We start from the raw sequence: 57,671 nt of genomic DNA, 5'->3' as shown, positions 1-57,671 counted from the left end.
CATCAAACCCAGCCCTGCGGCCGCGACACCCTTCAGTGGGATACGTCCGGCTAAGATAGCGACCATCGACAAGCCAAGAATGGTGATCATCAGCATCTCGGGCAGACCAAATGCCAGAACGATGGGCCGCGCGACCAGGATGAACATGGTCAAAAAAGTTGCACCGACCAAACCGCCGAAAAGCGATGAAGCAAAGGCCGCTGACAATGCCCGCGCGGCTTCGCCTTTCTTCGCCATCGGGAAACCATCCAACACCGTAGCCTGCGAGGCAGAGCTACCTGGGATGCCCATAAGAACTGACGCGAAGGTGTCAGAGGTCGGCACAACGGCGACCATCCCGATCATCAACGCCAATCCAAGGATCGGGTCCATACCGAACATGAAAGGCAGCAATAGGGACAGACCAGCAATACCGCCAAGCCCAGGGAAAACACCTACGGCCAGTCCCATAACGACACCGAGAACAAGATATCCCAGAACGATAGGTTGCAGGATCAGACCCCACGCGTCACTAAGCGCAGGAACAGCTGTGGCGAAAACCTCCATAGCGGCCGCCTTTCATAAATTGTCTTGTGTTTGGAAAAGCGCGCGCCCGACATTGGGGCACGCGCGGTGGTGTTTGGGCTTAGTTCAGCTCGACACCATAGGCTTCTTTGAGCCAGTTCAGAACGTAGGCTTTGGCGTTGTCGTCGACGTTTGTCGCGGTTTGCAATGCCGCTTTAGAGCCGTCACCTACGAACACTGGGTATTTGCCCACGCGCTTTGAGGAGATGTCGGCAAAGTCGCCGCGCTCCGTCACAGCCTGGAACGCTGCTGTGTATGCGTCGACCACTTCCTGAGGTGTATCACCCGGCAGGAACGCCAGCTTCTGAACCGGGAACCCGGCTACAAAGAACGCTTTCCACGCATCCCATGCCTCACCGCTGGTTTCACAACCATCGGTGGCTTCACATACTTCCTTAAATGTCGGGATATCTGGGAAGGTCGGGTCACGGACGATATTACCATCCGCATCCAGCGCCCCCCAGGTCATCATCGGCACGGCCTGACCGGATTCAACCAGCGGGGCCGATCCACCCAGATAGCCGGACGAGGTCTGATAATCGATGTTGGCTTCACCTCGCTCGAACATCAGACGACCATCGCCACGGCCTTTGATGCCAAAAACAGGCTCAACACTCATGCCCAGCATTTGCCATGCCAGCAGCGGCACAAGGTCAAGGCGTGTCGCGCCCTGCGATCCGTAAATGAAGTTTGTGTCTTTCAGTGCGTTCGCGGAACCATCAAACTTTGCTCCGTCTTCGGCATTCAGATAGGCAACACCACCGGTTCCCGACGCCATAACCGGGATCCAGTCGTTGTATTCATAGCGCACGCGAGGATCGCTCAGCAGATATGGGAATTGAGTTGAACCGGAGGTGCCAAACAGCAGCGTGCCGTCATCATGGCTCTGCTCCTGGAACCAGTTTGCGCCTTTGGTTGAACCAGCGCCCGGCATAAATTTCACAACAACAGTGGGTTGGCCCGGCAGGGCTTCGGACAGAAGTGGCGCAAAGAAGTTGGCCCATTTGGCGGAGCCACCCGTTTCCGAGAACGGGATGACCCATTCAATGGTCTTGCCCGAGAAATCGACCTCGGCAGCGGCAGGTGCGGCGATACCGGCCGCGGCGATCAGCCCCACGACGGCGCGACGGGTGAAGTTGGAAATGGTCATTGGTTCCTCCCTGTTGACCAGACAACCACGCTAGCGCCCTCTGCGCCACCGTGATCGCAAATAGAACTGTGGGGTTGATTCCCCCTCCCATCTGGCAATCATGGAGCGCCAACCTTGCGCGAAACTTGCAGGAGCCCGAATGCGGATCGTCATAATCGAGGATAACGAGACCCTCGCCAACGCTATTGCGTATCGTCTGCGTGACCGCGGTCATGCGGCAGAAGTGCTTGCGGACGGCGACGAGGCTGACTTGTATCTTGCGCAAGAAGGCGCAGACTTGGTTGTTCTGGATATAAATTTGCCCGGACAATCTGGGCTGGAGATCCTGAAATCTCTTCGCAATCGTGGCGATGGCGTACCGGTGATCTTGCTTACAGCACGTGCCGAAACAAGCGACCGGGTTTCAGGTTTGGATATGGGTGCAGATGATTATCTGGTTAAGCCGTTCGAAATGGACGAGCTGGAAGCACGCATCCGGGCGCTTTCTCGACGCAAAGATCTCGACTACGGAGCTAAGGAGAGCATCGGAGGCCTAGAGTTCGACCGCGCCGCACGTCAGGTCAGTGTCCGAGGCGAAGTTATGGATATACCGCGGCGGGAAATCGCGGTGCTTGAATGCCTGTTGGAGCGCAGGGGCAGAATTGTTCCCAAAAGCCAGCTTACAGATTACGTCTATGGCGTGGGTGCCGATGTCGAGGCCTCGGCAGTTGAGCCTCATGTATCTCGGCTGAGAAAACGTCTTCAAGATCTCGGTATTGGAATTAAAACAGCCCGTGGTCTCGGGTATCTGCTTGAGGTGCAGAAGTGATCAATCACGGCTCGCTCAGGTTAAGACTGTTCATTCTTATCCTAACCCCCTTGATACTAATTGCCGCTCTGCTTGGTCTTTGGCGCTTTATGATTGCGCAGAAAACGGCTCAGGAATTGTTCGACGACAGCCTGTTATCTGCTGGTCTCGCAATATCGCGAGATGTTGCGATTTCAGGCGGTGACGCACTGTCACCAACGACACGCAGCATGATCCGTGACGCGTCAGGCGGAGAGATTTTTTACCACGTGACGGGACCCGGCGGCATCTATGTGACAGGCTATGCCTACCCTCCGGCAGCCACCAACCCGACTGCTGAAGAGGTGTACAAGCCGCAGTTTTTCGAAGCACTTTACCGCCAAGAACCGGTCCGCGTTCTTAAGATGACGGAACGAGTGACCATAGAAAATCTAATCGGAGATGCGACAGTTACAGTCTGGCATCGTATGGCGGATCGCAATGCGTTTGCGAATGAACTGTCAATCCGCGCTGGAATTCTCATGGGAATTCTGCTGGCCACGCTCGCCATTGTAGTTTGGTTCGGCGTCGCTCGTGGCCTGAGGCCTTTGCTGGATTTGCAGGACGCAATTGACCTGCGTTCACCAGATGACCTCAGTGAGATTAAGCGCCCTGTCCCGATCGAAGTTCAGGGTGTTGTTAGAACCCTGAACCGGCTTTTTGGTCAGGTGGAAAAAAGTATCAACGCCCATCAAGTGTTTATATCCGAAGCTGCACATCAGCTGCGGAACCCAGCGGCCGCGGTGCAATCGATGGCCGAAGCGCTGCAGGACGCGAAAACGGATGGCGACCGAGAAAAACGCATCTCCGAGCTTGTTGCGGCTGCAAAAAACTCAGCGACAGTGGCGGAACAGCTGTTATCACTTGAAAGGCTCAGGCAGCCGACGCACCAAGACCAAATGGATAAAATTGACTTCCGCTCGGTCGTTGAGGAGGCCTGCGCGGAGATGGGAGTTCACATCCTAGCAAAGGGTATCGAGTTCGACGTCACGATACCTGAGACGGCGGTCCCGGTAACCGGTGACCGGGTCTTTCTGATTGAGGCTCTAAAGAACCTGTTGGACAACGCAATCAAACACGGTGGCACAATGTTGAGCCAAATTTCAGTGGTGCTGCGGTGTGACGGCAAATACGTCAATCTAACCGTGGCCGATGACGGTGCTGGCCTGTCGCCAGACCAAAGCGAAGCGGCATTTAATCGGTTTTCTCAGTTGGAATATTCGGAGGGCAGCGGATTGGGGTTGTCAATCGTATCCGCAGTGGCGGAGCGCCACGGAGGAATGATCGAAATCAACCAAGTCGAAAGAGGAGCGAGCATTACGCTTGAGATTCCCATGGTCCTGTAAGCTGTTTCTAATTTCACTCGGAACCCAAAACCAGTCAAAGTCAACGCGAGTTTCTTCGATTGCTGCTAAATTCAGGTATTCGCCCTGAGCGAAGAACGCAGCTCTCAAAATCTATATCTATGTCGTCTTTGGGCTCGCTGCAGACGTTCGGCAGAATTCATTCAACCTTTGCTGCGCGCACAAAGCGGACATTCCCATCTAGTAGACTCGGATGGAAGTCGATTGGTTCTTCGGGTCACAAAAAACCTCTTCAAAGACGTTCGCGGTTCGTTGTACCGGAGCGTGCACCTATAGGTTGCGCGCGCTTCGGTTTTTTTGCAGATACGCTCGATGCCTCCCAAGATTTCTGCCTTATGCCAACAACCAGATTTTACGTTAAGCTGACCCAAGCTGCATTCCTTGAAGAGCTTTGCACGCACGCGGCAACAAATTTTACGCCATTAAGCCCGTCATGAACCGTTGGATAAACAACGGACGCGTCGGTTGAAATCCCATTTCGGAAAGCTTGGATCGCCTCAGCAGCCTCTCCATAGATATTGGCGAAACCTTCAAGATACCCCTCGGGATGGCCCGGAGGGACCCTGCTCAACCGATTTGCAGCGTCACCAGCTCCAGCTCCATTTCGTGTGATCAGACGCTTGGGTTCGTTGTAGGGCGTGAACCACAGGTAATTGGGATCTTCCTGAGACCACTCCAACCCACCTTTTTCGCCATAGACGCGCAAACGAAGTGCGTTTTCATTGCCGGGGGCCACCTGAGAAGACCACAGCATACCACGCGCTCCGCCTTCGAAGCGAAGCAAGACGTGCGCATTGTCATCGACTTTGCGCCCCGGCACAAAGGCCTGCAAGTCTGCCGCCAGGCTTTCCGCATTAAGCCCGGTTACAAAGCATGCGAGGTTGTAAGCATGGGTTCCGATGTCACCGGTTGATCCACCCGCGCCCGAGCGTTCTGGATCGGTTCGCCACTCCGCCTGTTTGAAATCCTGCTGCTCGGTCAGCCAATCCTGCGGGTACTCAACCTGAACTACGCGGATCTTGCCAATATCGCCGTTGGCAACCATTTCACGCGCCTGCCGAACCATTGAATAACCTGTGTAATTGTGGGTCAAAATGAATAGAGCATTCGCGCTTTCTGCTGCTTTGACCAGCTTTTTTGCATCGGCAAGTGTCGAGGTGAGTGGCTTGTCACAAATGACGTGAATACCGCGTTTCAGGAACTCACGCGCAGCTGCATAGTGAACGTTATTTGGCGTGACAATTGAGACGGCCTCGATCCCAGATTTCAGCCGAGCTTCCCTGATTGCCATTTGTTTGAAGTCTTCATAGACCCGTTCAAGCCCCAATGCTTGCCCACTTTCAAGAGATTTCTCTGGCGTTGAAGACAAAGCACCGGCTACCAGCTCGAACTTGTCGTCCAGTCGCGCGGCTATGCGATGAACGCCGCCTATGAAGGCGTCGTTTCCGCCACCAACCATGCCAAGGCGAATACGACCCGAGGTTTCTTCACTGCGTCCTGTGACCATCACTCAATCCCCAGCATTTTACGATTGGCGGCTTCGTCTGCGCCACCATCAGCGAAATCATCAAAGGCTTTCTCGGTCACACGGATGATGTGATCTGACACAAACTGAGCGCCCTCGCGCGCTCCATCTTCGGGGTGTTTGAGACAGCACTCCCATTCGACCACAGCCCAGCCATCAAAGTCATTCGCGGCCATTTTTGAGAACACAGCCCCGAAATCCACCTGACCATCGCCCAGTGAGCGGAACCGCCCGGCCCGATCTACCCAGCTTTGATACCCGGAATAAACACCCTGCCGGCCGGTTGGATTGAACTCGGCATCTTTGACATGGAACATCCGGATCCGATCTTTGTAGATGTCGATATTGTCCAGATAGTCGAGGCATTGCAGCACGTAATGCGACGGGTCGTATAGCATGCAGGCCCGTGGGTGATTGCCTGTCCGCTCGAGAAACATCTCGTACGTAACACCATCGTGGAGGTCCTCTCCGGGGTGGATTTCATAGCAGACATCGACACCGCATTCATCAGCGTGATTCAGGATGGGCACCCAGCGACGCGCAAGCTCATCAAATGCCGTTTCAATCAAGCCGGCAGGGCGCTGCGGCCAAGGATAGACATATGGCCATGCCAGCGCGCCTGAGAATGTCGCATGTGCCGAAATGCCCAAATTTTTCGAAGCGGACAGCGCTTTTTTGACCTGGTCCACGGCCCATTCTTGTCGGGCTTTCGGGTTCCCCCGGACGCTTTCGGCCGCAAAGCCATCAAACGCACTGTCATAGGCTGGGTGAACAGCCACAAGCTGGCCCTGAAGGTGTGTTGAAAGTTCCGTGACTTCGACACCATTTTCCCTGGCTTTGCCTTTGAAGTCATCGCAATAACCTCTGCTAGAAGCGGCCTGTTCTAAGTCGAACAACCGTCCATCCCAACTGGGAACCTGAACGCCTTTGTATCCACAATCAGCCGCCCATTTTGTGATCGCGTCCCACGAATTGAACGGCGCTTCGTCCCCCGCAAACTGTGCAAGAAACAAAGCTGGACCTTTGATCGTTTTCATAAAATTTCCTCCCCAAAACCTAAGCCTCTATGGCGGTAAATTTTCCTTTAGATAGATATCGATACGGATACGTTCCTGAGCTTTGTTGAACGGGACTTTGTCCGAAGTCGCACGCAACAGGCGAACGGCCGAACGAACAATGTGCCCAGTGTCTTGCGAGATTAAGGCGTCAAATGTGCCAAGCCTAAGCGCCTCACGACTGAGTGGAGTAAGCTCATGAGCTATAATCACCAGATCTTTGCTGAGCTTGTTCTCTGAAAGAAATTGAATCAGGCCTGCGTTGCCCGCTGCTGACGAGTATATTCCGACCAGATCCGGATAGGTTTCAAAGATTTCGGGCATCATCTTGTAAATCAGATCCGGGTCATCCCGGCCCTCGACAGACGCTACGACTTGGAGGTGCGGAAATTCCTCAGCCACAACAAGGTCAAAGCCTTGGCGACGCTCGAGATGGTCACGCGCCAATCGGGATCCTGTGAGAACCAAGACCTTGCCTTCGCGATGGACAAATCTACCCATCAGCTGAGCGGCGGTTCGTCCTGCCGAAACGTTATCAATTCCCACAAAGTGGTCTCGCTCAGAACTGGGCAAGTCAGACACCAAGGCGACCACCGGAACGCCTTTGTCCCTGAGCCTTTTTACGGCATCCCGGACAGAAGGCGTTTCGGGTCCGAAAACTGCGACTCCGTCTACATCCAAACTGTCGACAGCATCCAGAATGTTGACGATATCTTGCGGCTCGAACGGCGCGACCTTCTTTATCGCAATGCGGGTCCGCTCGATAAATTGGTCAGGGGATTGATCTGCGATCTGGCTGCTGATTGCCTCTACAAACTCGTTGTCCGTGTCCGGCAGAACAAAGAGGAAGTTGTAAACTCGGTTTCGTGCAAGGTTGGCCGCAGCGGTATCGCGAACATATCCCAGCTCATCAATTGCCTTTTGCACTTTCTGTACGGTTACGGCCCGAACGCCGGGACGTCTGTTCAAGACCCGGTCAACAGTCGCTAGGCTAACACCCGCAACGCGCGCGATGTCATTAACGGTTGGCTTTTTCACCAATTCTAATCTTTGTTTTTGGTCTTCCACGTGTTCTTCAGCCCTCAATCTCCCGCGCTAAGCCTTCAAACAACAAAGCAACAGCCTCAGCGCCGGGATCGTTATGTCCAACAAGGTTTTCTTCGGGAACATAGGCCGCGCGGCCTGCCTTCGCACGACGAATATTCGCGGTGTTGTTCGCGCCTTCGCGGGCAGCCTCGGCCGCATGCGTCAGACCAGATGGCAGTGCCGCAAGCGCCGGTGCCAGAGCGTCAATCATTGTCCTGTCACCGACCTTGGCGCCCCCAACCTGGCTGACGCGATTCAGACCTTCAACCAGAGACTTCGATACCGAAGCCCCGCTCGCACAGGCATCTCCAGCTGCGTTGAAGAAAATTGCAAGTATCACGCCGGAAGAACCACCCATTGTCTGGCTTAACTCATTGCCCAACGCCGGAAACAGTTGTGTCAAATCGGCAAGCGGCATGCGGTCAAGACTTCCTTGCAATGCTCTTGCGGCAGTCGCCAATGTGCTTCCTGTATCGCCATCCCCAGATTTCGCGTCTAGCTCGTTTAGATTCTTCTCTGCGTTGATGAGCAATTCAGACAGCCGGGTGATCGTTTCCCTTGTGGTGGGATTGTGCGAGGGGATTGGATCGATCGGAGTCAGGCCATCAGGCAATGGTGCAACTTTGATCGGGTCGATGGAATTCACCCCGGGCCACGCGGCCAGATCAACGGGTGCTTCAAGGGCTGACAAATCGTCCTGATCTACAGGCAGAATGGAAACCGAAAACCCGTGCATATCCAGCGATGTCATCATTGGTGCCGGGCCAATTATATGATGGGCAATACCAGTCTCGAACAAGGCATGTGTGAGGACAGCCATTTCCAGCGGAGTTGTAGAGCCTAGGTTGTTGACCAACGCCACACAGTCCCCGGTGCCCACCCTTTGCTTCAGCTTCTCCACTACTGTGGACATAGCCGATACGGCATTTGAGAACTCGACTTGCTGTACACCAGGTTCGCCATGGATGCCCAATCCAAGCTCTGCTTTGCCAGGGGCAATCCGGTCTTCTTTTGGAGAACCCGGAACGGTACAGGTGTCCAAGCTCATTCCGATGCTGACAACCTTTGCTATGGTGTTTCTTGCTGCGGTGGTAACGGTATCTAGGTCAGCACCGCTTTCAGCAAGCGCTCCGGCTATTTTGTGAACGAACAACGTACCCGCCACGCCACGTGGTTGCGGAAGGTCGGGTAGGGCGATGTCATCATCGACAACGACCATTTCAACCTTGCGGCCCAATGCGCGGGCGCGTTCCGCTGCCAGTCCAAAATTCAATCGATCTCCAGTGTAATTCTTGACGATAAGCAGGCACCCTGCCTCACCTGTGACCGCAAGAATACCTGCCAGAACCGCTTCGACTGACGGGGACGCAAACACTTCCCCACATACTGCAGCTGTCAGCATACCGGCGCCAACAAAGCCCGCATGGGCGGGTTCGTGACCAGACCCTCCGCCGGACACCAAAGCGACTTTCGACTTGTCCCAATCTGACCTCAAGACAACCTTGATGTGCGGGTAGCCGTCCAACCGGATAAGTTGTCCTCCGGAGGAGGTCAGAAGGCCGTCTATCGCCTCGGTTACCAGGGTTTCTTTTGTGTTGAGGAACTGGGCCATGCTTTTGCTCCTTAATTCACACGCGCGCCGGACGCGTCAAAATACAACGGGTTGTGGGGGCGGATTTTTATAATCTTTCCAGATGGGTAGTCCTGATGGACATCGATCAGGGTCACCACCGGGTGACCATTCAGATCCAAATGCAGCCGTGTTTGGTCTCCCAGATGCTCGGCGCGTATCACGCGCGCCTCGCTGCCTTCGCCTTCGATGATGTTTTCCGGGCGCAGGCCGATCTGCGGGCCTTTGTGATCGCCTCCGAACAACTCGGACGGCAGGATGTTGATCCGTGGCAGTCCCAACCGGCTGGCGACGTAAACACTGCCCGGGTTTTCATAGATGTCCCGGGGTGTTCCGTATTGAACCAGCCTGCCGTTTTCCAAAACGCCGATATGTGTCGCCATTGTCATGGCTTCGACCTGATCATGCGTCACGTACAGTAAGGTCGACCCCAGATCGGCCTGAATCCTTTTAAGCTCGACCCGCAAATCCGCCCGAAGCTTGGCGTCCAAAGAGCTGAGCGGTTCATCCATCAGGAAAATCTGTGGGTCACGCACAAGCGCACGTCCGATTGAAACGCGCTGCATTTCACCGCCGGACAGTTCAGTTGCTTTGTTGTCCAGCTTGTGCGGAATTTGCAGGATCTCAGCGACTTCGTTAACCTTCCTCGTGATCTCATCCTCTGGTGTCTTCAGGATCGGCGACCGCAAAGGGAAAGACAGGTTCTCGCGCACCGTCATATGCGGGTACAGCGAGTATTGCTGGAAGACCATCGCCACATCGCGCTGGGCAGGTGTATCTATACCGACGTCACGCCCGGCAATGCGTACTGATCCAGAGTCCAGTTTCTCAAGCCCGGATATCAATCTCAGCGTCGTTGTTTTTCCAGCGCCAGTCGGACCCAACAACACCACAAAGGCACCGTTGGGGATCGTCATCGAAATACCGTCCACCGCTTTGACGTTGCCAAATGACTTCGAGATATTCTCCAAAACGACTTCAGCCATTGCTCAGTACCTCGTCGTTCAGAGCGGACCTCAACGCGCGTCCGGTGGATCTTTCAAAAAGGGTTACAGCAGGTGAGCGGAACTCCAATCCAACGGTCTCACCGGGACTGACGACCTCGCGTGCATCAATTCGCGCTTTCAGTTCACCGTTCGGGCTTTGCAGTGTAACGATTTGGGTGGTCCCCAGGTATTCTGCTGCCAGGACTCTGGCCCGGTATTCGCTCCCATCCGACAGAAAAACATGCTCGGGGCGAACGCCAAAAACCAAGTCACCTTCCGCCCCTTCCATCAACCTCGGCACGGCTTCGTCATGGCCATTCAGCCGAACCATTTCCGAACCAGGCTCGACCTTTCCCTCAAACGGCAGGAAATTCATCGAAGGAGACCCGATAAAATCCGCAACGAACATCGTCGCTGGTTTGTCGTAGATTTCCTGGGGTGTACCGAATTGCTCGATCACAGCGTTGTTCATCACAACGATCTTGTCGCCCATTTGCATGGCTTCTAACTGATCGTGTGTGACGTAAACAGTGGTTGCGCCCATGCGATCATGAAGCGCGCGCAATTCTTCGGCCATATGCTCCCGAAACTCGGCATCCAAGGCGCCCAGCGGTTCGTCCATCATGAACGCTTTGGGTTCGCGAACGATCGCGCGGCCCAGCGCCACGCGCTGCCTGTCGCCACCTGACAGTCCACCTACGGGGCTATCGAGAATGTCGTTGATCCCCAGAATTCCCGCGACTTCCTCTACTTTGGCTTTGACCGCAGCACGCGGCATGCCCTGCGATATCAGGGGGTAGCTGATATTTTTGCGCACGTTCATGTGAGGATACAGCGCAAACATCTGGAACACGAATGCAATGTCTCGCTCTGATGGGGGCCGCTGGCTGATCTCCTCACCGTCCAGGTAGATTTCACCTGACGTTGGAAGTTCCAAGCCTGCGATCATCCGCAGTGTCGTCGTTTTTCCGCAGCCAGAGGGCCCTAGCAACATGAAAAACTCACCGTCCTCAATCGTGAACGAGCTTTCGCGAACAGCCGTGAAATCGCCGAACATCTTCTTTACGTTTTTGACTACGATCTGGGCCATTTCTACTCCGGGAAATGGCTGACGATGATGAACATGACGGTTCCGATCAGCGTGACGATGAAAGAGTAGGTGAAGGCCCAAAGGACAAAGGGCTGCATCAGCATAAAGACACCCAGCGCAATAAGGATGGTTGCGACCATCTCCCATGGGCCGCGGCGAAATCGCAACAATCCGTTAAGAAACCCGCTCATTTGCGTACGGCTCCGAATGTGATCCCACGCAGCAAGTGTTTGCGCATCAGGATGGTGAATATCATGACAGGGATCAGGAAGATCGTGGCACCTGCCGCCACAGCAGGCCAATCCAGGCCGCCAATACCGATAATGGTTGGGATGAACGGTGGTGCAGTCTGCGCGTTCGCGGATGTCAGCAGCACGGCAAACGCGTACTCATTCCAGGCGAAGATCAAGCAAAAGATAGCTGTTGAGGCTATGCCGGTCGCGGCTTGCGGCAGCACCACTTTGTAAAACGCCTGAAACCGTGTGTAGCCATCTATGAGCGCGGCTTCTTCGTACTCTCTTGGGATTTCGTCAATGAAGCCTTTTAGCAACCAGACCGCCAAGGAAATATTTACACCCGTATATAGCAGGATCATTCCAAGATGCGTGTCGCTTAATCCAAGGTTTCTGAACATCAGGAAGATTGGGATTGCGACAGCAACTGGTGGCATCATCCTTGTACTCAGGATGAAGAACAGAAGGTCGTCCTTGAGTGGGACCTTGAACCTGCTGAATGCATAGGCGGCCAGAGTGCCTAGGAAGATACTCAAGAACGTCGAGCCAAATCCGATGATAACCGAATTCATAAAGCGCTCGCCGAACTTCGATGGTCCTACAATCACCATGTCGTACTGGCGGACGATTTCATCGGTCCAGTTCTGCGGCGGGTTCGCTTCCAAAAACTCCTGCGTCTGCCGCGTGCGCGTGGTGAATAGATTTACATACCCTTCAAGCGTTGGGTCAAAGACCACTTTGGGCGGGTAGCTGATCGCATCGGCCGGAGATTTGAAACCCGTCAGCAAGATCCATACCAGTGGGATCATCGTAATCATCGCATAGCCGATGACCAGAAAGCCTGCGATCCACTTGGACCGGTTTGAAGGTTCAGTGACGGAAAAACTGCTCATCTCTGTTTCACCTTGTTCAGGGCTTTGACGTAGATCGACGCAAGGCCGAACACGGTGACGAAAAGGATAATCGCATAGGCTGACGCATAGCCCGTACGCCACTTCTCAAAGGCTTCGCGTTTCAGGTTGATCGAAGTGAGTTCCGTAACAGACCCCGGCCCCCCGCCGGTTAGCTGAACCACCAGATCGAACATCTTGAAGTTCTCGATTCCTCGAAACAGCACCGCGAGCATCAGGAACGGTAGCACCATCGGAATGGTGATTGTGAAGAACTGCCGCAGCTTGCTGGCCCTGTCGATCTCAGCCGCCTCGTAGATGTAATCGGGAATGCTGCGCAGCCCGGCCAGACAGATTAGCATCACGAAGGGGGTCCACATCCAGGTGTCGACAATCACGATCGCCCAAGGGGCCAGATTGACGGATCCGAGCATTTCAAAGCTCGATGGGTCTTTGCCTGTAAACCAGGACACGATGTAGTTAAACAGCCCGATTTGAGGTTGATACAGGAACTTCCAGAAGTTCCCGACGACTGCAGGAGACAGCATCATCGGCAGCACGATGATCGTTGTCCAAAGATCGTTGCCCTTGAATTTCTTGTTGAGCAACCAGGCCAGAGTAAACCCGATCAAGACCTGGAAAAAAATCGTCCAGAACAGGAAGTGCGCCGTCGCCTGCATATTTAGCCAGGTGTCCGAGTCTGTCAGAATACGCTCGTAATTCCTGAGCCCGACATCTTTGACTTCGCGCCCGATCCGGTTGGCCTTGTAGTTGGTAAAGCTCAGTTGGATGGTCCAGATCAACGGAAAGATGTTGATCGCCAGCAATAGGAATATCGTTGGGGAGATGAATATCCAGGCGATCGCGCGATCGGATAAACCTCGTATTTTTCGCGCGACTCGCTCGGGCGTTGCCTGCGCAACGCGATCTACGGTCCTGTCAGACATCTCTTTGCCAGTTCTTGTTGGTTTAGGACTCACGGGTGAAGGTGGAGCGGGATAGCACCCGCTCCTGCCTTTGTCCGGACTACAGCTTGCCTTCGTCTTCGAAGACTTCCGTCCAATCTTCAATCAGAAGATCAAGCGCTTCTTGAGCTGTACCTTGATCAGCAACCACGTAGTCGTGGATGCGTTTCTGCATGGCCAGCAGGAGTTCCGCGTAGGCAGGCTCTTGCCAGAAATCCTGAACTCCAGCCATTGCTTCAAGGAAGTCACCGGCAAACGGTTGGCTGTCCACGAAACCAGGATCTTGCAGCACGGAGTTATGTGCCGAATAGCCGCCTAGCTCCCACCATTTGGCCTGCACTTCTGGCTGTGCGAACCACTTGATGTATTCAAGGGCGGCGTCCTGTTTGTCAGAGTAGCTGACAACAGAAATGCCTTGTCCGCCAAGCGTTGAACCTGCCTGATTTTGTGGCGGGTTTACAAAGAAGTCGATCTTGTCACCGCCGGTATTGGGGTCGGCATAGAGACCTGGGAAGAACGCAAACCAGTTCATCGCCATGGCGACCTGACCGGACTTAAAGGCATCCAGGCTCTCACCCATGTAAGAGTTGGTATATCCCGGAGGTGTCGCCGTTTTGTAGAATTCCTTGTAAAATTCTAGAGCTTCAACAGCTTCCGGTGAGTTTACAGCACCTTCCATGTCATATGAGCCCGGGGTGTTTTCGTATTTGAAACCCCATGGATACAGCGCTCCGGTCACACCCATGGTGATCCCTTCCGAGCCGCGTTCGGTAAAGATTGCTGCACCGTAGACAGTCTTGCCGTCGATTTCACGACCCTGAAAGAACTGGGCGATCTGCAACAACTCTTTCTGAGACTGAGGTTCACGTAGGTCCTGACCAGTCGCCTCCTTGTATGCAGCTTGGATTTCGGGATTTTCGAACCAGTCCTTGCGATAGAACCAGCCGTTTGCATCGCCCATCGCAGGCAGCGCGTAGTAGTTTGGTGTACCTTTGGGCCAGGTCGAGTAAGCGTAAACAGTGGCCGGTGCGAAATCGTCCATGCTGATGCCTTCAGCATCGAAGAAGTCGTTCAGCTGGACGTAATGACCATTCTCAGCGCCGCCGCCGATCCATTGGCTGTCACCGATCAGTAGGTCGCAGAGCTTACCCCCAGAGTTCAGCTCGTTCAGCATACGGTCCGCAAAATTTGGCCACGGAACAAATTCGAAGTTCATCGTGTGGCCGGATTCTGCTTCGAATTCCTTGGATAGTTCGACAAGCGCGTTGGCCGGATCCCATGCAGCCCAACATAGCGTCAGATCTTCAGCATTTGCCTTGGTAGAAAGAGTAGTAGCGGCAAGGACTATTGCGCTGGCCGAAGCCAGTTTTGTGTAAGTCATCCATTCCTCCCTTTTTGCGCCGTCAATCGAGGATGTGCGAATCGCGGCATACTTCCAAGGCTATTTGAGGTACGCACCTCATGTCCAGAAATATTTGAGGTTCGTACCTCAGATGAGCAGGGAAGTTCGTTGAACTTGTTGTCTTAACCTATGATTTTAATAGAAATTGTTTGTTTTCTTTGATGTGCATCTATTTTCGGCAGTAAGGTTTTAAATTGCCATATCGACAAAAACTGGCGCGGCCCACTTTGGCGGCCATCATGGTTCCAACACGTTTAGCGAACCCGCTGCTGAAGCACTCACAGATTATTTAGTCGATACCTAGGAGAATTGGAGATAGCTTCAAAAAGCACGCACCACTCGGGATCGTGCATAACTCGTTTGGTCAGGTGCAAACGTATGAAAACTCTCTCTATCGTAAGATTGAACCGCTACCCAATAAAAGGCTTGAGCGCCGAGCCCATGCAAACTGTAACGCTGCGTTCAGGAGATGGCATTCCAGGTGACCGTCTGTTCGGATTTGCTCGATACAACTCCGGTTTCGACGTACATAACCCGCAGCCGCTCCCGAAAGATCGCTTTGTTGTTTTGTTGAATGAAGCTGCGCTTGCAGGCGTTAAGACAAATTTTAATGTTGAGACCCAATATCTTGAGATCAAAGCGAGCGGCAAAACACGCAGCTTTAATATGCAAGCACCAGAAGATCGGATGAATGCGGTGAGTTTCCTGTCTTCGGAGATCGACCTAAAAGACCCCGAACCACCAAATTTCGTTTCGTCCGCTCCGCATCGGTTTACAGATGTATCTGTCGTGTCACCTAAAATGATGAACGCGATATCCGTTCTAAATCTGGCGTCTGTGGAAAAGTTAGGTGAAAAACTGAACGCGGAAGTCCACCCAGCGCGCTTCCGGGCGAATATCGAGATGGACGGTTTACCCCCGTTTTCTGAGTTGGATGAAGCTGGATCAGTTTTTAGATTTGGCGATGTTGAGTTAAAGATACTCTCACGTACGAAAAGGTGTGCAGCCACTGAAGTGAACCCGGAAACGGCTAAGCGGGACCTGAAGATACCCTATCTAATTCGGAAGTTGATGGGTCATACGGACATGGGTGTCTATGTTGAGGTTGCTGTAGGCGGAACGTTGAGAGTCGGCCAAATTGGGGAGATGTTGAATTGAGTGTTACTCACCCCGCCAGAGTGGCAGTCGCAGGCGATTTGTCCCGCGTTCTCTCAAGTAATTTGTGTCTACGCTTTCGCCAGTCGTTTTCTTGCTCGCCCAGCCTAGCGAATGTGACTCCGTCAAAAAAATGCTCCAGATGAAGCATGTAATTGACCGAACCTGGAAAGTTCACAAAGGTCGTTTTTTGCGGATTTCTCTGACCTCTTCCCAGGCTTGGGAAGAAAGATGGGCTTCGACCGGCTGCCGATTGCGCTCGTTGCAGCCATCGAATTCGTCAGTACCATCGTTATTGCTCTTTTGGGCGTACGTACTGGGCGCAACTATCTTGCCTTTGCCTTCGCAATCATCGGCGTAGCCCTCCTGATTGACGTGCCGTCGCTACTGGCAGCAGATGGACCTGATCTCATTTCTGATCTTCTTGGCCTGTTCTGGGCGGTGCTGAACAGCTCGCTTTTCGTTCTCTACATCATCTTCGGCCACAAGATTTCCGAAGGTGGCGCGTCGGGCGGTGTGGAGCGCCTTGGCGCTGTCTCGACAGCGGCCTTTATATTTGTGATGCCCATAGGTTTCCCGCAAGCCCTCGACGATTTTGGTGCGCCCTCGCTGGTACTGACCGGGATCGGCGTCGGCATCTTTTCCTCGTTAATCTCCTATGTCTGCGATCAGCTCGCGATGGCCCGCTTGCCACGTGCCAGCTTCGCGTTCCTTATGGCTCATCTGCCAGCGACCGCTACGATCATCGTCGCGACGGTCTTGCGTCAGGTTCCGAGCGCTGTGGATGTCCTCGGCGTGCTCCTCGTCATGATTGGCGTAGCCGTTCACAAATCCTGTCGATGCGGTCTGCGGGTGTCGACGGCGACTAGAATCGGCCATTCGCTGCAACCTGACGAACGAGCAGGTTGGGCTCAATGCGGTGCTGTCAGACGAATTCGAACCAGTCTCAGTTTGCCGCGGAAACCGCGAACCTATCCGGAACAAAGTTGACGCCACTCGCTAAGAGCGGCGGCGCGAGTCAGCTTGAAGGTGTCTCGGCTGGCTAGCGATCTTTCCTGGTTGAAGTGGTTGTAGATGGAGGAATGGACGGCGGCGAACTTCTGCAAACTTCGCATGCGCCTGAAACGCTGCATCGCGCGTTCGCGTCGTCGAAACGGCAGGTGCGAGTTCTCGACGCGGTTGTTGAGCCACCTGCCCGTTTGCTGTTTTTCGAATGCACCCAGTTCTCTGAGCGCGGCTCTGTATGAGGCGAAGCGATCCGCGACGACATTTTCCGCTTTTCCGTGTCGCTTCATCAATTTCTTGAGGAATTTCAATGCTGCCTGCTTGTTTCGGCGTTTGGTAACAACGGCTTCCAGCACCTCGCCTTCGTGATCAACAGCCCGCCAAAGATAATTCCGCTTGCCATTTACCCTCACGAAAACCTCGTCCACGTGCCACTTCCATTTCGAGAATGCGTGCTGCTGCTGAACACGCTTTCGTCTGATCTCAGCAGTAAACATCGGGCCAAACCTGTTCCACCAATATCGGACAGTTTCGTGGCTCACGTCGATGCCTCGTGCGTGCAGCAGGTCTTCAACATTCCGAAGCGAGAGAGGGAAACGGATGTACAGCATCACCGCACGGCGGATGATCTCTGGTCTGGTTTTGAAGTACTTGAAAGAGGCCGGATTGGTCATGGGCAAAAACTACGCAACACCCCTGCCCCGCTCAACCAAAGTTCGTCTGACAAGACCCATTTTCTGAATACTAACTGCTAAGAATTTACCTTTGGTTCAAAGGCCGAATGGGCTTCAGGAGAAAAAGATTACGGCGATTTTGAGCGGTAGCTTTGGGCTCGATGCAAACGTTCGCACAGTTTCTGCGAAAGACCGCTTTGCGGACTTCGCCGCCATTGGCCCGCTTTCACCGAAGGACCGTAGATAGCCCAAACCGGACATTTTCGAAAGTTGGCACACTACTACCGAACTTGATAGATTCGAAAAAAGGTTGCTATTGGGAAATGCGCATGACACGCCGACTTGCCGCCATACTTGCCGCCGATATGGTCGGCTACTCACGGCTTATGGCGGCTAACGAGGCGGGAACACTTGCTCGTCTCAAAGACCTACGCCGGGACATCATCAATCCAGGTATCGAAAGTACCGGAGGTGAGATTATAAAGCTTACCGGTGATGGCCTGTTTGCACTTTTTAGCTCGGTCGTTTCTGCCGTTGAGGCCGCAGCGACGCTCCAGAAGGCGCTGCACGCCGCCGAAGCCGAGAGCCCCACCGAAAGCCGGATCAGCTTCCGAATAGGCTTGCACATTGGAGACGTAATCTTGGACGAGGGCGACATTTATGGCGAGGGTGTTAATCTTGCCGCCAGACTCGAAGGCGTCGCTGACCCAGGCGGTGTCATTCTGTCTGACGACGCATGCCGGCAGGTTCGAGGCAAAATTGAACACGACATCATAGACCTTGGCGAAGTAGCGCTCAAAAACATCTCCAAGCCAGTTCGCGCCTACAAATTGGCGATGGAGGACGAATCTGGTTCCACGCAATACCAATCGCAACCCACTGACAAACCCTCAATCGCTGTCTTGCCCTTCCAGAACATGTCCAATGATCCAGAACAGGAATACTTCTGTGACGGCGTTTCCGAAGACATCATCACAGAGCTCTCGCGCTTTCCCGAGCTTTTCGTCATCGCCCGCAACTCCTCGTTTTCGTTCAGGGGTCGCCCCGTCACCCATATAGATGTCGCTCGTGAACTCGGTGTTCGCTACATGCTAGAGGGCAGCCTCCGTCGAGCCCAAAACCGCGTGCGCATTACTGCCCAACTCATCGACTGCACAAATGGAGCTCATGTTTGGGCTGAGCGCTACGACCGCACGCTAGACGACATCTTCGCGTTACAGGATGAGATTACACGCAGCGTGGTCGGCGCCATCGCCCCCCAGATATCCATTGCCGAAATAGATCGCGCGTCTGTGGCTCGAGATATCGACTTCAACTCCTACGACCTCTCGCTACGTGCAATGGCGATCTTCTATGCAGGAGGCTTCTACTCTCAGGAAAAGTTCGATGAGGTCATATCGGCCTCTGATCGCGCCATTGATCTCGACCCACGCAATGTCCAGGCGCATTGGATCAAAGCGTTTGCCTACTTGATGCGTTATCTATACCAGTTCGATGAGGACCCCACCGAAAACCTGGGCCTAGCTGAGAAAAGCGTTGAACCTCTGTTTCTTGGTGGTCAACTCGACCCTCGCGCCTTATGCGTTCGCGGTGTGGTTCGTCATTTCCGTGGGGATTTTGACGGGGCCAACGCCGACTTCAGTTTGGGCTTCACACTGAACCCGAACTTTGCCCGGAACATCTTCTTCATGGCCTGGCATGAGTCTTTGGTCGGCCGAACCACAGAGGCGCGCGAACATGCCCACCTTGCCCTCCAGCTTTCCCCACGCGACACTGATCTCTGGGTAGGAGACGCCTATCTGGCGCTCGCCCAAGCTGCCTTCGCCGACGCTGATTTTGAAGACGCAATGCATTGGGGTGAGCGCGCGATTCAGATGACGCCGCGTGCGCCGATCCGCCGGGCTCTTATGATCGCCAGTGCCGCCCACCTCGGGCGTGCCGAAGCAGGCCTGCCACATGAGCAGGCGCTAGCGGATTTCGCCCCAGCGTTCCTAGACAGCATTGTCTCCGGCGCTTTGATCCTCTTCCGTCTACACAAACACAACGCGCTTTTGGTCGAAGGCCTGAAGAAAGCTGGTGTTAAGCCGTAGAGTTGTTCCAAATGCCAAAGCTCGCAAACTACCGCAGACAAAACGTGCCAAAGGTAGATCCAATTTTGGCGCACTGTTCTCGAAAGGTTCTAAGCAATCGCTCATTGCTTCAATCGGCAACAACTGTTTCAGCCCAAAGCAGACGTTCTCAAGTTTTCACCCGCCGTCTGTTCTACGGGCAACGCAGCCATTCGCAAAAAATTGTCGTCGATGCGGCGCGAGCATGATCCGAGACCAATAAATTCCAATTTGATTATACATAATGTTGAAGTATCCTCCGACGAAGAAACGACATATAGATTGAAGGTGACGGAGCGGATGGTAAAAGGTCTCAAATCAGCAGTTGCAACTGTACTGACTGCAACGCTGATGACATGCCCCAATTTAGGCGCAGCAGACCAAGTCTCGGAGCAGATAAAAGCGCTGCTACGGTCAAATACGAATGCGAGTAGCACACTTTCTAACAATAAGAGTTTGGACGCAGAAATCCTTGTACCTCGTTTCTATTCAGACAGAGAATTTGCGCCAGCTTGGACAAGTTTTGAATTGGTCGACGAACTATTTCAGGAGTTGGATGGAGCAATTGATCAGGGCTTTACGCCGAGTGACTTCAAGCTAGAAGGGCTTCGAACCGCTTTCAAAGACTCACAGGGTGGCGATGCCTCAAATAAAGCGCTGTTCGATATTTTGGCGACCGACGCAGCAGTAAAACTCGTGCATCATTTGGTTTTTGGAAAAGTCGATCCAAATGCATTGGATAACGATTGGAACTTCTCAAAACCAGTAATTCAACAAGACCCTTCCATTGTATTGAGCCAATTTCTTCAAGGTGAAGGCTTCAGCGCTTTGATTGAACGTATCGATATCGAAAATGCGCAATATACGATGCTCGTTGATGCATTGCGCAAATACAGAGCTATTGCATCAAAGGGAGGCTGGAACAAAGTTCCCGAAGAAACGGTTCTGAAGCCGGAAATGGTGGATTCTGCCGTCGCCGAACTGCGTAAAAGGCTAGCGGCAGAAGGCTACGAGGGAACAAATGAATTTCAAGAAATCAGCCAAAACGGCATAAATCCAGCTTGGGTTTATGACGATTACTTGGTGCAACTTGTAAAAACCTTTCAAAATCGTCACGGCCTGGAGGCAGATGGCGTCGTTGGTGGTAAGACCTTCGCCTCTCTCAACAAACCTGTCGAAGACCGCATAAATAAGTTGCGCCTCAGCCTGGAACGGGGCCGTTGGCTCATGCGGGAAATCGACGAGGAGTTCGTGCTGGTAAATATTGCAGGCGCTCGTACTTACTTGGTCACATCTGGCGGGACGCTTTGGACCACCCGGTCAATCACAGGATCAGCCTACCGCAAAACCCCAGTGTTCCGAGATGAAATTGAATACATGGAATTCAATCCGACTTGGACCGTTCCCGCCTCGATTTTTCGGAAAGACAAGCTTTCGCGGATCCGCAAGGATCCAGCCTATCTGGCGCGCAACAATTACGTAGTTCGTAACAAAGACGGGCAGACAATTCCTGCCAACGCTGTGAACTGGGGAGCAAAGAACCCCGCCGTCACTTTGGTTCAGCAGCCGGGCCCAGACAATGCGTTAGGTTTAGTCAAGTTCATGTTTCCTAATAAATACGCTGTGTACTTGCATGATACCAACGACCGCAGTCTTTTCGACCGAAATGAGCGGAACCTAAGTTCCGGCTGCGTTCGTCTTGAGTATCCGTTCGAATTTGCCAGCCTTTTGATGGAGGGAGAGCCCGACTGGAGCCGGCAAAAGATGCAATCAATTTTGGATAGCGGGAAGACAACGCGAGTTAACCTACCCGAGCCCATGCCGGTCCTTTTGACCTATTGGACTGCTTGGGTCGAAGATGGGGCCGTTCATTTCCGTGAGGATCCATACGAACGAGATGCTCGAATTCTTGCTGCCTTGGACCGATGAACACGACATCCTCAAAGAAATGCGCAATCCCATTTTCAAACTGCAATAGTTGTCGTCACCAAAATGAACCAGCGCAGCTGCGTTCAGGACTCGCAAGCGCTCAACGCGCGGAGCAGCGCCGAGTGGCCGCTCTGGGCGGTCTACTAGACTTTGCAATGCCCGGTTTCTGAGAGAAGCAGACATTGGAGAGAGTTGCGCGGAATGACAGCTCTGCGGACAGAGCCGCCATTGGCCCACTTTCACCGTAGGACCGGACACAGCCCGAAGCGGACATTCACAACTGAGCTTTGCAAATTCCGAGATGCGGGACTAAGCAGCTGTTCGCACTCAAGCACCTAATTACGACATTTAGCCTCTTTGCAGCCATTGAATCGATGCCCAGCATCCGGAGCAATGGCGTCAACCGGACATTCTTTGCAGACGCAAATTGGAGAGCCTTCCAATTGCTAAGCGATCATTCGGCTCCAACGCGGTGCTGTTTGTCGGTTTTACCCCAAAACCCATTTGGCCTAAGCGTTGTCGCCAAAAACCTGAAAACCGCAAAAATTGAACTTTCCTCACAGCTCATAAGGCGATGTAGTGCTCACCACACCAGATCATGTTTGGCTGGTTGAAAGACTGAAGACGCGTTGCCACCTGCTACGACAAAAACCTTAAGGGCTTCCTTTCTGCCATAGCAGTCCAGCAACCGATTTTTGTTTGCTACGAGGCCTAAGACCACCCTAAAATTTCTACCCCAAACCCATCGCAACCAAGGGCAATAACACACCCGACATGGCTATCGATACACCCATCGGATAGCTGGCTTTTGGTCGCATTGCGAGCCAGCGGCATTCCGGAAATCCAATTATCGAGCGGGTTGTGATCACAAACAGCATGCCCACGACCATGGACAGGGTGAAAGTGTAGAAGAACAGCAAAAGAAAGTAGCTGGGCACAAACATTGTCAGCGCGGCGATTGCCTTTACGTCCCCTCCACCCCACAGGCGCAGCATGAAACCAAGAAAACCAACGACAAATACGCCGACGCCGAAGATCGCGCGGTATAACGTCTCGTGGAAGGATAGAAACACGGGCGTGGAGAGGACAAAAGCGGCGAGCATAATCAGCACCAGCCTATTGGATATCCTGAGGTTCTTCAGGTCATTCCATGCCATTGCAGCCAAAAGCGGAGTAATGACGATCAAGGGGACGAACTGCGCGACTTCAGGCGACATTTTCGCTACTCGCAGTCAGCGATTGGCGCTTGACCATCGGGGTCAACAAATCATGGATCAATTCGGGTTGAGAGGACGTTTCTGTTTTGACGTAGATATTGCGAAGATGCGTACGCAGTGTCGAAATTGAAATCGACAACTCGGACAACAAGGCGTTGTTGTTCAATCCCCGCGCCAATAAAACGCAAACCCGATATTCCGAGCGGCTCAGCCGACAAGGGTTGTCCATAGACAAAATGCTTTTTGGTTCTTTCTTGATAAGCTTTCGGCGCGTGTTTTTCTGCTTCGCTTCGGAAAACCGACCAAGAGATCTTTTCTTCCAGCAATCCGACAGAACAGGGCCCAGAACGCTCAGTATATCAACCACAGCCGAAGAGATGGGGTGGCTAAAATGCAATTCCAGAAAGTCGGCGACACCATTTTGCCTTTCCAGCAAAATGGATACGGACTCGTAAAATCTGCGGAACTCATAGAACTCTGATAGATGTTCGTATTCAGAAAGGTCATCGAGCTTGCCGAACCAAGCCGACCCCAGTTTGGCCCGGCTCATGTTGTTGCCGTAGATGGCAGGCGCGATGCAGAAGTCGAAACCGCTGAAACTGTCCGGCGTCTTATGATTGGCGTCGTAGCTCAGCACTTTTGCCGAATTCTGATTGCCTTGCAGGTCCACCCGGCTGATTGAAACGACTTCCGCATCAATTGCGCGAGCTGTTTCGCGCAGTGCATTTAGCAGTGGGACTTTCCCCTGAGTCGCCTGGCAAAGGACAGCTACGACTTTAAGAAGTTCTGACGTTGGTGCCATTGCACCGGGCGCGAAACGATGCGCCGAAAACAAACTATTCATACCGTTTAACATTGACCGAAACCCGATCACTCCTTTCGACAAACACCCCCACCCGTCGATTGCGTCGCGATTTTTTGTGTGGCCGGACTCCACTTAACTACCTAAAAGCTTACTCTTTTCTCTCTAAACTGGGCAAAATCTGCCGAAACTAGACGCCCGTTTTGTCCTCGTTTTGGAAACATGAACTGCCCGAACACGCGATTACGGCGGATACGGCCGGGAATTCTACGCCCCAAAGCCCCGGAAGTATCGAATCATCGAAGGTGCGGCGGTAATGATGATCAGCGTCGGCAGCATCAGCGCGGCCAGAACAGCGGACATCTTTACTGGTAGCTGGTTTGCCAGTTCCTGTGCCCGTGTTTCGCGTGAGTCCCGCATTTCAGACGCATAGGTGGTCAGAGCTTCGGACATACTGGTCCCGTAGCGTATGGATTGCTGGACAACAGTGGCAAAAGACTGGATTTCATCAACCCCTGTACGCCGCGCCATGTCAGACAGCGCAGTTGCGCGGGGACGCCCGGCCTGAATCTCGTGCTGGGTGTTCAGAAACTCAAACGCCAGATCAGGGGAGGCCAGCGCCAGCTCGTTCCCGACCCGGGTCATGGCGGCATCAAAGCCCAGACCGGCATGAAGTGATATCTGCAACAGGTCGAGGGCGTTCGGAAATGCGTCACGGATACGTTGCTGACGCTCTTTGCGGCGATGCTTCAACCAGGCTGCGGGAACAAAATATCCGACCGCCGTCAGCAAACCAATAAGCTGAATAGCGTTGGCTTTGCTGATGGATTCAAAAATGCCAGTAATCGCGCTGGGAACGGGGATGCCAGGCGTTCTTGAGGCAACGATGAGCAGACCCAAAATCATAGGCACGAAAATTCCAAGCCAAACCCGCGTTAGTGTGTAGATACGCAAGGCATTCCGACCAGTCAGCCCGGCCTGAATCAGCTGATCCTCGATCTTGCGCCGCTCAGCCTCCCTACTGGGCAGTGCGGCCTTAAAAAGACCTTTAGGGGTGACGAGAGTCTCCCGCAACAGTCCACGGTCATTGCGGGCTTCATACCTTTGGGCGCGCAGATTGGCGATGCGGACGGCCGCTGGATGGCGGCGGCTCAACGCCGAGGTTACGGCAACAAACACCAGCAAAACGCCAAGGCCAAAGACGGTCAGCAGAATTGTTTCGGCTGGCCAACCGAAACGAAGCGAAATGATTTCCAGAATATTTTCCATGAAACTGTCCTCAGATACGGAAATTAACGAGTTTGTGCAGGATGATGACGTTCGAGACCATCAGAACGACAACCAGCACTGCAAGTTTAATGAATGCGGGATCGTCGCTGACATCGGTGTAATATCCCGGCGCGTTGATCGACATTAACCCCATGATCACCAGCGGAATGATCGACAGAAGAAACCCGGACAGCCGTCCTTCTGCGGAAATGGCCTTGATCCGCGCGCGCAACGCGATGCGCCGTCTGACAACAGTGGCCAGAACGGACACGATCCGCTCCAGATCGCCACCGGTACCGTGTTGGATCGCCATGCTCGCCGCCAGGTATTGTGCATCTTCCGAGCCGACCCGGTCTGCAAAGTCCTGAACCGCGTCGGGAAGCTCATCACCAAAGCTGATCTGGTCGAAGATGATACCAAACTCGGACCCTATCGGATCTTGCATCTCGTCCGCGACGGCTTTGATCGAGGTGTTGACCGGATGGCCAATTCTCAGGCCGCGCGCCATCAGCTCTAGCGCATCGGGCAACTGACTAGTCAAAGCTTTTTGGCGTTCAGCCTGCCGAGATTTCACGATCAAAGCAGGCAAAACTACACCCAGGATGAGCGCAATCGGAGCCGCTTGCCAAGGCGGTAGGAAAATCATACCGGCGGTAGCGATCGCCAGAGTACCAAACAGGCAAAGCAGCACGAAATTCTTTGCTGAAACATGCAGTCCCGCCTGAATCAATGTATCCGGCAAATTCCCAAAAAACGGAATTTTCGCAAAAAAGCCTGTCTGGGTCTCAGGAAGCAGCAAGGCCAGCCGTTCTTCATCGGACACGCCTTGCCGGACCATGCGCATCCGGCGATTGCGGGCCTCTGCATGGTTTTCACCGCGACGGGCAAAGTGGAACACCCCGGTAATCAGCATGAAAATTCCGACGAAGACGCAAGCCAGCGTCAGATAGTTAAGAAGTTCTGCGGTGTTGATACTGGTCATGCCTCAGCCTCCTGATACTCGGAAAATCTCGGGTTCGAGATCGACACCAGCAGCTGTCAGCAAATCATAGCATTTCGGGCGAATCCCGGTGGGAACAAACTGACCAAGCACTTCGCCGTTTTCCGCGCGCCCCTTTTTCTGGAATACGAAGATGTCCTGCATGGTGATGATCTCACCTTCCATCCCGGTAATTTCCGAGATGCTGGTGACGCGGCGCGAACCATCCGCCAACCGCGACAGATGCACAATGAAGTGCAGCCCCGACGCAATCTGGGATCGAATGGCTGCGGCGGGAAATTCGATACCCGTCATCGTGACCATCTGTTCTAGGCGACCCAATGAATCGCGCGCCGAGTTCGCATGTACAGTTGTCATCGAGCCATCATGGCCCGTATTCATGGCCTGAAGCATGTCGAATGTTTCCGCTCCGCGAACCTCGCCGACAATGATCCTGTCAGGACGCATACGCAGCGCGTTGCGCACCAGATCACGCTGAATAACCTGGCCGTCGCCGGACGGGGACGGCGGGCGTGTTTCCAGGCGGACGACATGCTCCTGCTGGAGTTGCAGTTCTGCGGCGTCTTCGATGGTGACGACACGTTCGCCATGGTCGATATACGAAGACAGGGCGTTCAACATCGTTGTCTTACCCGACCCCGTCCCGCCGGCGATCAGAACGTTCAGGCGCGCATAGACCAGCGATTGCAGGAACCGCGCGGCGGCATCATTCAGAGCGCCATTTGCGACCAGCTTTTCCATCGTCAGCTTCGACTGCGCGAATTTACGGATTGAAACGCTGGGGCCATCAATAGAACAGGGGCGGATGATTGCGTTGACACGGCTGCCATCTTCCAGCCGGGCATCCACCCAAGGTTGGCGTTCATCGACGCGCCGCCCGATCTTGCTGACGATCTTGTCGATAACCCGCAGCAGGTGCTTTTCATCGCGGAACCGCACCGGCACGCGCTCCAGCAGACCAGAGCGTTCGACATAGACCGTCTGATAACCATTAACCAGAATGTCGTTGATCGTTGGATCGGCCAGCAATGGCTCCAATGGGCCAAAACCCAGAATTTCGTCCAAGAGTTCTTCGACGATGCGGTTGAAGTCTTCGGTATTCAGCGGCCTGCCGGTTTGGGACAGAGCGCCACCAACAACCCCGGCGACTTCGCGCCGCAGCACGTCCTTTTCAACCTTTTCGATCACCGAAAGGTTCAGCCGTTCCAGCAAAGCCTCGTGCAAAGTGCTTTTTAGCTCAAGCCAGTCCGCGAGTTCGGTATCTTCTTCTGTGGTGTCTGGCTGAATGTCCTCGGCCAGTCGATCAGCATGCTGGTTCAGATGGATAACTTCGGCCTCATTGGTTCGCCCGGCGCGTGTAAACTTTTCAAACATCCCTTTGACTCCAATTAGGCTGCGTTGTTTCTCAGGTCGGTTTTGCCGACCATGGTTTCATTCATGATTTTCCGGCCCATTGTGCGGATTGCCTTGGACAAGGCACAGTTGCCTGAGGCCTGCGACAAGAGCTGACCCCGATCCAGCGCCTGCTTTGCGTGGCGCGCGTCGCTAGGCAGCCAAAAGCGCAATTCGCGTTCCAGCGCCTTTTGGGCTTCGACATGTTGGCTTGACCGGAATGTCGGTTTCGTTTCCTGGCTGATGACGATCTCAACCGGAGGTTCGAGCCGCTCTTTTGTGAAGAATTCGATCAAACGGCAGGCTTGACGCACCGAAGAGACCGAGCTGTCGCCCACCATCAGCATCCGGTCGGACGCGGTCACAACTGCGCCCAGCCAATCGACCAGTACACGTGGCAGATCAATGACGACAAAGTCGAATTCCAGTCGCAGAGTCTCGATCAACGCGCTGACCTGTTCGCGTGTCAGAACATCCAGAGGAATGAATTCCTCGGGCGCGCTCAGGACTTCTAAACCGGACGCATGTTGCACCAGAGATTGCTGAAGGAACGTCCGGTCCGGCATGACCCCATCCTGGGCCATTCTCAAAAGCCCGGAAGAAGGCTGCAAGTCCAAGGACGTCGCGACCGTGCCGAATTGCAAATCTAGATCTACGACGGCGACCTTGTTTTGCGTCTTTTTCCGGAAGATGCCGGAATAACCCTGCAACTGGTCGGCCAGGTTGATGGACAGCGTCGACGCGCCTATGCCACCACGGGCCGGGCATACGCTAATGATCTGTCCCAGCCGCTGCGGTTGCGGCGAGTAAATTGTCGGCAGCAAGGACTTGTCAACCGTCAGACGTTGAATCTGGTCGGCCAGTTCGTCCTGCCCGATGGGATAGGGCAGAATCTCATCCACACCCGATTTGCTCAGCGCACGCGCTTCGGTCAATGAGATGTCACGGTCGCTAAGTGCCAGCAAGGTGCCGCGCGAACCGGCGCCACGACGAAGATCGCTGACAGTTTCCAGTTCCAATTCGCCTGAAAAGCTGAACACCAGCAGGTCATTTTTACCCATCAGATCACAGGCGCGACCATTTACCGAAGACAAGGTCCCGGAATGTGTCTCTAGCGAAAGATCATCGAACCGGTCGACGGCCTGGGCGACTGAATTCTTAATCGCCTCATTGTCAGAGATTAGGGCTAATGATTTTTGCATCATTCTTCAGCTCCCATGATTAGAAATTTAACCGTTGACTCCGCTGGCGAGGTCTTCGCCAGGAAGGGTTGCGCTAAAGTCGGAAAATATTTTGAAACCCGTTGTCGCGGTGGTCAGCGCATCGGTTTCTGGCGTTGAGCCGCCCAAAACCAGCGCTGCGATCGAACCCAACGGAGAGACGAACCGGAACGGAAGTTCTTCGATCGTCACTGTGACCATCGGCACATAAGGGCCACCCAGAAAATTCATTTCCGGGTCGAAATCGTAGGTGAACGTGATGTTGCTTTCGTCGAAAGTTGCGGTGGGATCGTTGGGAACGGCAAACTGAAGCATGTTCCAGATGTCGGTCACGGTGGTCTGGGCAGCTGCATTCGCGGGGGCCGCACCGGTGCATACGGTGGCTGCCGGTTCGACGCAGACGCCAGCGGCGAAACTGCAATTGGTTCCGAACCGCGGGCCGGTGATATCGGTATAGGTTCCCCGGGCGTTGGTTGTCGGCACACCGCCACATGCGGGTGGCATCACGGCCGCCATCCGAGCGGCGACCTGTGCTGTTTTTTCAGCCGCCACATAGTGGAAGGCCAATCTGCCGAAATCAATCAGACCCAGGAAAATCAAAAGGAACAACGGCAGGACAAAGGCAAGCTCGGTGACCGTCGACCCATCTTCCTGACGGACAAATCGCGACATTCCGCGGGTTATTTTGCGAATGCAGTGGGTCATGGTCCAAACACCCGGCTGCGATCTGTGATCGTGGTTTGGATCTGCGCCGTTGCCGAGCCTCCTACCAGTTGGAACAGGGGCGTGAACGGCAGATTAGAAATTGTCAGTGACGCGGTCAGGACGGCGACTGGCGTGGGCGAAACACGGTATTCACCTGTAAGCCCGACGCATTCGAGGGACAGAGAATCCAGGCCGACGGCAATGTCAGTGGTCGAGAGCGATGTCAGAGTGTTTGAGACAGCGGCCTGGAAATCGCCGATTGCAGCGCTTGGCGAGGCAGTGCACATATCGGACGGGGCGATCCGGCCAACATAACGGGCAGTGTCCCGAACCCCCGTGATTGCATTTTGATAAGACCAGAATATCCGGCCCCCCTCGACGATCAGGGCAAATGTCACCAACAGGATTGGCAAAAGGATCGCAAACTCGACCAACGCCGCGCCGGACTGGTCATTGCGGAACCGGCCAAGGGTTTTGCTGATATGACGGGATGCACCAAACATGATCATTACTCGTAAAGCTGAACCAGATCGTGAACGATGCCGCCAACTCCGGCGCCGCCGATGCCATCCGATACGGTCTGAATGACCTCACCATAGATGACCGCGTTGGCACCGGTGCTGCCGGATTCCGAAGGGCGGATCAGGAACATCTCGATGAAACTGGTGACCGGAATGGTGCCCGACCCACCGTTAAGCTCGTCCTCAAACGTCGCACAATCGATACCGGCAACGGTGATGACACGGCGCGTAGGATCGGCGCGACCAGCTGACGGGGGTTGGCACGAAGGCATGCTGCTTTCAGCTTTGCCACCGGCGGTCAGGATAGCCTCCAAAGCGGCCTGGTTGGTGACCTCTGCATTGTAGATGTCATAGCGGGTGCCACCAGTCGGGAACCAAGGCGGAATACCGGTCGGGAGAGGGCCGCTGAAATCAGCGCCATAGTTGATAGTCAGATACTCGGTTAGGCCAGTGGTAAAGACGCCATTGCCGATACGAGGCGATGGGCAAGTGCCGCTGGCAAAACAGTCGTCAAGCGGCAGACCCACGGTCGCGGCCGGATCAAGGACCCCGTTCGCTTCATAGGTGGGCGACAGCTGGCTGGTGCAGCTGTTTCCGTTACCTGCAGTGATCCAGCCGTCCAGGACATGCGGAGAAGAGGCGAAATTGTCGACGTCGTAGCGCGAGCCGTTGCTGAACTGCTTGGCGCTAGATTCAAACCGGTCGAAACGCGTGTTGAAGCCAGCCACCATGTTGCCCACGCTCAGACCCGGTCTGGTTTCAACGCCTCTTTGGCTGAAGCACATGGAAACAGCGCGCGATGCCGCCAGAGCACATGAATCTTCCTGACCGTTTGGTGCAGGATCGCAGGCACCGGAGGCATCGATGGCCAGATTCTGATTAGAAGACAGAAAACCGAAGTTGCCGGGCCCCCATTGTCCATTGCCGCCTTGGCTAACCATTCTAATCAACTGGCCTTCGGTCAGATCGAGGCTGGGCTGCGGCAGGCAGATGAACATCGGGGTGATGTCGCAGGCCATCAGGGTGAACCCTGCTACGGCTTCGGCGTTGACGCTGGAGAAAGGCTGCGCATTGCCCAAAAGAGCCGCCGCTGCCGCCGCCAGCGGAGTGGCAACCTCGTGCGTGTCGACGGTCACCCGAACAAATGCAGCAATCGGTCCGCTGGCTGGATCGGTCGAATCCAGCAGTTGCGCGGGTTGAGCGGGATCGGTCGCAGTTGTCGGCGGGTTTTCGTAAAACCGTAGCTGGTAATCCGTTGCACCGGACAACAGCTGATCCTTGTTGCGCACGCCAAAGCTTTGACGGTCGCGGATCATGTTTGCAGCCGCATTGGTGGCACGCGTGATTGAATCCGGGCGCCCATCCAGTTCCCCCGCAGCCGCAAGGGCGACATTGTCCGCAAAGCTCTGCAATTCCGACTGGGTGGTGGTCACGCGGCCAATGTCGAATGCAAGGGCGGCCATACCGACCATGACCGACAGGGCCACCGCAACAAAGACCAGGATCGCGCCGTCTTCGGAGCTGCGGAATTGACGTATGAATTGAGCGAGGGACACGGTCGAAACCTTCCTTGGTCGATTCAGTTAATGATGGATTCAGTCACTTCGGTGCCGCGGCGGACCCGGATTATCGTTTTGCGCACCGGTTCTTTGATGTCCTGCGCAATAACCGGTTCATCAATCAGCAGATCGTTCAACCGCGTCATAGTCAGCGTCTTGTCCTCGGTGTCATCAATGGACCGCAAGGTCAGGCTCAGCCTACCGGCACGCTGCGCCAGGGCAAGGCGCTGGACCTGATCAGGCGTAACGGCAACAGTAACCGTGCGCGCAACAACGGGTTGGTCGGTCTGTTCGTCAGATTCCTGATCGACACCGATGACCCTGATGTTTTGCAAAATGGTGACGGCGTGCATGTCTCTTTTTTCACCAGTGGTCATCACCACATCGACCCGATCGCCCGGGGTTACAAAGCCCCCCACGGCGGTTTCGGCGTCAACCTCGATGGCCATGGCGCGATGATCTGCGCCCAACGTCTGAACGATGGTGACCTTCTCACCAAAGTCGGAAACCTTGCTGTTCAGTATCAGTTCACCCTGAGTAATTGCGCGACGGGCGCGCCGGGACGGCATGTTGGCCGCCGCAATCAGGTCGTCGTAATCTGTAAAGACGCCCACGGGTACGGCACCACGGGGCCAGTCAATGGTTGTCAGCGCGCCGGGCTCGATTTCTTCGCCGAACGAAATATCGCGCGATGCAACGACCACGCTCACCATCTCGCTCTCGGCCCCGACATTTGCGGACCGAGTATCGAATTGAATGTAATCCCGAGCGACGTAAACCGACCCTCCGGCTACGACTAGGCCCGTCAATGCAGTGAAAATGGCAGAGAGTCTCATCTGGTGCTCCTTCAGCTATTTCCTGGCGTTTATTGAATGAACCGATCGGAACGGTTGCACTTTGCCAATGGATCAAGAAAATTTTCCGGGGCGATAAGCACGCGGGGCTGAGCGCACCGCGTGCTTTGTATTCCTTAAGGAATCAGGGTTTCCGCGCTGGTGAACTGACCGTTAACGTCAGCGCCCAAAGCTGTCAGAGTGGCAACTGCAATCGCCGTGACGATTGTCAGAGCAACACCATATTCCACGATGGTCGCGCCGCTTTCGTCGCGTGCCATGGTTTTCATCGTTACGTAAAGCTTCAACATTTTACTCTCCTAGTTAACTCACTAGTTACTGATGGATGCCGCCCAAATTCGCGGCGTTCTAACCCCCTCCATATCGACGGAGCCTTCCACAAGGTTAGGTCCCGCCGTCAGGGCGCCGCATCCTCCAAACCACGGAGAAATACACGCCAAGATTGTAAGATTTGGCATTTTGGTCGATTCTGTGTCGGAAAATTGCCTGATCCCTTACCGGAATCCGAATGGCTAGATTCGTGATTCTTTCCCAACTGACGGGTCGCCAATTCTGGAGCCAAGCTGCTTTGCTGCCAAATGGGTTGAAGGATTCACCTCATAAATCCAGCATGATAGCTGAGAGATACGACCAGTTGGGCCCGAACGAAGTACAAGACCGGGAACTGGCCTTCGTACAATCACGCATTGAAAGAACGAGGATCGCTTTCGATCTGGTTTGATCCTGAGATAGATTGGACACCGCTACCTTAAGGCAAGCGCGGTCGTCACCACAGTTTCAGCGAATCCGCATTCCAAGCGTCTCTGACCCTGAAGGTTTTGTCGGGCTGCAGCTGAGGCAAGCCACGGGCTTCGTGGGTAGTTGCCTGCGGCTGACTGGCGGACTGTGCAGTGCCTGATTTCAGTACCCTGTGCCGCCGTCAAAGAACGCTGAAGGTGAGTCTTCCGTATCGCGGCGGGAAGCGGCCCGCTGCATCTTCTGATCGACTCGACGCTTCACTATTCTTCTCGTGCGGCTCGCAGATGTGCGTATGAACGACAATCCTTTTGATCGGCAGCCCGAAGTTGATGCGACACGGTCCGATCTCGCTCACCTCGGGAATCTTGCGCGGTCTACGGTCGCATAGCATCTGGGTCAACTCCAAGAAGCAGGTTTCATCTCTCGAGCCTACGGGAGTTTCAAGCTTCTAAAGCCACGCGAGATGCGAATGTCATTAATCGCTGGAGCTGACGCGGATTCATGACTCTTTCTATACGGACGCATTGGGTCTGCAGTCGGTTTTTCCAAAGACTGCTTGCTCCTGCGTTGCGGTCATTGGGGCATCGCGCAGCATTGGCCAAAATGGGCTCAAAGCAGTCTTTCGCCGCGTAATGCATCAATGACCGCTGTGCGGACAAAGCTGTCACTAGGTGTCCTAGGATAAGGAGCTAGATCATCCAAGCTCAACTGTAAAACTAATCTGTGTTTCCCCGCTTTTGCCTATTAGGGCAAGGTCGATCTCCTGGGTTATTCCAAATGCTCAAGCATTGGCTTCAAGTTATGAAGATAGAAAAAGTACGGCTTGCTGACAGCGAACATTGGCGTTTTCCGCCATAAAATCAGTGATTTAGTTAGCTTGCCTTGAACGGGGCTAGGCTCTCTTGAAACTGTTCGATGAACTCTAGCGTCACCAGTGACGGTTGCTTCAAAATCGGACGCACAAGGGAAAGCGTATGTGACAAGAGCGGTTTGAACGGTCGGTAGCTCAATCCGTTGTCTGCATATTGGACGGCATCCAACTCGCTGACCACGGAAATCCCAACACCTTTTACAGCCAATTCACAAGCTGCCGTAAACTGCCTGACTTCGATGTGGGAGTTGAGTTTGACGTTGGCGCTTTGAAACGCTTTTGAAAGTTTTCCAAAAAAGTCGCTGTCGCGCCTTGTGTGAATAATCTTGGCATTCGCAAGATCCGTAGGTGACACCTCGGAGAGTTCTTCCAATTCATGTCCGGTAGGAAACACGCAAACTGTACGGACATCGATGTCTCTGCTTTCGACGGCCGGATGCCCGTTAAAGCTGTCTGTGATTCCGAAATCATATTGCTCACCGATCATCCACTCGAGAATGCGTTCTGGTCTGTCAGGCTCGATCGTCATGGTCACACCTGGCCGATTTTGTAAAAAGGTGGCGATGACGTTGGGAAGGTGACTGGTGGCGAACCCGGGCAAACATGCGATTCGGATGTGTCCCGCTTTGCGTTGGGTTATGTCCTGACTAACGTCCGAGATCTGCTTCATCAATTCCAAAACGCGCTCTACGCTGGGTTGCAGATAACGCACCTCCTGCGAAGGAACTAAGCGACCTTCGCGGCGATCAAAAAGTTGAAAGCCAAGCGATTTTTCCAGATCAGAAAGCAGTCGGCTGACCGCAGGCTGGCTTATCCCAAGATCCTTAGCTGCAGCAGTGACCGACCCGTTTGAGGAAACTGCCATGAGCGCTTCCAATTGGCGGATTCTAAAAGTTTGACTCATGCTTTGAACCTGGTTCGTTGTTTGCTTAGTAATTTCATAACGTAGTGTTATGTTTTTTTCAAAAATTTAATGCTTGAATTATAAATTTGTAACGTTAACGTCGTGAAATCGTCATGTGTGCTGATTACGCGTTGCGGTCGGTATTCAACGAAGCATCAACACTGATGCATGGGAGGAATCATGAATAAGCAATTTCTCGGCGCTCTCGCCGTAACTACTGCGTTGTCCCCCGTGGCGGCGATGGCGCAAACTGAAGTTCAGTTCTGGCACGCTTTCACCGGTCGATTGGGTGAGCTTGTTAAAGCGCAAGTTGATGAGTTCAACGCCAGCCAGGATGAGTTCGTCGTGGTCGAAAGCCACAAAGGCAATTACTCGGAAACTCTGAACGCAGGTATTGCGGCTTTCCGCGCCGGCGAGCAACCCCACATTCTGATGGTTTTCGAAGTGGGTACGGCAACGATGATGTCGGCCGAAGGTGCGATCAAACCCGTCTATGAAGTGATGGCTGAAAGCGGTGCGTCGTTTGATCCTGACGCGTACATTGGCGCTGTCAAAGGTTACTACACTACAACGGACGGTGAAATGCTCTCTCTGCCTTTCAACTCGTCCACACCGGTTCTGTGGGTCAATCGCGATGCCTTCGAAGCGGCGGGTGTTGATCCGGACACAGATCTATCGACTTGGGAAAAGGTTGGCGACGTACTTGAGCAGCTTAAGGCTGGCGGCGAGGACTGCCCGCTGGTGACCGCATGGCAAAGCTGGATTCACCTCGAGAACCTGTCGGCCTATCACGACGTTCCGTTCGCATCGCAGGACAACGGTTTTGCCGGTCTGGATACCGAACTGATGCTGAACGGTCCAGCGCAGGTTGCACACCTGACAGCAATGGGTGACTGGGCCAAGGATGGCAAGTTCATCTACACCGGGCGCAGAAACGAAGGTGGTGCAAATTTCCGGGCCGGTGAATGCGCGTTGTTCACGGAAAGCTCGGCCGGTTACGCCGGTATCAGCTCTGAAGCTGAGTTTGAGTTCGACGTAAGGCCGCTGCCCTATTGGGAAGCAGTCACCAGTGAGCCGCAGAATACCATTATCGGCGGTGCATCCCTTTGGGTTATGGAAGGCCATGATCCCGAGGAATACAAGGGCGTTGGAGAGTTCCTAAGCTTCCTTTCCTCGTCGGACGTTCAGGCTGCTTGGCACCAAAATACCGGTTATCTTCCAATCACGGCCGAAGCGGGTGAAGCTACTCGTGCTGCAGGTTTTTATGATGAAAACCCGGGCACCGACATCGCGGTAATCCAGATGACTGCGAAGGAACCAACCGCAAACTCGAAAGGTCTGCGTCTGGGCTCGTTCGACCAAATTCGCGGCATCATCGACGAAGAGCTTGAGGCCGTCTGGTCCGGTGAAAAGACCGCTCAGGAAGCGATGGATAGCGCAAAAGAGCGCGGTGACGCACTGCTGCGCCGGTTCGAATCCGCCAATCAATAAGTCGTAAACTGATGCGGGCCTATTAAGGGCCCGCATTTTCTTTCTTCGGTGGATTATCAAGATGGAAAAACGCGTCACCTTCCGCGGCTGGCTTTTGCCATTGGCGCTGATCGCCCCTCAGGTCATCATTTCCGCCGTTTTCTTCTTTTACCCCGCAGGCCAGGCCGTTTGGCAGTCTCTGTTCATACCTGATCCCTTTGGGTTGTCGTCCCAATTCGTCGGGCTCGGCAACTTTGAGTTCCTTCTGAGCGACAAGTTCTACCGCGCCTCTTTTGTGACAACAGCGGTGTTTTCAACGCTCGTAACGCTGTGTTCAATGATCCCGGCCTTGTTTCTGGCGGTCATCGCAGATCGTCTAATCAAGGGATCGGGCGTCTACCGGACATTGCTGATTTGGCCCTACGCCGTCGCCCCCGCCGTGGCTGGTGTACTGTGGCTGTTCATGTTCAACACGCGCGTTGGTGTCGTGTCTTGGTACCTCGGCCAGCTTGGCTATGACTGGAACCACGTTCTGAACGGCACCGAGGCCATGGGGTTGGTGGTTGTAGCATCGGCTTGGGGGCGCATCAGTTATAACTTCCTGTTTTTTTTCGCAGCTCTGCAATCGGTTCCGCGGTCGGTGATCGAGGCTGCCGCGATCGACGGAGCGCGCTTCTGGCGCCGGTTCTTCACAATTGTACTGCCGCTGCTATCTCCGACGGCGTTTTTCCTGCTGGTGGTGAATGTCGTTTACGCTTTCTTTGAAACCTTTGGCGTTATCCACACCATCACAGGCGGAGGCCCACAACAGGCGACGACCATTCTGGTCTACAAGGTCTTCTCAGACGGCTTCGTCGGGCAGGATCTAGGTTCATCCTCGGCGCAGTCAGTCATTCTACTAATCGTGGTCGGCCTATTGACCGTCATCCAGTTCAAATATGTGGAAAAAAGGGTGCACTACTGATGGCCGCCCAACAACACGGTATGGTCGAAAAACGCGGGATGGGGATCTGGTTGACCCATGCGCTAATGATACTTGGCGTTCTGATCATCTTCTTTCCGATCTGGCTGGCATTTGTGGCCTCGACCGTTACCCAGCCGGAAATCGTGTCACCGCCGATGCCGTTGGTTCCGGGTGATCAGTTCTGGGAAAACTACAAGGCTGCATTGTTTTCTGGCGTGAATGTGCCTGTCGCCACGATGTTGTTCAACAGCCTCGTGATGGCCATTGGTATTGCGGTGGGTAAGATCATCATTTCATTGCTGTCAGCCTTTGCGATTGTCTATTTTCGATTTCCCGGTCGAACGACGTTCTTTTGGCTAATTTTCCTGACGCTGATGCTACCGGTCGAGGTTCGCATTGTTCCAACTTTTGAAGTTGTCGCCGGGTTCGGCATGCTCAACAGCTACTATGGGTTGATCTTCCCACTTATCGCCTCGGCCACGGCAACGTTCCTGTTCCGGCAATTCTTTCTGACAATTCCAGATGAACTGGCCGAAGCAGCTCGAGTCGACGGTGCCCGCCCGATGCGGTTTTTCATTGATATCGTTGTGCCCATGAGCAGGACCAATATCGCGGCGCTGTTCGTGATCCTGTTCATCTATGGCTGGAACCAATACCTTTGGCCGCTGCTCATCACCACCGACCCTGAAATGAACACCATTGTGATGGGCATCAAACAGATGTTCCCGTCCGGCGATGATGTGGCCGAGTGGCCGGTCATCATGGCTACATCAATTCTAGCAATGATCCCACCGGTCATAGTGGTGGTATCGATGCAAAAGCTCTTTGTCCGCGGCCTTGTCGATAGCGAGAAGTAAGAAATGGCAACAGTAACCCTAGAGAACGTCAAAAAGAGCTTTGGCCCAACGGACGTCATCCACGGCATCGATATCGATATTGCTGATGGTGAGTTCATCGTGATCGTCGGACCCTCGGGCTGCGGCAAGTCCACGCTGTTGCGGATGGTTGCGGGTCTAGAAACCGTGACCGATGGCGAAATCCGAATTGGAGAAGAACGAGCCAACGACAAAGAGCCGATGGATCGCGACATCGCGATGGTGTTCCAGAACTATGCACTCTATCCACACATGTCTGTGCGCCAGAATATGGGGTACGGCCTAAAGATCGCCGGTCTGCCCAAGAGCCAGATCGACGAGAAGGTGACTGAGGCTGCCAAGCTGTTGCAACTGGAACCCTTACTGGATCGCAAACCAAGACAACTTTCCGGCGGCCAGCGTCAGAGGGTGGCAATGGGTCGGGCTATTGTCCGCGAACCAGCAGTATTCCTGTTTGATGAACCGCTGTCGAACCTAGACGCTAAACTGCGTGTTCAGATGCGTCTGGAAATTCGTGAGCTTCAGGAGAAGCTGGGCATCACCTCGCTTTACGTAACCCACGATCAGGTCGAGGCGATGACGATGGCAGACAGGATGATCGTCATGAACGGCGGTATCGCCGAACAGATTGGAACTCCGCTGGAGGTGTACGAAACACCGAGAACATTGTTCGCGGCACAGTTCATTGGCAGCCCGGCGATGAATGTGTTTGATGCCCGGCGTGAGAACGGGACAGTCAAGATCGGTGAAATAGAAGTTGGCCCATCTGCGGGTCCCGATAACGCGTTGAAGCTGGGGATCCGCCCAGAGCACCTGTTGTTGGATGATAGTGGTCCGCTAGAAGCGGCGATCCAGATGGCGGAACCGTTAGGGGCCAACACTCTGTTACACGGTCAACTCGCGAGAGGCGGCGGAGCGATCACCATAAGCCTTCCGGGAGTTCATCCGATCGAGGACCGACATCCGAATATGCGGTTTTCGGTCGCCTCTGAGCACATGCATCTGTTTGACCAATCAACCGGGGAAAGGCTGGAAAGCTAATGGGGTTTCCGCAGGTCGAAGCATTTCGTGGTGGAAACAACCTGATCCGTGTTGTGGGACATCGAGGAGCAAGAGGCGTTTTGCCTGAAAACAGCATGATTGGTTTTGATTTCTCGCTGTCCATCGGCGTACCGCTTCTTGAATTTGATGTCGTTCTAACAGCTGATGACGTTCCGGTCATAACCCACAATCATCGTCTGCACGCATCTGGCTTTCGCGACACCAATGGCCTGTTTCTGACCGGTGAAGAGCCGAAAGTCTCATCTCTGACTTTCGAGCAAATCCAACAATTCGATATTGGACGGTTAGACGGGCATTCTGACTATGGCCAACGTTTCCCGGATCAGGCGCAACTGGACGGCGTTCGTGTTCCAAGGCTGATAGACTTGCTCGATTTGGTAGCCGAAGCAAAATACGGCGATGCCTATCTGATGCTCGAACTGAAATCGGATCCTGACCTGGCTCACGATGCGATTTTTCGAGAGAACTTTGTTGGGCGAGTTCTTCAGGAGGTTCGCGCCAAAGGTCTATCTACGCGCGCGGTTTTACACAGTTTTGACTGGAACCTTTTGGAAGAATGCCAGCGGCAGGCTCCGGACATGCCGTCTTCTTACCTTACGCAGCTTCCGGAAAACGAGGACGAAGTGGGCGAAGATTCCTCGAAAGCGGTTTGCCCAGACTTTCGCGGTCGCTGCGACGAAATCCCATTTTTGGTCAAGCAAGCCGGTGGTTCGCTTTGGTGCCCATATTATGCGGATGTGACAGCAGAAAATGTGGCCCTTGCAAAAGAGCTGGGCTTATGTGTCGCCGTTTGGACTGTCAATGAGCACGAAGAAATAAGCAGGATGATCGACCTGCGCGTGGATGCAATTGTATCTGACTACCCTGGGCGGGTTCAAAGGCATCTGTCGGATTTGGGCATGGGGTGGCATATCGACAACCAGTGAATTCTGCGTCGCTAATTGGTGACGTTTTTTTGTGTTTCTACCAGTCACAATCGGAAAGGATCGGTCACATCATCACTTCAACCTGCTGTGGAGGGCGAGAAGCATAGTGGCTCAGCGTACTAAACAAGTTGCAGCATTGCCTCTGCAGTTGTTCGTCGACCGCCTCAAGGTACTCCTTATCACGTCGCGTGACACAGGGCGCTGGATCATGCCCAAGGGCTGGCCGATGGTCGGCGAGCAAGACTGGCGCGCGGCAGAAATTGAAGCGTTGGAGGAGGCTGGGGTGGAAGGTACAATTTCCCGCAAGCCGATCGGTGAGTTTGAGTACGCTAAGATTTTTAACGACGGTACCAGTGTCCTAGTGAAGGCCACCGTCTACCCGCTCTACGTCGATAAGGTGAAGCGCCGTTGGAAGGAAAGGCACGAAAGAAAAAGGCACTGGTTTTCACCGAAAGGAGCTGCGAAAGCACTCAAACAGCCAGAGCTGGAAGACTTGCTCTTAGACCTAAAAGACGACCCTAAAAAGAACAAATCAATTCGCGAATTGCTACCTTGAACCGATGCGTTGCAGTTTTTCCAGACTTAGGTCGATAGCTACTTTGCTATGAAAAAACGGCTTAACCCTTTCATTCAGAAGTTGTTTTCTAGGCTTATAGCCAGCGGAAATCCTATATCATGGGATTAAGTGCCAAACTTCGACACCTCAGTGCTGCACGAAGGTTGATTGTCCGCATCGCAACTCGATGAAACCATCTTGAGGTTCATTCAATTCAAAAACTTCTTCTGGGGACAAGTTCAAGTAGATCCCTCGAAACACGCGCAGGGTTAAGCCGTGGCCAACAACTATGACAGCCCCCTCAAACGACTTGCCGGAATACCAAGCAAAAACCCGGTTATGTACGTCAGCATAGGATTCTCCGCCCGGCACAGGATAGTTCCAACGGTCAGAACTGCGCGCGTCCCATTCCAGGGGAAACCGCCTTATGATCTCGTTTTCCGTCAAGCCCTCCCATTGTCCAAAACTGCATTCCACCAAACGATTCTCATATTCGATGGTTTCTGGTGGTAGGCCAAGCTCTTCAAGGACGATGGAAGCCGTTTGTGCCGCTCGACCAAGTGGGCTTGAAATTACCGTCAGAGGGTGACGGCTGGATAGGCGGTGCCCCAGTCTTTTTGCACTCGCCAATGCCTGAGCGACCCCTCGCTTAGTCAAGAGCGAGTTCTGCCGACCTTGACGTCGTTTCTGCAAATTCCATTCGGTTTCACCATGGCGAAGCAAGAAAATAGTGGGGCTGAGTTTTTGGTTCAAAACGTATCTAAGCCATCCTGCACTGAAGCAAACCGAATTACCTGATTTCTCTTCCACGTAGTGCGCAGTTTAAACGGATGCCCCAGAATTCGATAGAGGCTTCGGATTTGTGCGGTTAAGTCTAGGGCGATAGAAAAAGTGGTCATACAACCTTCGCGCCAAGTGCTTTGTCGCTTCACTTGGACTGCTTTGGGCTCAGAGCAGCCGTTTTCTGGGCTCTGTTCGAGTTACCCCTACGCGGACTTTCTCTACATTCGTTTTTCGTGCCTTGCTGACGCAGCATTTGTTCGCGGCTGCGGCACACGTGCTGATGCAACGCAGCGCTTGTCGTCAATCCGGTCATTCACGAGTGTTGTTCTAGTTGGAACTGAGACTGAGCTTTCTCCGAACCGTGTTTAGAATCGAAAGACGACGACAATACGGACTTTTTTTCGCCAATGGGAATTGCGTGGCCATGGGAAGCGTTCAGATCAAAATCATGTTCGTTATTGACCGCTACAGCAACACTAAGATCGCGATTTGGCACCGAGGCAAATTGGCTGAGTGCGCTGTACGGAATCAGCCCGAACAAAATGAACTACAAGGGGAAGCGTTTGAAAATCACCCAAAGTTTGGGGCTACCGGCCAGCTTCGGTGGGAGGATGAAGATTCTGAGAGAAATACGGGGTGTCAAGAATTTTTGTCGGTTGAAACGAAAACCGCAATCGCCGTCGATTGGGCTTGGAATTGGTTGCGAAAGCGCGCAAAATTGTTGGGCTTCTTCGTAGTCAAGTAAGACTACGTATTATCTCGCTGGGCGTTGAATTTAAGGACATTGCAATTGCCAACCGAGCTCTATGTTTACCTGCTTATGGGGGCGGCAGCTGGTGGGCTCATCAACGGATTGGCGGGATTCGGCACAGCTCTTTTTGCACTTGGCTTCTGGCTAAATGTCATGCCGCCGGTTCAGGCGGTTTCAGTGGTTGTTGTGATGTCCGTCGCCAGCGGTTTGCAAGGCGTTTGGTTGGTACGAAGGTCCATTGCAAATCAGCCAAGGCGCCTCGCGCGCTTCCTGCTGCCCGCTCTTCCAGGGATACCGATGGGCGTAGCCGCTCTTTCGTACATTCCGGTGGAGACACTTAAGATGATCATCGCAGGTTTCATGCTGCTCTATGGCGGATTTTTCACTTTCCGCACCACGTTGCCAAAACTCGAACGCCCCGCACCAATAATCGAATGCATCGTCGGATTCTTTGGTGGCTTACTTGGAGGTGCCGCATCGTTGTCGGGCGCATTGCCGACGATGTGGTGCGCCATGTGTCCTTGGCCTAAGGCTGAAACCCGTGCTGTGCTTCAGCCTTTTAACGTGGCTGTCTTGGCGCTCGCGTGTATCATGTTTGCGGTCAACGGAGCCTATTCGTGGGATACGCTGATACTCATCGGCTTAGCGCTTCCTGTTACTATTGTCTTTGCCCAGATCGGGATCTCGCTGTTCAAGCGGCTGGACGATGATCAATTTCGTCGCTTGATCATCGCAATGATGTTTCTGTCGGGCATTATACTGATGCTGCGCGCGCTGATTACTTAATTCGAGGTGCCTTAAGGAAAAGTGTTCGCGCGAATGTGAGAAATTGCGGGTACTCTGGACATCGCGGAATACTCTGACTGTACTTCACTTGCCAGTTGCCTGAAGGCCAGCGCCCTAAGTGAGATCACCGGTTCCTAACGCCGCACAAAGCATCACCAATCTACGACCAAAAATAGAGAAGCTCGGCAATCCAGAACTCTGGATGAACTCTTGCTCTTCCAATGCCTCGAAATGCGGTTGCAGCACCGCTGTCTCTATTTCCAAGGATTAACCCGTGTCAGCCACGGACATCGGTCGATCTGACTTCACCAATGTCTCCAGGATAAACAATGGTATGAGGCACTCCGATTCCCGTGCGACTTCATCTTTATGCGCATCGATAGGCATACCTTCAAATGACCTCATCCGTGCGGTCGTCACTTTCGCCATAGCGTTTAAGGGTTGCAGGCCTGGTGCCCTCGTAGACCCGTGCTACGTTCTTAGCGATTTTGGCGTTTTCCCGTTCAAAAAGACAGTCACCGTACATGTCGGAGGCGACGATGAAGGGGCCCATGCGGTTGCATTTGAGAACCCACATCGCCTGCGCGAGGCCGAGTTCCTCGTTCCAGTGCACAGCCTCGACATTCTCAACGCCGCGCCCAAGAAGCGCACCCGTGCCGTATCCGACGGTCGACAGGTAGACTGCGCCATTAGGCACGAAGTATTCCTTGTAGTCCTTCGATGTCATGCCGCCCTTGCCGACGATTAACTTTGCCCCGGTCTTGGCCATCCATTCAGGCAACCATTTGGCAAAGCGGAAAGATGCCGTCGCCGTCACAGCGCCCATGTCAAAAGACCCATCCGGGTTGATTCGAGCGGCGGGTGAGCAGTGGAAGTTGGCGGCGGATTGGGAGGGCAACTCCATCGGGATATTCGCCTTTTCCTCTAGAGCGCGCATATAGACGCCTTCTCGAGCTGTGTACATCAGGCCATCAAGGTAGACGACATCGCCCAGGCGCAGATCTGCGATCTCTTCGTCGGCGGGGGTGGTGGACAGGATGATTTCACGCGGTGCGCTCATTCTGCTGCCTCCCGCATAGGTTCCCAGTCAATGGTTTCACGACGCTGATAGTCGGTGAACCAGTCTGGGTCCGTGCGATGTTCGACTTGCCCGTCCGCGTGGATGCGGGCGACGGCGCGGCGCGAGCTTAGACAGAACGCATGCACCGACATGGGCATTCCGCCCGTGTGGCAATACCCAACTTCGATATTACAATCGATTACCATGTTCTTGCCGACAAACCCCATGGCACCCATGCCGATAGAGTTGCCAAGTTCTTTGAATTCATCCTCCATCTTGGCGATTTCTGGATCGCTGTTACGCGATCCGACGATCCGCAACGTCGAGGCGCGTTTGCCCAGTGTCATGCAGATATCCTTGGATCCCCCCAACCCGATGCCGATGATGGCAGGCTGGCAGGCAAGGCCGCGTTTGCCGAAAGCCATAAGGCTGTCGAGGTAGAAACGCTTGATCCCCTGAATACCATCAGACGGGAACAGCATCCGGTAATCCGAACCAAAAAGCCCGCCCTTGTGGACGGTGATCAGATCTACCCATGCGCCCTCGGGCTCATAGCCATATTCGATCTCCGGCGCGCCGATGCCCACGTTGTTGTTGTGATCCGTCCGCCACAATGGATGCACTCGGTTCGGTCGTAGCGGAACACCGTTGGTGGCATTCGCCGTTGCGCGGCGCAGAGCGGCTTCAAGTGCGACCATACCGCCTTCAACCTGCGCTTCGTTGCCCATCTTGACGAACCAGCGCGGCACGCCAGTATCACCGCACATCGCGCGTCGGTCTTCCTTGGCGGCCTCGTAATTTTCCAGCATCGCCTTGAGAACAAACGACGACAGATCGCCGTCTTCTGTCCTAGCGGCCTCTTGCAAGCCATCGAGGTAGTCTTGCGGGATTTCAATAGCGGCCTTGTCCATCAGGGTTTCGGCGGTGGATTGGATCAGGTTTATGGGTATCATTGTGCTGCAACCAATGTTTCAGGCGCACCTTCGGGCAAGACAGTCTCGCCCGGACGCACGATGGTGAATTGAACGGGTTCATTGTTCACAGCCACCCTGCCGTTTTGCAGTGTTGCGACAGTAAATGCGCTGTCTTCCATCGCACCAGGCTCTGGATAGTCTTCACGGAAATGCGCCCCGCGGGAGTTTTCACGAGCAATCCCGGCTTTGGCAATGACCTCGGATACATCGCACAGTGAACGTAGATTTAGCCAGTCATGCCAAGTCAGGTTAAACGCTAGATTACTGTCCTCAACACCTACATCCATCAAGGCCTCAGAGACGCTTGCTATCCCTTTCAACCCGCGCTTCATGCCAGCCTCGGTGCGCATGACACCCACGTCGTCCCACATGATATTCTGCAACTGCTTTCGCAGCGGTAGGACAAGATCCGGCTTGCGGCTCAGCGGATAGATGGCGCGCTCGAACTCTGCCGCCAGCACATCTTCGTCTGGGTCACGCAGGCTCATGCCTGCCACATCGCGCCCCATCGTGTCGCCTGCGATACCGCCATAGACGGTGGAATTGGCCACACCATTCCCGCCTAAGCGGTTGGACCCATGGGCGCCGCCGGCGTCCTCGCCGGCGACATAAAGACCCTCCATCTCCGTGCGCGTGTCGACATCGACGACGACGCCGCCCATGAAGTAATGCGCCGTTGGCACAACTTCGACCTTACCGGCGGCCAGATCGAAGCCGCTGTCAGCGCAGCGGTTGACCATGCCTTTAAACTTCTTACGCACGTTATCCGGCCCAAGATGTGCCATTGAGATGAAGACGCCCTCTTGTTCGGGATTGTTGTTCTTGCGCATCTCGGCATAGATACCCCTACTGACCACATCACGGGTGGCACGTTCGCCTCTGTCGTCATAATCGAACATGAACCGCTGACCAGTGTGGCTGATGAGCTGTCCACCAGCGCCGCGCAGGCCTTCTTCCAGAACGGTGCCGGTCATGCGGGTATGATCCCCGGCAAGCAGCCCTGTTGGGTGAAACTGCACCATTTCCATGTCCCGCAAAGTTAGCCCCGCACGCAAAGCCATGGCCAGACCATCCATGGTCTTGTCACCGGATGGAGTGTGGTATTTGTACATGGTCGGCCCGCCGCCCGTGCCCATCATCACCGTTTTGGCACGCACCAGACGGAACTTGCCAGTCCGCATGTCGATCATCAGAACGCCCGCCAGCGCACGGCTGTCTTTGGTCGGGATTAGACCCACCGCGCGGTGTTCTTGCAGTTTCTCAACACCGGAGGCGAGGACCTTTTCCATCAACCGATTGATGATCTCGATCCCCGTCAGATCACCCTTGTGAACCGTCCGGTCCGCCGTTTGCCCGGCAAATGCCTTTTGGTGTAGCGACCCGTCCGCGTTGCGGTCAAAGAAACACCCGACCTCGTTTTCCAGCTCGCGAATGCGGATCACGGCCTGCTCACACAAGCGCCACGCCATGTCCTGATTGGGCAGCCATTTGCCGCCATTGATCGTGTCCATGAAGTGCCGTTCAACCGTATCGCCGCCCCCAAGGGCCACGTTGTACCCGCCCTGAACCATTCGAGTGCAGCCGCATTTTCCGATCAAGCCTTTCACCGCGATGGTGATTTTCGCCCCCTCTGGTGCTGTCTGCTGGGCGTGAAGTGCAGCGAACAAGCCAGCGCCTCCGGTGCCGAGGATAAGAATGTCGGTGTCGTGGCGTTCAATGTCAGAAACTTTCATGTCAAATCGCTTTCATGAAAAAGAGAATCGCAATGCAAAAAGATCCCGCCGTTGCACCTGCCGCTAGTGTCTTTTGGGGTGCGCTCCACGGCAGCCATTCCATCGCTATCAGACGCAAACCGCCAAACATGTGAATAGCCAGAAGGAAAACGAGACCAAACTCTGCGATCTTCACCGCGGCCGCTTCGGTGAGATGAAGGAAGCCGTCCAGCCTAACGGGGTCTGTCATCGCCATGGCCAGCACCCAGAAGTGTAGGGGCAGGAACAAGGCCAGCGCGAGCCCGGACAGGCGGTGCAGGATATAGGCAAGCCACAGGGGATGCGCGCGGGATGTGATGCCTTTTGCCGCCTTCATACGCCCACTCCTTGCGAAAAGGTCACCGCCCAAACGGCGCGCGCGCCAAGCGCTAACAAACCCAGTCCAACAAGCCACATGAACCCTTCCAACGCAGCGCCTTTCAATCCGCCCCATTCCAACGCGATAGCACGCAAGCCAATGGCGCCATGGATGGAAACCGCGACTACGAAGATGCCATAGAACAGAAACCAGAGCACAGACCCTTGGGTACGCTCCAAGATCTCAGCAGCACTCAACCCACCCTGAATGGCATAGATCATCACCGCCAGATGCCCGACCACAAAGGGGGCCATCAGCAGCGCGCTTAGCCGTTGAAACATGTAAAGCCGCAAACTCAGCATCAGCGCCCCCTCTTGAAGAAGTTTTTTGCGGTTTCTCGTTTCAGCCCCGCGATAGCTGACATCGGGTTCAGCTCATTCGGACAATACATCGTGCATGACCCCATCGAGTGACAGTTGTGACATCCACCACTGCCGGAAACAGCATCCAAAATCGCGACGCGCCCTTCGTCCTTCGCATCGTTCAGGAGGGTCCAGGCCCGCTGTAAAGCAGCCGGACCGAGGTAGTCGGGGTTGCTCGCCACTGTGTCACAAGCGGCGTAACACACAGAACAATTGATGCATTCAATTCCGGCATTCGCTTCGACCCTCGTGGCGCTTGTCTCATGCACCGGGGCAATCTCGTCATCTCGTGTGAGAGCGCCGTGATGCACACCTTCGGCGGCAACCCATTTGTCAAAAAACGGATCCATATCAACGGCCAGATCCTTGATGACGGGCAAGTTGCGCAACGGTCCGATCATCACCGCATTGCCATCAACAACCTTGGAGATGTGTGTGCGACAAGTCCAGCGCGGGACACCGTTGACCATCATCGCACAGCTGCCGCACATGCCGACACGACAGGCAAACCGATAACTCAAGGTCGGGTCCGCGTTTTGCTGCACCCAGGACACTACATCCAATACAGTCTGGTTCTCATAGGCGGGCACATCGAAAGTTTCGACGCGGTCTGCATCGCGCTGAATGGTGACTTTCAGAACCTCTGCCGTCATTTGGAGAAATCCGTAATCACTGCTGTTCCGGGACGCGTCGGGCCCTTCATCGAGCGCAATTCAGCACTTGCCCCAGATAGGGTGACTTCGCGATCCAACATGGGGGTAAGATCCACGTCGCCCCGTTCGATCATCTCCAACAAAGACGGGTATTTCCATGCAGGCATGCCGCGGGTCCCGAAAAAGGCCAATTGTTTGGAATAGATGGCACGCATGTTAACCTCCATTATGCCATCACCGGCGGGCATGCCCACATGCACGTGCCGACCAAGGGTGGCGAGACATTCAACAGATGCGTTCGTCGTCTGCGCGATGCCAAGCGCCTCAAGTGAGACCTGCGCACCGCCCTTGGTGATCTCGCGGATGGCGTCGGGAACATCCTCGGTCGCTGCGTTCACGGTTGCATCTGCGCCCAGCGTCAGCGCATGATCCAGCTTTTCCTGAACGACATCGACGACAACAACCCGCGCCCCCAGCATTTTGGCCAGAAGCAAAGCCGACAGGCCAATGCCGCCCGTGCCATGTACGGCGACCCATTCACCTGCCCGCACATTAGCGCGATCAGTCAATGCGTGCCACGCGGTTGTGACCCGACAGCCAAGACCAGCGGCCAGCGCGTCTGGCATTGTTTCAGGCAAGTGAACTAGGTTGTGGTCAAACGGAACGGCAACAAATTCTGCGTAGGCGCCCGGCGCGCCAAAACCGGGGACAATAGCACTTTCACAGGTGTTCGAGTGACCCGTCTGACACGCCAGGCAATCACCACAGCCCAAAATGAACGGGGCGATCAGTTTGTCGCCGATCTTGTGTTTGGCCTGCGCGCCTGCCTCGACCACTGTTCCGCAGTATTCATGCCCTAGGATTGAACCACTGGTGACTTTGGGATGACTGCCCACCCATCCATGAAAATCAGAACGACACACCCCGCAGGCAGCCACTTCGAGAACAACGCCGTTCTCGGGGCAGCTTGGGTCCTCTACCGTTTCAATGGAAAGATCTTCATTGAAGTCTCTGACAACAGCGGCGCGCATCGTTCATTCCCTTATTTGTCGAGCCAAGCTCTGTGCAGCTCCGTCCCCTCGGGACGCGGTGATTTCTTGTCAGGCGTCCAAACCGGCAACGCACATGTATTTGACAGACAGGTAATCCTCCGAACCCTGACTACCGCCTTCCTTGCCCATACCGCTTTCCTTGAGTCCTCCGAACGGAGCTTCGACGGTCGTGATCAGGCCGGAGTTGATCCCGATCAACCCATACTGAAGCCCATCATTTAGCCGAAAAGTGCGCCCGAGCGATTTGGTGTAGGCGTAAGCTGCAAGGCCGAACTCGGTGGCGTTAGCGGCTTCAAAAGCTTCTTGTTCGGTCTCGAACTTGAAGACAACGGAAAGCGGGCCAAAGATCTCTTCGGTTGCGCATTTCATGTCGGCGTTTGCAGCGGTGATCACTGTTGGTTCAAAAAAGGTGCCGCCTATCTCGTGCCTTTTGCCACCAGAGACGATTTTGCCACCCTTGGAAGTCGCATCCGCGATCATATCTTCCACTTTCTCGACGCCTGCCATGTCGATCATCGGCCCTTGTGCGACACCATCATGCGCGCCATCCCCGACAACCAATTCCTCGGACGCCTGCTTTAGCCGCGCGACAAAGGCGTCGTGAATACAAGCCTGTACGTAGAAGCGGTTCGTGCACACGCAGGTCTGGCCCATGTTGCGATACTTCGCGATCATTGCCCCTTCGATAGCCGCATCAATATCTGCATCGTTAAACACGATGAACGGTGCATTGCCCCCTAGCTCCATCGACACTTTCTTGAACGTGTCTGCAGATTGGCGGATCAACACTTTGCCAACGTCTGTTGACCCGGTAAAGGTGACCTTGCGCACATCAGGGCTGGCCATCATGGCTCCGGCGATTTCTCGGGCGGAGCCGGTCAGGATGCTGACGACACCGTCAGGAAAACCGACATCCTGGCACAGCTTGACCCAGGCAAGACCAGAATAGGGCGTAGCCGTCGCTGGTTTTGCAACTATCGTGCATCCTGCGGCAAGCGCGGGTGAGGGCTTTCGCGCCAACATGGAGGACGGAAAATTCCACGGTGTGATTGCCCCCACAACTCCCACAGGATGGCGTGTCACCATGAGTTTGCGATCGGCGGTCGGAGACGGCACAATCTCGCCTTTGGCGCGCCGCACCTCTTCAGCAAACCAGCGCACATAGGCCGCGCCGATGGCAATTTCGCCACGCGCCTCGGCAAGCGGCTTGCCTTGCTCTGCTGTCAGCAGCTGCGCCAGGATTTCCTGGTTGTCCATCAATGCGTCGTGCAACTTATGCAGCAGACCAACACGGAAAGACAGATTGCTGGTTGACCAGCCGTCGAACGCTTCCGTCGCTGCCGCAATCGCGCGATTGGTCTCGCTTATACCGCAACTAGGCACATGTTCGATGACTGTACCAGTTGCCGGGTTCGTCACCGAAATGGTCTCACCGCTTTCCGATCCGCTCCAAGCGCCGCCGATCAAGTTGGCCTGTTGCAACATGTCACCATAGTCACTCACGGAATTTCCCTCTAAACAAGCGATGAGAAGCGCACCGGACACAGCCGAAAAGCCACGATAGTGACTCTGATTAACAGTAAGACAATCTGTAAATAAGCGAAAAAATATTTATATTAAATTTAGTAAAGCTTTCAAAATACCATTTGGTCGTTATAGAGACAGTCATTAGCTCGTGCGGCCCCAAGGCCCCAAGCGGCCCGACATTGGCTGAAAAATCGACCCAATGGGTGAAAGGATTGGACATGACGATCCGGCAACTCCGAACCCTAGTTGCTATTGCAGACACCAAAACATTTGGTGAAGCCGCGAATGTCATTCACGTGACCCATGCCGCGATCAGTCAGCAAATGCAGGCACTTGAGGCCCAGCTGGACATTGAACTGTTTGATCGGAGCACGCGCACGCCAAAGCTTACCCCAGCGGCGCATCTGATCGTTGCAAAGGCCCGAACGCTAGTCGATGCTTATGACAATCTGGTACCGTCCGCCTTAGAAGACGGCGGCCTCAAAGGCATTATCACTCTTGGAACTCTGCGTACGACACTGACAGGGCTAACGCCAAAGGCGATGGCAGCCTTGAAATCCAAGTGGCCCGAAATTGGGCTTCACATTCGCCCTGGGCTGACAGGCGCCTTGCTAACAGAGATTGAACGTGGAGGCCTGGACGCTGCAATTGTTGTCAAACCAAACTTGATGCCTGCCGGTCTCACCTTTCGAGAACTGGCGCAAGAGCCAATGCAACTGATCGCATCCATCGACGAAACAGAAGTGGACCCGGTGGTTCTTTTGAAATCCAAGCCATTTATTCGATTCGATAGGAACGCTGTTGCAGGGACTCTAATAGACAATTGGCTTCTCTCGAAACGTATTCAGGTGGCTGAGACAATGGAATTGGATAGCCCAGAAGCGATTGTATCGATGGTACACGCCCGCCTTGGTGTATCCATCGTCCCTGATCTTGCGGTCAAGCCGTTTGATGCCGTCCCAGTAATGCGCATTGGCCTCGGCCCGGATGCGCCAATAAGAACGCTCGGCCTAGTTTACAGAGACAACCAAGTCAAAAAACGGGTTCTCGACGAGTTATTCGAGGCGCTCATGCATGCCATTGAGATATCGCAAAAGTGACAATCGCGAAATAAGGAAAGTATCTTGTTTCAAGAGCCGTCTCACTTTGACCTGATGAAAGAATATCACGGTAGTGAATCCGAGAAGGTATTTGCTTCAGTCCATTAGCGACGTGACAAATTTTCTGATTTCTGCCTTCGCATACCTGTTGCGAAGGAAAATAGGAGCTGCAACATAAATGATTGCGGCGACCATTATGGCACCCAAGCACCACTCCGGCAGAATGAAGACCAGAACGCAGCAGAGCAGGATCAGTCCTACGTCAACCCACCAAGATCCTTTATTGGGCAACGGAGAAAAAATGGTTTCGGCCGACAGTACTTCAGTTTCGTGTTCTGACCTTGCAAGTGTTGTGATAGCTCGGTACCCGTAAGCGTCAAAGCAAACCTTGTTGCGACTCCTGGGAATCAATTGCCAACCGTGCTGCACCGCAGTCCGCGAAATGTATTCCTCCAAAGCCCACTGTGAAGAAATTTGTTCGCCCATTCTGAATTGTTGGCAAAGGACGTTCTCTGGCTCGTGTGTTACGACTTCTGACATCAACCCTCCGCGTCCTGAAGTGCTTAGCATCCTAGCGTACAAATCAATTAAGCTCGAAGCCGCATGACCGAACGTAGTTACCAAAGTCAGCACGTTCGGGCTCGCTATACTGCCGAACTTTGTCTTCAGACCAGGAATACCTTTCGCTGTCCGCAAATTTCTTTGGAAATCTCTGTTTTTCATAGGGCTGCGACGTCGCGCGCTCTTCATCGTATTGCACAATTGTCTCCTTCAAATTGACCTCCCTATAATGGTCGACGTGACATGTGACCTGTAGTGGCAGCCGCTTAGAGATCTTCGGCGTTTGCGCGGGAAAACCAAATGCGAGGCCCGCAAATGGAAAAACATGGTCCGGCAGATCAAGCAGGTCAGAGACCGCCGCAGCCTTGTTTCGCACAGCGCTGATCGGGCAGCAGCCGAGTCCAAGCACTTCCGCCGCTGTCACGAAAGCGCCCAGCGTAATCGCTGCATCCCCCGTTGCATTGAAAAACGCGTCAAGATGGTCGTTTGCGAAGGGGACACCATGCCATTCGTGCAACAACCTTTGGCGACGGTTGTTGCCGCAAATGACGGCAATCATCGGCGCATCCGCGACCCAAGACTGACCCGACACAAGTGTTGCAAGACGTCTTTGGATATCTTCGGATTCCAGCAAGATGATATCACACTGCTGCAGATCGCTCTTTGTGGGCGCGGATAGGGCGATCGCGGAGATGGTGCGGACCCAATCGGATGGGATTGGCTTGTCCGTGAATGCACGACAAGAACCACGGGCCGCCATGGAATACAAAAGGTCCGATTGTGCGGTGCTTTCAACTTGTGAAGGTGCATCGCTGAAACGCGCCGCGAGGGCGCGTTGCAAGTCCGATTGGGGTGCCTTCGACATGCTGGTCCTTCTCTTTAGCTGCTTGTTTCTTAAAGTACACATAGAAGCTGAACGGTTTTTTGCTTGCTTAGCAACTGCAAGATGTTCCACCGGCACACGCGCCGCGTAGTTTCTTTTCCGTCATGAACGGCAATTGCCTGTTCGCACATAAACCCGCAAGCATTGCCGAAAATGTATCACCGCGCTAAGATACGCCGAAACCTGCGGCTCTCAAGCTTTGCCGCGAAAGCCGCGACAGGCAGATAAAGTAAATCGAAGCAGCAATGCATGACATTTCCCTGATCGCGTTTGCCAGCGCCGTCCTGCTGCTGGCAGGCGCAGTGAAAGGTTTCATTGGGCTGGGAATGCCGACCGTCGCGCTGGTTCTGTTAACGTTTAAGCTCGACGCAAGATCCGCCGTCACATTGATCCTGATCCCAATGTTGCTGAGCAACGTCTGGCAATTCTGGCGTGGACCTGACATGGTTGGATGCGCGAAACGGCATTGGCGCTACGCGGCCATTTTGATCCTATGCGTCGCTGGAACCGTCTGGTTCAGTCAATCCACTCCAGATCGGTTTTTGCGCGCTGTGCTAGGTGCGTTTGTACTGGCGTTTTGCTTTTTCAGCTGGCGTGACATGGTGCCTCCGATCCCGTCAAGCACAGTGCGCTTGTTCGAAATAATCAGCGCTTTGGTTGCCGGGCTGGTTGGTGGGTTGACTGCCGCATGGGCGCCACCATTGGCTATGTACCTGACCGGTCTCCGACTGGAGCGTGACGCATTTGTTCAGGCACTCGGGTTCTTAATCACGGCTGGTAGTGTGTCCGTTTTGGCGATGTTCATAGCTGTCGGGCACAGTTCGCAAGCGGATCTGGCAGTCTCGGTCTTCTTGCTGGTTCCGACCCTGATTGGGTTTTCCGCAGGTGAGCGGTTGCGGCATAGGGCAAATTCCGAAGCCTTCAAAGGCTTTTTCTTAGGCGCATTTTCGCTGCTGGGGGCGAATTTGTTGTTGGGCACTCTCTGGGGGTAGTGCGCAGCGGAATCATCGCACGCAGCACTGCGTCTGGATCTGTTGCAAACTTTTGACTGTTGACGCTCATAAGTTCTTCGAGTGATTGGATATCGAAATATTGAAGTTGAAAGTTTGTTATTATGATCTCTTTCAAAGGCGGGCAGTATCCGAAAGATGTGATCCTCTTCGCAGTGTTTTTCTATGTCCGATACGGTTTGTCATATCGCGATCTGGAAGAGATCATGCATGAGCGAGGCGCTGCAGTAGATCACACGACGCTGAACCGCTGAGTGACGCGGTATGCAGGCGCAATTGCTGAAGCGGCGCGTCGTCGAAGGGGGCCGTGCGACCGCTCCTGGAGAATGGACGAAACTTACATCAAGGTGAAAGGAAACTGGGTCTATCTCTATCGAGCTGTCGACAAGCACGGCAAGACGCTTGATTTCATGCTTTCGCAACGTCGAAACAAACCCGCGGCCACCAAGTTCTTTGCCCGAATGCTGGAGGTCAACGGCCTTCCGAGAAAGATTGTCATCAACAAAAGTGGAGCTAACACCGCTGGCCTCAAGGCCACCAACAAGATGCTGAAAGGTTTTGGTTGCCAGGTCCCAATTGAAATGGTCAGGCGAAAATACTTGAACAACATCGTGGAACAGGACCATCGTTTCATCAAAAGACGAACCCGCCTGATGTTCGGCTTCAAGTCTTTTGCTTCGGCATCAGCGACTCTGGCTGGCATCGAGGTCGCGCACATGATCCGTAAAGGCCATTTCACACCGGGACTCTGCCCGTTTCGTCAATTCTCCGAGTTGGCAATCTGACCCGGAAGCGATCGCAGATCTATTTGGCCGACCTAAAACTTTGCAACGAAACCGTGTCAACTCTTCGGTCAGTAAGAAACTTTGCAACAGATCCCCCTAGATAACACAATTTCTTGCTTAAGCTTATTTTAATGATCATTTTTTAAACTTATTGCACGTTACACGACACCTCACGTAAGCGCACCTTTTCTCACTCTTGGAGCATTAAGAGCCAAGTCGTAGCTGAGCGCTGGCAGAGAACGAGGCAAGGACGGTGTTGAGTACCCTGCCCTAGACCAAGGTTCAACTTGACCAAAACGTAACTCAAACAAAAAACTCCGCTCTGCGGCTGCCAATATTTGCCAAAACCTTTTGTCTAGCACATGACAAACCTTGCTGCGTGGCTGGACCCCCCAAAAGAGTTGCACAAGTTGGATGGTCTCTAACTGAAATCAATATCGTAAACCGCCAGACTCCACGCCCCGAGCTAAAGGCAAGAAGCATAGGAAAATCAGTGGAGCATCACATGAGTGTTTCAAAAAAATTGCTGCGAGCGGTGGTAACGTTATCCTTAGAAGGGCTGCATTCCAGAGGATTGGTTTAATCGCCAGCTTCAAACTTTGGCTTAGTTCCACGTTTGTGCGCTGCTTTGCGAAAAATAGCTTCTGCCTCAGCATAGGCCCTCAATGCCCGCTCTATCATACTCAAAACGAACTAGCTTGGCCCGATCCTGGATGCCGATACTGGCCCCGGCTTAATACGTCTCCAACAAAAAAGGCGCGAACTGCAGTCCGCGCCTTTGATAGATTACTGCCCTAATTCTTACCCGTGGGTAAGGTCATCTTCTTCAGGCAAAGCTTCAATAAAAGCGGCGATCGCCTCTTCCAGTTTGTTGCGATCCACCCGCGTGAAGTCCAAGTTGTATTTCAACTCAATACGCCCGCTGGAAGCAGAGCATTTCGCAACCCCTGCCCGGCCGGTTACTTGAAACGTAGTTTTCGCACGCCGAGGCTTACTGGAGCTTTCACCCTTAGGCTTCTTGTCTTCGCTGGCCTCTGACGCCCCTAAAAAAGACCTGAGAATCGCGACCTCGCGAACGCCGTCACGATCCGGTTCGCTCATCAACGTCTCGCTCACCTGCCGCACAAGATTTGGCGTTGCATCGAACTTGCGTTTAAGTTCCACGCCGACATTTCGCGGAATGTCATTTGGATGCATCAGCACTTTGTCCAACATCCTCAACAAACTGGCAAACGACCTGATATAGCTGCGCTTGGTGTAGCTTGCCGACTTGAACAACGTGGAAACGGCCTTGTCCACGTCCGGGCAATCATTTGACGGGTTTTCTGCATACGCTCGTGCGAGTGCGCCCATTTCCGCAAATGAGATATCCTTACGGATCAAGTTTTCATCCACCATGCGACGGTAGCTGTTGTCGAGGTCACTAGCCTCTGAAATGCCCGCCGGAATTCGGGCGTACACGTCCTTACCCGTTTCATCGAGCAATGCTCGATAAGCAGATAGGCGACGCATCCCTTGGATGAGTTCGAACCGCCCATCCGAACGACGTTCAAGTCGGATTGGATTGGACAGCCCAATGTCCCGAATAGAATCCTTGAGCTCGTCCAACTCTGGATCCGGTCCAGGCTTGCGATCTCGTGTCAGCTTTTCGGTCAAGACATTGGCCAGAGGTACATGTTCAGTGACCAAACCTTCGTTCCGAAGGCGGACCAACTCATGTGCCAGGCGATCGTTTTCTGCTCGAATGGTTTCTTCTGTCGATTGCTGATCCCGCAATGCATCGGCATTTTCAGAAATCGCCGCTGCCATCGGACCTCGGCGCTTCTCAAGAACTTTGTCCGGCACTTTCCCGACAGGAATGTCGTCCATTGCCGGTATGTCGATATCGAACATTCTGCGCTTGCGGCTCATGCCTCATCCTCCAGCTTGTCCCAGGCCGACAACATGACGCCCCGGAATTCTTCATATACGTTGTCAAATGTCGAACGCGCTCGACGCCAGGTTTCCCGTGTCATCTCGCGATAATCCATTTCATAAACCGAGCTAAGAAAGCGGCCCGACTGCTCAACTGCGCGAGTCATTTCCACCGGGTGCTCGGCGACGTGCTCACCAAAGACCTTTTTGAAAGCCTCGAACATCGCATGGTGAAGAGCGTTACCCGGCTCATATCGTGTGAGTAGGAACCGCAACTCACAAAATGTTTTCGGCAAGCCGATCTTACCCGTGGGTAAGGTTTTGTCGAAGCCGTAAGCCAGATCCTCCAGCGCCTCGGCAAGCTGACCTATGAAAGACGTGGTGGAATCGTACTCCCAGTATCCCGGGCCCGATGGAATATAAAGCATGTCAGCAGCAAAGACGGCATTCATGGATTGATAACCAATGGCCGGAGGACAATCGAAGATGATCAGGTCATAGGCATCATCGGGGATTTGATCCAGATATCGCGACACAGCCGCAAAGAATGACCACTCAGGGTTAAGATGCCGATACTGCGCCGAAGCAAATTCAACGAAGGCAGCATTGGCACAGGACGGGATCGCGTCGATCGTGGACCAGGAAGTCTTTCTGATGAAGTCCGAGATTCTGAGGTCACCAAGACCCATATCTGTAATTGACGGCGGCAGTTCACGGCGGGGTAGGGCAGTCCCTGATTGCGCGGCAACGGGGCGATTGTTCATACGTTCCGTTTCACGGATTAGATCCCGGGCCATG

54 protein-coding genes and 2 pseudogenes (2 of these 56 cut by a window edge) are annotated in these 57,671 nt (G+C 54.0%); 18 read left to right on the top strand and 38 right to left on the bottom strand.

Going from position 1 to position 57,671, the window contains the following annotated elements; genetic code table 11:
* Together I9187_RS16465 and I9187_RS16460 are read right to left on the bottom strand one after the other, a co-directional pair.
* Positions 1–546: the beginning of a tripartite tricarboxylate transporter permease gene (locus tag I9187_RS16465; protein ID WP_209509775.1), read on the bottom strand. 1,485 nt of this gene lie to the left of the window's left edge; the window shows 546 of its 2,031 coding nt (coding positions 1–546); it begins with the start codon at positions 544–546; its stop codon lies beyond the left edge, outside the window.
* A 79-nt stretch (positions 547–625) separates the two neighbouring features.
* A complete protein-coding gene (locus I9187_RS16460; RefSeq protein ID WP_171238759.1) occupies positions 626–1,714 on the bottom strand; it encodes a tricarboxylate transporter in 1,089 nt (362 codons plus the stop codon).
* A gap of 139 nt (positions 1,715–1,853) precedes the next feature.
* Here I9187_RS16460 and I9187_RS16455 point away from each other — a divergent pair, with 139 nt between their 5' ends.
* Both I9187_RS16455 and I9187_RS16450 read left to right on the top strand, forming a co-directional pair.
* A complete protein-coding gene (locus I9187_RS16455; RefSeq protein WP_171180462.1) occupies positions 1,854–2,522 on the top strand; it encodes a response regulator transcription factor in 669 nt (222 codons plus the stop codon).
* Positions 2,519–3,886: a sensor histidine kinase gene (locus tag I9187_RS16450; RefSeq protein ID WP_348540124.1), complete on the top strand. Its 1,368-nt coding sequence runs from the start codon at positions 2,519–2,521 to the stop codon at positions 3,884–3,886. Before I9187_RS16455 ends, I9187_RS16450 begins: the two co-directional genes overlap by 4 nt.
* 370 nt (positions 3,887–4,256) lie before the next feature.
* Here I9187_RS16450 and I9187_RS16445 read toward each other — a convergent pair whose 3' ends face one another.
* The 10 genes from I9187_RS16445 to I9187_RS16400 all read right to left on the bottom strand — a co-directional run bounded on the left by I9187_RS16445 (position 4,257) and on the right by I9187_RS16400 (position 14,745).
* On the bottom strand, positions 4,257–5,411 hold the full coding sequence (locus I9187_RS16445; protein WP_171180464.1) for a Gfo/Idh/MocA family oxidoreductase: 1,155 nt from the start codon (positions 5,409–5,411) through the stop codon (positions 4,257–4,259).
* A complete protein-coding gene (locus I9187_RS16440) occupies positions 5,411–6,466 on the bottom strand; it encodes a sugar phosphate isomerase/epimerase (protein ID WP_171180466.1) in 1,056 nt (351 codons plus the stop codon). The genes I9187_RS16445 and I9187_RS16440 overlap by 1 nt, the downstream gene beginning before the upstream one ends.
* A gap of 27 nt (positions 6,467–6,493) precedes the next feature.
* The gene (locus tag I9187_RS16435; protein WP_348540123.1) at positions 6,494–7,522 is read right to left on the bottom strand and encodes a LacI family DNA-binding transcriptional regulator; all 1,029 of its coding nucleotides are present in this window, start codon (positions 7,520–7,522) and stop codon (positions 6,494–6,496) included.
* 37 nt (positions 7,523–7,559) lie between these two features.
* Complete coding sequence (locus tag I9187_RS16430) at positions 7,560–9,182, bottom strand: dihydroxyacetone kinase subunit DhaK (RefSeq protein WP_171180470.1); 1,623 nt, start codon at positions 9,180–9,182, stop codon at positions 7,560–7,562.
* Positions 9,183–9,193: 11 nt separating this feature from the next.
* Positions 9,194–10,186, bottom strand: coding sequence for an ABC transporter ATP-binding protein (locus I9187_RS16425; protein WP_171180472.1), 993 nt, complete (start codon positions 10,184–10,186; stop codon positions 9,194–9,196).
* Positions 10,179–11,276 (bottom strand): ABC transporter ATP-binding protein, encoded by a 1,098-nt coding sequence (locus I9187_RS16420; protein ID WP_171180474.1) that lies wholly within the window; start codon positions 11,274–11,276, stop codon positions 10,179–10,181. The genes I9187_RS16425 and I9187_RS16420 overlap by 8 nt, the downstream gene beginning before the upstream one ends.
* Before the next feature lie 2 nt (positions 11,277–11,278).
* A complete protein-coding gene (locus I9187_RS16415) occupies positions 11,279–11,467 on the bottom strand; it encodes a hypothetical protein (RefSeq protein WP_171180476.1) in 189 nt (62 codons plus the stop codon).
* A complete protein-coding gene (locus I9187_RS16410) occupies positions 11,464–12,402 on the bottom strand; it encodes a carbohydrate ABC transporter permease (RefSeq protein WP_171180478.1) in 939 nt (312 codons plus the stop codon). The genes I9187_RS16415 and I9187_RS16410 overlap by 4 nt, the downstream gene beginning before the upstream one ends.
* Positions 12,399–13,346 carry a sugar ABC transporter permease gene (locus I9187_RS16405; RefSeq protein WP_171180480.1) on the bottom strand — a complete coding sequence of 316 codons (948 nt, stop codon included), beginning with the start codon at positions 13,344–13,346 and terminating at the stop codon, positions 12,399–12,401. The genes I9187_RS16410 and I9187_RS16405 overlap by 4 nt, the downstream gene beginning before the upstream one ends.
* Positions 13,347–13,425: 79 nt before the next feature.
* Positions 13,426–14,745, bottom strand: coding sequence for an extracellular solute-binding protein (locus I9187_RS16400; RefSeq protein ID WP_171180483.1), 1,320 nt, complete (start codon positions 14,743–14,745; stop codon positions 13,426–13,428).
* Positions 14,746–15,144: 399 nt separating this feature from the next.
* On the opposite strand from I9187_RS16400, the gene I9187_RS16395 reads away from it, so the two are divergent.
* The gene (locus tag I9187_RS16395; protein WP_171180484.1) at positions 15,145–15,924 is read left to right on the top strand and encodes an MOSC domain-containing protein; all 780 of its coding nucleotides are present in this window, start codon (positions 15,145–15,147) and stop codon (positions 15,922–15,924) included.
* 228 nt (positions 15,925–16,152) lie between these two features.
* The gene (locus tag I9187_RS16390) at positions 16,153–16,911 is read left to right on the top strand and encodes an EamA family transporter (protein WP_245223252.1); all 759 of its coding nucleotides are present in this window, start codon (positions 16,153–16,155) and stop codon (positions 16,909–16,911) included.
* Here the strand turns inward: I9187_RS16390 and I9187_RS16385 are convergent.
* Positions 16,893–17,600 (bottom strand): IS6 family transposase, encoded by a 708-nt coding sequence (locus tag I9187_RS16385; protein ID WP_171180486.1) that lies wholly within the window; start codon positions 17,598–17,600, stop codon positions 16,893–16,895. The genes I9187_RS16390 and I9187_RS16385 overlap by 19 nt on opposite strands.
* A 329-nt stretch (positions 17,601–17,929) precedes the next feature.
* On the opposite strand from I9187_RS16385, the gene I9187_RS16380 reads away from it, so the two are divergent.
* Together I9187_RS16380 and I9187_RS16375 are read left to right on the top strand one after the other, a co-directional pair.
* Positions 17,930–19,690 (top strand): adenylate/guanylate cyclase domain-containing protein, encoded by a 1,761-nt coding sequence (locus I9187_RS16380; RefSeq protein WP_209509778.1) that lies wholly within the window; start codon positions 17,930–17,932, stop codon positions 19,688–19,690.
* Between the two features lie 318 nt (positions 19,691–20,008).
* The gene (locus I9187_RS16375) at positions 20,009–21,637 is read left to right on the top strand and encodes a L,D-transpeptidase family protein (RefSeq protein WP_245223251.1); all 1,629 of its coding nucleotides are present in this window, start codon (positions 20,009–20,011) and stop codon (positions 21,635–21,637) included.
* A gap of 731 nt (positions 21,638–22,368) precedes the next feature.
* On the opposite strand, the gene I9187_RS16370 is transcribed toward I9187_RS16375, so the two are convergent.
* The 11 genes from I9187_RS16370 to I9187_RS16320 form a co-directional block, all read right to left on the bottom strand.
* A complete protein-coding gene (locus I9187_RS16370; RefSeq protein WP_171180488.1) occupies positions 22,369–22,854 on the bottom strand; it encodes an A24 family peptidase in 486 nt (161 codons plus the stop codon).
* Positions 22,844–23,698, bottom strand: a complete 855-nt coding sequence (locus tag I9187_RS16365) for a LuxR family transcriptional regulator (protein ID WP_171180491.1) — start codon at positions 23,696–23,698, stop codon at positions 22,844–22,846. The genes I9187_RS16370 and I9187_RS16365 overlap by 11 nt, the downstream gene beginning before the upstream one ends.
* A gap of 225 nt (positions 23,699–23,923) precedes the next feature.
* Positions 23,924–24,925 (bottom strand): type II secretion system F family protein, encoded by a 1,002-nt coding sequence (locus tag I9187_RS16360; protein WP_171180493.1) that lies wholly within the window; start codon positions 24,923–24,925, stop codon positions 23,924–23,926.
* 10 nt (positions 24,926–24,935) lie between these two features.
* Entirely contained in the window at positions 24,936–25,907 is a 972-nt protein-coding gene (locus I9187_RS16355; protein ID WP_171180501.1) for a type II secretion system F family protein, read from the bottom strand.
* 3 nt (positions 25,908–25,910) lie between these two features.
* Positions 25,911–27,299, bottom strand: coding sequence for a CpaF family protein (locus I9187_RS16350; RefSeq protein WP_171180503.1), 1,389 nt, complete (start codon positions 27,297–27,299; stop codon positions 25,911–25,913).
* Positions 27,300–27,313: 14 nt separating this feature from the next.
* On the bottom strand, positions 27,314–28,522 hold the full coding sequence (locus I9187_RS16345) for an AAA family ATPase (RefSeq protein ID WP_209509710.1): 1,209 nt from the start codon (positions 28,520–28,522) through the stop codon (positions 27,314–27,316).
* 24 nt (positions 28,523–28,546) lie between these two features.
* Positions 28,547–29,242 carry a TadE/TadG family type IV pilus assembly protein gene (locus I9187_RS16340; RefSeq protein WP_209940251.1) on the bottom strand — a complete coding sequence of 232 codons (696 nt, stop codon included), beginning with the start codon at positions 29,240–29,242 and terminating at the stop codon, positions 28,547–28,549.
* Positions 29,239–29,745, bottom strand: a complete 507-nt coding sequence (locus I9187_RS16335) for a TadE/TadG family type IV pilus assembly protein (protein WP_171180509.1) — start codon at positions 29,743–29,745, stop codon at positions 29,239–29,241. Before I9187_RS16335 ends, I9187_RS16340 begins: the two co-directional genes overlap by 4 nt.
* A 5-nt stretch (positions 29,746–29,750) precedes the next feature.
* Positions 29,751–31,319: a Tad domain-containing protein gene (locus I9187_RS16330; RefSeq protein WP_171180511.1), complete on the bottom strand. Its 1,569-nt coding sequence runs from the start codon at positions 31,317–31,319 to the stop codon at positions 29,751–29,753.
* A gap of 23 nt (positions 31,320–31,342) precedes the next feature.
* Positions 31,343–32,158 carry a Flp pilus assembly protein CpaB gene (gene cpaB, locus I9187_RS16325; protein WP_209509709.1) on the bottom strand — a complete coding sequence of 272 codons (816 nt, stop codon included), beginning with the start codon at positions 32,156–32,158 and terminating at the stop codon, positions 31,343–31,345.
* A gap of 134 nt (positions 32,159–32,292) precedes the next feature.
* Complete coding sequence (locus I9187_RS16320; RefSeq protein ID WP_171180515.1) at positions 32,293–32,466, bottom strand: Flp family type IVb pilin; 174 nt, start codon at positions 32,464–32,466, stop codon at positions 32,293–32,295.
* 327 nt (positions 32,467–32,793) lie between these two features.
* On the opposite strand from I9187_RS16320, the pseudogene I9187_RS16315 reads away from it, so the two are divergent.
* A pseudogene (locus I9187_RS16315) lies at positions 32,794–33,169 on the top strand (transposase); the annotation flags it as partial.
* 617 nt (positions 33,170–33,786) lie between these two features.
* Here I9187_RS16315 and I9187_RS16310 read toward each other — a convergent pair.
* Entirely contained in the window at positions 33,787–34,689 is a 903-nt protein-coding gene (locus tag I9187_RS16310; RefSeq protein ID WP_171180517.1) for a LysR substrate-binding domain-containing protein, read from the bottom strand.
* A 180-nt stretch (positions 34,690–34,869) separates the two neighbouring features.
* Here I9187_RS16310 and ugpB point away from each other — a divergent pair, with 180 nt between their 5' ends.
* The 6 genes from ugpB (at position 34,870) to I9187_RS16280 (ending at position 40,542) form a co-directional block, all read left to right on the top strand.
* Positions 34,870–36,180: a sn-glycerol-3-phosphate ABC transporter substrate-binding protein UgpB gene (gene ugpB, locus I9187_RS16305; protein WP_171180519.1), complete on the top strand. Its 1,311-nt coding sequence runs from the start codon at positions 34,870–34,872 to the stop codon at positions 36,178–36,180.
* A gap of 61 nt (positions 36,181–36,241) precedes the next feature.
* Positions 36,242–37,123, top strand: a complete 882-nt coding sequence (gene ugpA / locus I9187_RS16300) for a sn-glycerol-3-phosphate ABC transporter permease UgpA (protein ID WP_155150415.1) — start codon at positions 36,242–36,244, stop codon at positions 37,121–37,123.
* 20 nt (positions 37,124–37,143) lie between these two features.
* Positions 37,144–37,980: a sn-glycerol-3-phosphate ABC transporter permease UgpE gene (gene ugpE, locus I9187_RS16295; protein ID WP_170353922.1), complete on the top strand. Its 837-nt coding sequence runs from the start codon at positions 37,144–37,146 to the stop codon at positions 37,978–37,980.
* A gap of 3 nt (positions 37,981–37,983) precedes the next feature.
* The gene (gene ugpC, locus I9187_RS16290) at positions 37,984–39,039 is read left to right on the top strand and encodes a sn-glycerol-3-phosphate ABC transporter ATP-binding protein UgpC (RefSeq protein WP_171238751.1); all 1,056 of its coding nucleotides are present in this window, start codon (positions 37,984–37,986) and stop codon (positions 39,037–39,039) included.
* On the top strand, positions 39,039–39,986 hold the full coding sequence (locus I9187_RS16285; protein ID WP_171180523.1) for a glycerophosphodiester phosphodiesterase family protein: 948 nt from the start codon (positions 39,039–39,041) through the stop codon (positions 39,984–39,986). Before ugpC ends, I9187_RS16285 begins: the two co-directional genes overlap by 1 nt.
* 106 nt (positions 39,987–40,092) lie before the next feature.
* On the top strand, positions 40,093–40,542 hold the full coding sequence (locus I9187_RS16280; RefSeq protein ID WP_171238749.1) for an NUDIX hydrolase: 450 nt from the start codon (positions 40,093–40,095) through the stop codon (positions 40,540–40,542).
* A 147-nt stretch (positions 40,543–40,689) separates the two neighbouring features.
* Here I9187_RS16280 and I9187_RS16275 read toward each other — a convergent pair whose 3' ends face one another.
* Positions 40,690–41,352 (bottom strand): histidine phosphatase family protein, encoded by a 663-nt coding sequence (locus tag I9187_RS16275; protein ID WP_171180525.1) that lies wholly within the window; start codon positions 41,350–41,352, stop codon positions 40,690–40,692.
* A 421-nt stretch (positions 41,353–41,773) separates the two neighbouring features.
* Here I9187_RS16275 and I9187_RS16270 point away from each other — a divergent pair, with 421 nt between their 5' ends.
* Together I9187_RS16270 and I9187_RS16265 are read left to right on the top strand one after the other, a co-directional pair.
* Complete coding sequence (locus I9187_RS16270) at positions 41,774–42,070, top strand: hypothetical protein (RefSeq protein ID WP_209509779.1); 297 nt, start codon at positions 41,774–41,776, stop codon at positions 42,068–42,070.
* A 75-nt stretch (positions 42,071–42,145) separates the two neighbouring features.
* The gene (locus I9187_RS16265; protein WP_171238771.1) at positions 42,146–42,862 is read left to right on the top strand and encodes a sulfite exporter TauE/SafE family protein; all 717 of its coding nucleotides are present in this window, start codon (positions 42,146–42,148) and stop codon (positions 42,860–42,862) included.
* 391 nt (positions 42,863–43,253) lie between these two features.
* Here I9187_RS16265 and I9187_RS16260 read toward each other — a convergent pair whose 3' ends face one another.
* The 8 genes from I9187_RS16260 to I9187_RS16225 all read right to left on the bottom strand — a co-directional run bounded on the left by I9187_RS16260 (position 43,254) and on the right by I9187_RS16225 (position 50,578).
* Entirely contained in the window at positions 43,254–43,922 is a 669-nt protein-coding gene (locus I9187_RS16260; protein WP_171180529.1) for a fumarate hydratase C-terminal domain-containing protein, read from the bottom strand.
* A complete protein-coding gene (locus I9187_RS16255; protein ID WP_171180531.1) occupies positions 43,919–44,875 on the bottom strand; it encodes a fumarate hydratase in 957 nt (318 codons plus the stop codon). The genes I9187_RS16260 and I9187_RS16255 overlap by 4 nt, the downstream gene beginning before the upstream one ends.
* Positions 44,872–46,629, bottom strand: a complete 1,758-nt coding sequence (locus I9187_RS16250) for an FAD-binding protein (RefSeq protein ID WP_171180533.1) — start codon at positions 46,627–46,629, stop codon at positions 44,872–44,874. The genes I9187_RS16255 and I9187_RS16250 overlap by 4 nt, the downstream gene beginning before the upstream one ends.
* Before the next feature lies 1 nt (position 46,630).
* The gene (locus I9187_RS16245; protein WP_171209831.1) at positions 46,631–46,984 is read right to left on the bottom strand and encodes a succinate dehydrogenase; all 354 of its coding nucleotides are present in this window, start codon (positions 46,982–46,984) and stop codon (positions 46,631–46,633) included.
* The gene (locus tag I9187_RS16240; protein WP_171238747.1) at positions 46,981–47,328 is read right to left on the bottom strand and encodes a succinate dehydrogenase; all 348 of its coding nucleotides are present in this window, start codon (positions 47,326–47,328) and stop codon (positions 46,981–46,983) included. Before I9187_RS16240 ends, I9187_RS16245 begins: the two co-directional genes overlap by 4 nt.
* Positions 47,328–48,041, bottom strand: coding sequence for a 2Fe-2S iron-sulfur cluster-binding protein (locus I9187_RS16235; protein ID WP_171180539.1), 714 nt, complete (start codon positions 48,039–48,041; stop codon positions 47,328–47,330). The genes I9187_RS16240 and I9187_RS16235 overlap by 1 nt, the downstream gene beginning before the upstream one ends.
* Positions 48,038–49,072, bottom strand: coding sequence for a zinc-binding dehydrogenase (locus I9187_RS16230; protein ID WP_171621414.1), 1,035 nt, complete (start codon positions 49,070–49,072; stop codon positions 48,038–48,040). The genes I9187_RS16235 and I9187_RS16230 overlap by 4 nt, the downstream gene beginning before the upstream one ends.
* A gap of 69 nt (positions 49,073–49,141) precedes the next feature.
* A complete protein-coding gene (locus tag I9187_RS16225) occupies positions 49,142–50,578 on the bottom strand; it encodes an NAD-dependent succinate-semialdehyde dehydrogenase (RefSeq protein WP_171238770.1) in 1,437 nt (478 codons plus the stop codon).
* A 260-nt stretch (positions 50,579–50,838) separates the two neighbouring features.
* Between I9187_RS16225 and I9187_RS16220 the strand changes: the two genes are divergently transcribed.
* On the top strand, positions 50,839–51,720 hold the full coding sequence (locus I9187_RS16220; RefSeq protein ID WP_171180705.1) for a LysR family transcriptional regulator: 882 nt from the start codon (positions 50,839–50,841) through the stop codon (positions 51,718–51,720).
* Positions 51,721–51,816: 96 nt separating this feature from the next.
* On the opposite strand, the gene I9187_RS16215 is transcribed toward I9187_RS16220, so the two are convergent.
* Positions 51,817–52,260 (bottom strand): hypothetical protein, encoded by a 444-nt coding sequence (locus tag I9187_RS16215; RefSeq protein WP_171180543.1) that lies wholly within the window; start codon positions 52,258–52,260, stop codon positions 51,817–51,819.
* A 43-nt stretch (positions 52,261–52,303) separates the two neighbouring features.
* On the bottom strand, positions 52,304–53,236 hold the full coding sequence (locus I9187_RS16210; RefSeq protein WP_348540121.1) for a nitroreductase family protein: 933 nt from the start codon (positions 53,234–53,236) through the stop codon (positions 52,304–52,306).
* 173 nt (positions 53,237–53,409) lie between these two features.
* Here I9187_RS16210 and I9187_RS16205 point away from each other — a divergent pair, with 173 nt between their 5' ends.
* A complete protein-coding gene (locus tag I9187_RS16205) occupies positions 53,410–54,156 on the top strand; it encodes a sulfite exporter TauE/SafE family protein (protein ID WP_171180545.1) in 747 nt (248 codons plus the stop codon).
* 119 nt (positions 54,157–54,275) lie between these two features.
* Positions 54,276–54,959, top strand: a pseudogene (locus I9187_RS16200) (IS6 family transposase).
* Between the two features lie 801 nt (positions 54,960–55,760).
* Here the strand turns inward: I9187_RS16200 and I9187_RS16195 are convergent.
* Together I9187_RS16195 and I9187_RS16190 are read right to left on the bottom strand one after the other, a co-directional pair.
* Entirely contained in the window at positions 55,761–56,870 is a 1,110-nt protein-coding gene (locus tag I9187_RS16195; RefSeq protein WP_171180547.1) for a ParB N-terminal domain-containing protein, read from the bottom strand.
* On the bottom strand, positions 56,867–57,671 hold the 3' portion of the coding sequence (locus I9187_RS16190) for an AAA family ATPase (RefSeq protein ID WP_171180549.1). It continues 503 nt past the right edge of the window; 805 of the gene's 1,308 nt are visible here — the last part of the coding sequence; its start codon lies beyond the right edge, outside the window — the gene reads right to left on this strand; its stop codon occupies positions 56,867–56,869. Before I9187_RS16190 ends, I9187_RS16195 begins: the two co-directional genes overlap by 4 nt.

Origin of the sequence: Ruegeria sp. HKCCE4148 (genome assembly GCF_017872495.1) — a bacterium.
Classification (GTDB): domain Bacteria; phylum Pseudomonadota; class Alphaproteobacteria; order Rhodobacterales; family Rhodobacteraceae; genus Ruegeria.
This window is presented reverse-complemented; position numbering and strand designations above follow the sequence as displayed.

Coding starts and splice junctions, on each gene's coding strand:
- I9187_RS16460 (WP_171238759.1), bottom strand. CDS start 1,714: ATGACCATTTCCAACTTCACCCGTCGCGCCGTCGTGGGGCTGATCGCC.
- I9187_RS16455 (WP_171180462.1), top strand. CDS start 1,854: ATGCGGATCGTCATAATCGAGGATAACGAGACCCTCGCCAACGCTATT.
- I9187_RS16445 (WP_171180464.1), bottom strand. CDS start 5,411: ATGGTCACAGGACGCAGTGAAGAAACCTCGGGTCGTATTCGCCTTGGC.
- I9187_RS16440 (WP_171180466.1), bottom strand. CDS start 6,466: ATGAAAACGATCAAAGGTCCAGCTTTGTTTCTTGCACAGTTTGCGGGG.
- I9187_RS16430 (WP_171180470.1), bottom strand. CDS start 9,182: ATGGCCCAGTTCCTCAACACAAAAGAAACCCTGGTAACCGAGGCGATA.
- I9187_RS16425 (WP_171180472.1), bottom strand. CDS start 10,186: ATGGCTGAAGTCGTTTTGGAGAATATCTCGAAGTCATTTGGCAACGTC.
- I9187_RS16420 (WP_171180474.1), bottom strand. CDS start 11,276: ATGGCCCAGATCGTAGTCAAAAACGTAAAGAAGATGTTCGGCGATTTC.
- I9187_RS16415 (WP_171180476.1), bottom strand. CDS start 11,467: ATGAGCGGGTTTCTTAACGGATTGTTGCGATTTCGCCGCGGCCCATGG.
- I9187_RS16410 (WP_171180478.1), bottom strand. CDS start 12,402: ATGAGCAGTTTTTCCGTCACTGAACCTTCAAACCGGTCCAAGTGGATC.
- I9187_RS16405 (WP_171180480.1), bottom strand. CDS start 13,346: ATGTCTGACAGGACCGTAGATCGCGTTGCGCAGGCAACGCCCGAGCGA.
- I9187_RS16400 (WP_171180483.1), bottom strand. CDS start 14,745: ATGACTTACACAAAACTGGCTTCGGCCAGCGCAATAGTCCTTGCCGCT.
- I9187_RS16395 (WP_171180484.1), top strand. CDS start 15,145: ATGAAAACTCTCTCTATCGTAAGATTGAACCGCTACCCAATAAAAGGC.
- I9187_RS16390 (WP_245223252.1), top strand. CDS start 16,153: ATGGGCTTCGACCGGCTGCCGATTGCGCTCGTTGCAGCCATCGAATTC.
- I9187_RS16385 (WP_171180486.1), bottom strand. CDS start 17,600: ATGACCAATCCGGCCTCTTTCAAGTACTTCAAAACCAGACCAGAGATC.
- I9187_RS16380 (WP_209509778.1), top strand. CDS start 17,930: ATGACACGCCGACTTGCCGCCATACTTGCCGCCGATATGGTCGGCTAC.
- I9187_RS16375 (WP_245223251.1), top strand. CDS start 20,009: ATGGTAAAAGGTCTCAAATCAGCAGTTGCAACTGTACTGACTGCAACG.
- I9187_RS16370 (WP_171180488.1), bottom strand. CDS start 22,854: ATGTCGCCTGAAGTCGCGCAGTTCGTCCCCTTGATCGTCATTACTCCG.
- I9187_RS16365 (WP_171180491.1), bottom strand. CDS start 23,698: ATGAATAGTTTGTTTTCGGCGCATCGTTTCGCGCCCGGTGCAATGGCA.
- I9187_RS16360 (WP_171180493.1), bottom strand. CDS start 24,925: ATGGAAAATATTCTGGAAATCATTTCGCTTCGTTTCGGTTGGCCAGCC.
- I9187_RS16355 (WP_171180501.1), bottom strand. CDS start 25,907: ATGACCAGTATCAACACCGCAGAACTTCTTAACTATCTGACGCTGGCT.
- I9187_RS16350 (WP_171180503.1), bottom strand. CDS start 27,299: ATGTTTGAAAAGTTTACACGCGCCGGGCGAACCAATGAGGCCGAAGTT.
- I9187_RS16345 (WP_209509710.1), bottom strand. CDS start 28,522: ATGATGCAAAAATCATTAGCCCTAATCTCTGACAATGAGGCGATTAAG.
- I9187_RS16340 (WP_209940251.1), bottom strand. CDS start 29,242: ATGACCCACTGCATTCGCAAAATAACCCGCGGAATGTCGCGATTTGTC.
- I9187_RS16335 (WP_171180509.1), bottom strand. CDS start 29,745: ATGTTTGGTGCATCCCGTCATATCAGCAAAACCCTTGGCCGGTTCCGC.
- cpaB (WP_209509709.1), bottom strand. CDS start 32,158: ATGAGACTCTCTGCCATTTTCACTGCATTGACGGGCCTAGTCGTAGCC.
- I9187_RS16320 (WP_171180515.1), bottom strand. CDS start 32,466: ATGTTGAAGCTTTACGTAACGATGAAAACCATGGCACGCGACGAAAGC.
- I9187_RS16310 (WP_171180517.1), bottom strand. CDS start 34,689: ATGAGTCAAACTTTTAGAATCCGCCAATTGGAAGCGCTCATGGCAGTT.
- ugpB (WP_171180519.1), top strand. CDS start 34,870: ATGAATAAGCAATTTCTCGGCGCTCTCGCCGTAACTACTGCGTTGTCC.
- ugpA (WP_155150415.1), top strand. CDS start 36,242: ATGGAAAAACGCGTCACCTTCCGCGGCTGGCTTTTGCCATTGGCGCTG.
- ugpE (WP_170353922.1), top strand. CDS start 37,144: ATGGTCGAAAAACGCGGGATGGGGATCTGGTTGACCCATGCGCTAATG.
- ugpC (WP_171238751.1), top strand. CDS start 37,984: ATGGCAACAGTAACCCTAGAGAACGTCAAAAAGAGCTTTGGCCCAACG.
- I9187_RS16285 (WP_171180523.1), top strand. CDS start 39,039: ATGGGGTTTCCGCAGGTCGAAGCATTTCGTGGTGGAAACAACCTGATC.
- I9187_RS16270 (WP_209509779.1), top strand. CDS start 41,774: ATGTTCGTTATTGACCGCTACAGCAACACTAAGATCGCGATTTGGCAC.
- I9187_RS16265 (WP_171238771.1), top strand. CDS start 42,146: ATGGGGGCGGCAGCTGGTGGGCTCATCAACGGATTGGCGGGATTCGGC.
- I9187_RS16260 (WP_171180529.1), bottom strand. CDS start 43,922: ATGAGCGCACCGCGTGAAATCATCCTGTCCACCACCCCCGCCGACGAA.
- I9187_RS16255 (WP_171180531.1), bottom strand. CDS start 44,875: ATGATACCCATAAACCTGATCCAATCCACCGCCGAAACCCTGATGGAC.
- I9187_RS16250 (WP_171180533.1), bottom strand. CDS start 46,629: ATGAAAGTTTCTGACATTGAACGCCACGACACCGACATTCTTATCCTC.
- I9187_RS16245 (WP_171209831.1), bottom strand. CDS start 46,984: ATGAAGGCGGCAAAAGGCATCACATCCCGCGCGCATCCCCTGTGGCTT.
- I9187_RS16240 (WP_171238747.1), bottom strand. CDS start 47,328: ATGCTGAGTTTGCGGCTTTACATGTTTCAACGGCTAAGCGCGCTGCTG.
- I9187_RS16235 (WP_171180539.1), bottom strand. CDS start 48,041: ATGACGGCAGAGGTTCTGAAAGTCACCATTCAGCGCGATGCAGACCGC.
- I9187_RS16230 (WP_171621414.1), bottom strand. CDS start 49,072: ATGCGCGCCGCTGTTGTCAGAGACTTCAATGAAGATCTTTCCATTGAA.
- I9187_RS16225 (WP_171238770.1), bottom strand. CDS start 50,578: ATGTTGCAACAGGCCAACTTGATCGGCGGCGCTTGGAGCGGATCGGAA.
- I9187_RS16220 (WP_171180705.1), top strand. CDS start 50,839: ATGACGATCCGGCAACTCCGAACCCTAGTTGCTATTGCAGACACCAAA.
- I9187_RS16215 (WP_171180543.1), bottom strand. CDS start 52,260: ATGTCAGAAGTCGTAACACACGAGCCAGAGAACGTCCTTTGCCAACAA.
- I9187_RS16205 (WP_171180545.1), top strand. CDS start 53,410: ATGCATGACATTTCCCTGATCGCGTTTGCCAGCGCCGTCCTGCTGCTG.
- I9187_RS16195 (WP_171180547.1), bottom strand. CDS start 56,870: ATGAGCCGCAAGCGCAGAATGTTCGATATCGACATACCGGCAATGGAC.